General features: G+C 70.9%; 50 protein-coding genes and 1 riboswitch (1 of these 51 cut by a window edge). Of the genes, 24 read left to right on the plus strand and 26 right to left on the minus strand.

What is annotated here, in order from left to right:
• Positions 1–526 (plus strand): lyase family protein (locus tag IE97_RS0130250; RefSeq protein WP_030247443.1); only part of this gene is annotated, 526 nt, incomplete at its 5' end.
• Between the two features lie 13 nt (positions 527–539).
• The gene (locus IE97_RS0130255; RefSeq protein WP_030247445.1) at positions 540–1,274 is read left to right on the plus strand and encodes an SDR family NAD(P)-dependent oxidoreductase; all 735 of its coding nucleotides are present in this window, start codon (positions 540–542) and stop codon (positions 1,272–1,274) included.
• Positions 1,275–1,326: 52 nt separating this feature from the next.
• Here the strand turns inward: IE97_RS0130255 and IE97_RS0130260 are convergent, their stop codons facing one another.
• The 4 genes from IE97_RS0130260 to IE97_RS0130275 form a co-directional block, all read right to left on the minus strand.
• On the minus strand, positions 1,327–4,008 hold the full coding sequence (locus tag IE97_RS0130260) for a SpoIIE family protein phosphatase (RefSeq protein ID WP_030247447.1): 2,682 nt from the start codon (positions 4,006–4,008) through the stop codon (positions 1,327–1,329).
• Positions 4,009–4,171: 163 nt separating this feature from the next.
• On the minus strand, positions 4,172–5,269 hold the full coding sequence (locus IE97_RS0130265) for an ABC transporter substrate-binding protein (protein WP_030247450.1): 1,098 nt from the start codon (positions 5,267–5,269) through the stop codon (positions 4,172–4,174).
• Positions 5,270–5,933: 664 nt separating this feature from the next.
• Complete coding sequence (locus IE97_RS0130270; RefSeq protein ID WP_234331875.1) at positions 5,934–7,013, minus strand: phosphotransferase; 1,080 nt, start codon at positions 7,011–7,013, stop codon at positions 5,934–5,936.
• 22 nt (positions 7,014–7,035) lie between these two features.
• Complete coding sequence (locus IE97_RS0130275; protein ID WP_030247454.1) at positions 7,036–8,385, minus strand: aspartate aminotransferase family protein; 1,350 nt, start codon at positions 8,383–8,385, stop codon at positions 7,036–7,038.
• A 314-nt stretch (positions 8,386–8,699) separates the two neighbouring features.
• On the opposite strand from IE97_RS0130275, the gene IE97_RS0130280 reads away from it, so the two are divergent.
• The gene (locus IE97_RS0130280) at positions 8,700–9,869 is read left to right on the plus strand and encodes an ROK family transcriptional regulator (protein ID WP_030247455.1); all 1,170 of its coding nucleotides are present in this window, start codon (positions 8,700–8,702) and stop codon (positions 9,867–9,869) included.
• Between the two features lie 302 nt (positions 9,870–10,171).
• Here the strand turns inward: IE97_RS0130280 and IE97_RS0130285 are convergent, their stop codons facing one another.
• Positions 10,172–11,632, minus strand: a complete 1,461-nt coding sequence (locus IE97_RS0130285) for an aldehyde dehydrogenase family protein (protein ID WP_030247457.1) — start codon at positions 11,630–11,632, stop codon at positions 10,172–10,174.
• A gap of 419 nt (positions 11,633–12,051) precedes the next feature.
• Between IE97_RS0130285 and IE97_RS0130290 the strand changes: the two genes are divergently transcribed.
• A complete protein-coding gene (locus tag IE97_RS0130290) occupies positions 12,052–12,414 on the plus strand; it encodes a bifunctional 3-phenylpropionate/cinnamic acid dioxygenase ferredoxin subunit (protein WP_030247459.1) in 363 nt (120 codons plus the stop codon).
• A complete protein-coding gene (locus IE97_RS0130295) occupies positions 12,411–13,574 on the plus strand; it encodes an NAD(P)/FAD-dependent oxidoreductase (RefSeq protein ID WP_030247461.1) in 1,164 nt (387 codons plus the stop codon). The genes IE97_RS0130290 and IE97_RS0130295 overlap by 4 nt, the downstream gene beginning before the upstream one ends.
• 87 nt (positions 13,575–13,661) lie before the next feature.
• Here the strand turns inward: IE97_RS0130295 and IE97_RS0130300 are convergent, their stop codons facing one another.
• On the minus strand, positions 13,662–14,408 hold the full coding sequence (locus IE97_RS0130300; protein ID WP_030247464.1) for an IclR family transcriptional regulator: 747 nt from the start codon (positions 14,406–14,408) through the stop codon (positions 13,662–13,664).
• Between the two features lie 207 nt (positions 14,409–14,615).
• On the opposite strand from IE97_RS0130300, the gene betA reads away from it, so the two are divergent.
• From betA to IE97_RS0130350, 10 genes are all read left to right on the plus strand, one after another.
• On the plus strand, positions 14,616–16,277 hold the full coding sequence (gene betA / locus IE97_RS0130305) for a choline dehydrogenase (protein WP_030247466.1): 1,662 nt from the start codon (positions 14,616–14,618) through the stop codon (positions 16,275–16,277).
• A 197-nt stretch (positions 16,278–16,474) separates the two neighbouring features.
• A complete protein-coding gene (locus IE97_RS0130310) occupies positions 16,475–17,944 on the plus strand; it encodes an aldehyde dehydrogenase family protein (protein ID WP_030247469.1) in 1,470 nt (489 codons plus the stop codon).
• Positions 17,945–17,963: 19 nt separating this feature from the next.
• Complete coding sequence (locus tag IE97_RS0130315; RefSeq protein WP_030247471.1) at positions 17,964–19,052, plus strand: quaternary amine ABC transporter ATP-binding protein; 1,089 nt, start codon at positions 17,964–17,966, stop codon at positions 19,050–19,052.
• Positions 19,052–21,061 (plus strand): ABC transporter permease, encoded by a 2,010-nt coding sequence (locus IE97_RS0130320; RefSeq protein WP_030247474.1) that lies wholly within the window; start codon positions 19,052–19,054, stop codon positions 21,059–21,061. Before IE97_RS0130315 ends, IE97_RS0130320 begins: the two co-directional genes overlap by 1 nt.
• A gap of 15 nt (positions 21,062–21,076) precedes the next feature.
• Complete coding sequence (locus IE97_RS0130325) at positions 21,077–22,039, plus strand: ABC transporter substrate-binding protein (protein WP_030247476.1); 963 nt, start codon at positions 21,077–21,079, stop codon at positions 22,037–22,039.
• Between the two features lie 226 nt (positions 22,040–22,265).
• Entirely contained in the window at positions 22,266–24,704 is a 2,439-nt protein-coding gene (locus tag IE97_RS0130330; protein ID WP_030247478.1) for a GcvT family protein, read from the plus strand.
• Positions 24,697–24,903 carry a hypothetical protein gene (locus tag IE97_RS0130335; protein ID WP_030247479.1) on the plus strand — a complete coding sequence of 69 codons (207 nt, stop codon included), beginning with the start codon at positions 24,697–24,699 and terminating at the stop codon, positions 24,901–24,903. The genes IE97_RS0130330 and IE97_RS0130335 overlap by 8 nt, the downstream gene beginning before the upstream one ends.
• Positions 24,900–26,132, plus strand: coding sequence for a sarcosine oxidase subunit beta family protein (locus IE97_RS0130340; RefSeq protein WP_030247482.1), 1,233 nt, complete (start codon positions 24,900–24,902; stop codon positions 26,130–26,132). The genes IE97_RS0130335 and IE97_RS0130340 overlap by 4 nt, the downstream gene beginning before the upstream one ends.
• A 20-nt stretch (positions 26,133–26,152) precedes the next feature.
• A complete protein-coding gene (locus IE97_RS0130345; protein WP_030247484.1) occupies positions 26,153–29,407 on the plus strand; it encodes a sarcosine oxidase subunit delta family protein in 3,255 nt (1,084 codons plus the stop codon).
• Positions 29,400–30,005 (plus strand): sarcosine oxidase subunit gamma, encoded by a 606-nt coding sequence (locus IE97_RS0130350; RefSeq protein ID WP_030247487.1) that lies wholly within the window; start codon positions 29,400–29,402, stop codon positions 30,003–30,005. Before IE97_RS0130345 ends, IE97_RS0130350 begins: the two co-directional genes overlap by 8 nt.
• Positions 30,006–30,027: 22 nt before the next feature.
• Here IE97_RS0130350 and IE97_RS0130355 read toward each other — a convergent pair whose 3' ends face one another.
• Together IE97_RS0130355 and purU are read right to left on the minus strand one after the other, a co-directional pair.
• Complete coding sequence (locus IE97_RS0130355) at positions 30,028–30,819, minus strand: IclR family transcriptional regulator (RefSeq protein WP_051705177.1); 792 nt, start codon at positions 30,817–30,819, stop codon at positions 30,028–30,030.
• Between the two features lie 54 nt (positions 30,820–30,873).
• The gene (gene purU / locus IE97_RS0130360) at positions 30,874–31,746 is read right to left on the minus strand and encodes a formyltetrahydrofolate deformylase (protein WP_030247491.1); all 873 of its coding nucleotides are present in this window, start codon (positions 31,744–31,746) and stop codon (positions 30,874–30,876) included.
• A gap of 194 nt (positions 31,747–31,940) precedes the next feature.
• Here purU and IE97_RS0130365 point away from each other — a divergent pair, with 194 nt between their 5' ends.
• From IE97_RS0130365 to ssuE, 3 genes are all read left to right on the plus strand, one after another.
• Positions 31,941–33,083: an aromatic ring-hydroxylating oxygenase subunit alpha gene (locus tag IE97_RS0130365; RefSeq protein ID WP_030247494.1), complete on the plus strand. Its 1,143-nt coding sequence runs from the start codon at positions 31,941–31,943 to the stop codon at positions 33,081–33,083.
• Positions 33,084–33,166: 83 nt separating this feature from the next.
• A complete protein-coding gene (locus IE97_RS43840; RefSeq protein WP_351187348.1) occupies positions 33,167–33,247 on the plus strand; it encodes a putative leader peptide in 81 nt (26 codons plus the stop codon).
• 251 nt (positions 33,248–33,498) lie between these two features.
• Positions 33,499–34,059 (plus strand): NADPH-dependent FMN reductase, encoded by a 561-nt coding sequence (gene ssuE / locus IE97_RS0130370; protein ID WP_030247495.1) that lies wholly within the window; start codon positions 33,499–33,501, stop codon positions 34,057–34,059.
• 62 nt (positions 34,060–34,121) lie between these two features.
• Here ssuE and IE97_RS0130375 read toward each other — a convergent pair whose 3' ends face one another.
• From IE97_RS0130375 to IE97_RS0130445, 15 genes are all read right to left on the minus strand, one after another.
• Complete coding sequence (locus IE97_RS0130375; protein ID WP_030247496.1) at positions 34,122–34,322, minus strand: hypothetical protein; 201 nt, start codon at positions 34,320–34,322, stop codon at positions 34,122–34,124.
• A gap of 20 nt (positions 34,323–34,342) precedes the next feature.
• Positions 34,343–36,148 carry an ABC transporter ATP-binding protein gene (locus IE97_RS0130380; protein ID WP_078603431.1) on the minus strand — a complete coding sequence of 602 codons (1,806 nt, stop codon included), beginning with the start codon at positions 36,146–36,148 and terminating at the stop codon, positions 34,343–34,345.
• A 214-nt stretch (positions 36,149–36,362) separates the two neighbouring features.
• Positions 36,363–36,695 carry an STAS domain-containing protein gene (locus tag IE97_RS0130385; RefSeq protein ID WP_030247500.1) on the minus strand — a complete coding sequence of 111 codons (333 nt, stop codon included), beginning with the start codon at positions 36,693–36,695 and terminating at the stop codon, positions 36,363–36,365.
• Positions 36,692–38,041: a PP2C family protein-serine/threonine phosphatase gene (locus tag IE97_RS0130390; protein ID WP_030247502.1), complete on the minus strand. Its 1,350-nt coding sequence runs from the start codon at positions 38,039–38,041 to the stop codon at positions 36,692–36,694. Before IE97_RS0130390 ends, IE97_RS0130385 begins: the two co-directional genes overlap by 4 nt.
• Positions 38,042–38,043: 2 nt before the next feature.
• Entirely contained in the window at positions 38,044–38,844 is an 801-nt protein-coding gene (locus tag IE97_RS0130395; RefSeq protein WP_030247504.1) for an alpha/beta fold hydrolase, read from the minus strand.
• A gap of 107 nt (positions 38,845–38,951) precedes the next feature.
• Positions 38,952–39,617 (minus strand): maleylpyruvate isomerase N-terminal domain-containing protein, encoded by a 666-nt coding sequence (locus IE97_RS0130400; RefSeq protein ID WP_037845025.1) that lies wholly within the window; start codon positions 39,615–39,617, stop codon positions 38,952–38,954.
• Positions 39,618–39,760: 143 nt separating this feature from the next.
• A complete protein-coding gene (locus IE97_RS0130405) occupies positions 39,761–40,615 on the minus strand; it encodes an energy-coupling factor ABC transporter ATP-binding protein (RefSeq protein ID WP_030247508.1) in 855 nt (284 codons plus the stop codon).
• Positions 40,612–41,361: a cobalt ECF transporter T component CbiQ gene (gene cbiQ / locus IE97_RS0130410; RefSeq protein WP_030247511.1), complete on the minus strand. Its 750-nt coding sequence runs from the start codon at positions 41,359–41,361 to the stop codon at positions 40,612–40,614. Before cbiQ ends, IE97_RS0130405 begins: the two co-directional genes overlap by 4 nt.
• 4 nt (positions 41,362–41,365) lie before the next feature.
• The gene (locus IE97_RS0130415) at positions 41,366–41,737 is read right to left on the minus strand and encodes an energy-coupling factor ABC transporter substrate-binding protein (protein WP_030247513.1); all 372 of its coding nucleotides are present in this window, start codon (positions 41,735–41,737) and stop codon (positions 41,366–41,368) included.
• Positions 41,734–42,435, minus strand: coding sequence for an energy-coupling factor ABC transporter permease (locus IE97_RS0130420; protein WP_030247514.1), 702 nt, complete (start codon positions 42,433–42,435; stop codon positions 41,734–41,736). The genes IE97_RS0130415 and IE97_RS0130420 overlap by 4 nt, the downstream gene beginning before the upstream one ends.
• A gap of 29 nt (positions 42,436–42,464) precedes the next feature.
• Positions 42,465–42,650, minus strand: a riboswitch (cobalamin riboswitch).
• A gap of 135 nt (positions 42,651–42,785) precedes the next feature.
• A complete protein-coding gene (locus tag IE97_RS0130425; RefSeq protein WP_078603432.1) occupies positions 42,786–44,243 on the minus strand; it encodes a serine/threonine-protein kinase in 1,458 nt (485 codons plus the stop codon).
• Positions 44,244–44,490: 247 nt separating this feature from the next.
• Positions 44,491–45,789: an MDR family MFS transporter gene (locus IE97_RS0130430; RefSeq protein ID WP_030247516.1), complete on the minus strand. Its 1,299-nt coding sequence runs from the start codon at positions 45,787–45,789 to the stop codon at positions 44,491–44,493.
• Complete coding sequence (locus IE97_RS0130435) at positions 45,789–47,588, minus strand: ABC transporter permease subunit (RefSeq protein WP_078603433.1); 1,800 nt, start codon at positions 47,586–47,588, stop codon at positions 45,789–45,791. Before IE97_RS0130435 ends, IE97_RS0130430 begins: the two co-directional genes overlap by 1 nt.
• A 107-nt stretch (positions 47,589–47,695) precedes the next feature.
• Positions 47,696–48,229, minus strand: a complete 534-nt coding sequence (locus IE97_RS0130440; RefSeq protein ID WP_030247519.1) for a GNAT family N-acetyltransferase — start codon at positions 48,227–48,229, stop codon at positions 47,696–47,698.
• Positions 48,230–48,358: 129 nt separating this feature from the next.
• A complete protein-coding gene (locus IE97_RS0130445) occupies positions 48,359–49,156 on the minus strand; it encodes a VOC family protein (protein WP_030247520.1) in 798 nt (265 codons plus the stop codon).
• A 144-nt stretch (positions 49,157–49,300) separates the two neighbouring features.
• Here IE97_RS0130445 and IE97_RS0130450 point away from each other — a divergent pair, with 144 nt between their 5' ends.
• Positions 49,301–50,149: a class I SAM-dependent methyltransferase gene (locus tag IE97_RS0130450; protein ID WP_030247524.1), complete on the plus strand. Its 849-nt coding sequence runs from the start codon at positions 49,301–49,303 to the stop codon at positions 50,147–50,149.
• Positions 50,150–50,172: 23 nt separating this feature from the next.
• Here IE97_RS0130450 and IE97_RS0130455 read toward each other — a convergent pair whose 3' ends face one another.
• The gene (locus tag IE97_RS0130455) at positions 50,173–50,970 is read right to left on the minus strand and encodes an SDR family NAD(P)-dependent oxidoreductase (RefSeq protein ID WP_030247525.1); all 798 of its coding nucleotides are present in this window, start codon (positions 50,968–50,970) and stop codon (positions 50,173–50,175) included.
• Positions 50,971–51,161: 191 nt separating this feature from the next.
• Between IE97_RS0130455 and IE97_RS0130460 the strand changes: the two genes are divergently transcribed.
• Together IE97_RS0130460 and IE97_RS0130465 are read left to right on the plus strand one after the other, a co-directional pair.
• Positions 51,162–51,833: a hypothetical protein gene (locus IE97_RS0130460; protein WP_030247526.1), complete on the plus strand. Its 672-nt coding sequence runs from the start codon at positions 51,162–51,164 to the stop codon at positions 51,831–51,833.
• Positions 51,834–52,030: 197 nt separating this feature from the next.
• Positions 52,031–52,663 (plus strand): sigma-70 family RNA polymerase sigma factor, encoded by a 633-nt coding sequence (locus IE97_RS0130465; RefSeq protein WP_030247527.1) that lies wholly within the window; start codon positions 52,031–52,033, stop codon positions 52,661–52,663.
• Between the two features lie 205 nt (positions 52,664–52,868).
• Here the strand turns inward: IE97_RS0130465 and IE97_RS0130470 are convergent, their stop codons facing one another.
• Both IE97_RS0130470 and IE97_RS0130475 read right to left on the minus strand, forming a co-directional pair.
• Complete coding sequence (locus tag IE97_RS0130470; protein WP_030247529.1) at positions 52,869–53,687, minus strand: alpha/beta fold hydrolase; 819 nt, start codon at positions 53,685–53,687, stop codon at positions 52,869–52,871.
• A 37-nt stretch (positions 53,688–53,724) separates the two neighbouring features.
• Positions 53,725–55,107: an FAD-binding oxidoreductase gene (locus tag IE97_RS0130475; RefSeq protein ID WP_030247531.1), complete on the minus strand. Its 1,383-nt coding sequence runs from the start codon at positions 55,105–55,107 to the stop codon at positions 53,725–53,727.
• A gap of 211 nt (positions 55,108–55,318) precedes the next feature.
• Between IE97_RS0130475 and IE97_RS0130480 the strand changes: the two genes are divergently transcribed.
• The 3 genes from IE97_RS0130480 to IE97_RS0130490 form a co-directional block, all read left to right on the plus strand.
• The gene (locus tag IE97_RS0130480) at positions 55,319–56,005 is read left to right on the plus strand and encodes a helix-turn-helix transcriptional regulator (RefSeq protein ID WP_030247532.1); all 687 of its coding nucleotides are present in this window, start codon (positions 55,319–55,321) and stop codon (positions 56,003–56,005) included.
• Complete coding sequence (locus IE97_RS0130485) at positions 56,002–56,979, plus strand: pyridoxal-phosphate dependent enzyme (protein WP_030247533.1); 978 nt, start codon at positions 56,002–56,004, stop codon at positions 56,977–56,979. Before IE97_RS0130480 ends, IE97_RS0130485 begins: the two co-directional genes overlap by 4 nt.
• A gap of 138 nt (positions 56,980–57,117) precedes the next feature.
• A protein-coding gene (locus IE97_RS0130490) for a cupin domain-containing protein (protein WP_030247536.1) crosses the window boundary here: on the plus strand, positions 57,118–57,157 show its 5' portion. It continues 320 nt past the right edge of the window; the window shows 40 of its 360 coding nt (coding positions 1–40); its start codon is at positions 57,118–57,120; the stop codon falls past the right edge of the window.

Consider the following 57,157-nt stretch of genomic DNA (forward strand, 5'->3'; position numbering starts at 1 on the left):
CGACCTGCGGCTGCTCTCCTCCGGTCCGCGGGCCGGGCTCGGCGAGATCAACCTCCCGCCGGTGCAGGCCGGTTCGTCCATCATGCCCGGCAAGGTCAATCCGGTGATCCCGGAGGTCGTCAACCAGGTCGCCTTCGAGGTGATCGGCAACGACGTCACCATAACCATGGCCGCCGAGGCCGGACAGCTCCAGCTCAACGCCTTCGAGCCGATCATCCTGCACAGCCTGTCGGAGTCCCTCACCCACCTCCGCGCCGCCTGCCTCACCCTCGCCGAGCGGTGTGTGGACGGCATCACCGCCAACGAGGACGAACTCCGCTCGGCGGTGGAGAACTCCATCGGCCTGGTGACCGCGCTGAACCCTTACATCGGCTACACGGCGGCCACCGGCATCGCCAAGGAGGCTCTCGCCACCGGCCGGGGCGTGGCCGAACTCGTCCTGGAGAAGGGCCTGTTGCCCGCCGAGACCCTCGCCGGACTGCTGCGGCCCGAAGCTGTGGCGGGCAGAGGCCAGGTGCTGGCCTGACAAGGGAACGAACATGAGACTCCAGAATGTCAATGCCGTGATCACCGGAGCGTCGAGCGGGATCGGACAGGCGGTCGCCTCCCACTTCCGTCGCGAGGGAGCCGACCTCCTGCTCACCGGGCGGCGGCCCGAGCTGCCCGAAGCCCATCCGGGCGATCTCTACCTGGCGGGGGACCTGAACGACGAGAACTTCGTCTCCGAGCTGGCCGCCCGGGCGGCGGACCGCCTCGGGCAAGTCGGAGTGGTCGTCCTCTGCCATGGGCTCCAGGCGTCCGGCCCGCTCACGGACATGACGTACGACGAAGCGCGCGACGTGCTCCACAGCAACCTTCTGAGCTCGTTCCTGGTGATGAAGCACCTGATGCCGCTCGCGCCCGAGCCGGGAGCGTCGATGGTGTGCGTCAGCTCTCGCCTCGGCATGGTCGGCATGCCGAACCAGACCATGTACTCCGCCGCCAAGGGCGGCCTCATCGCCCTTGCCCGCGGCGCTGCCATCGAATGGGCGTGCCGCAACATCCGCGTCAACGTGGTCGCGCCCGGTCTGACCGCGACGCCGATCATCGAGGCCTCGTTCCAGCGGCGCCCCGACCCCCACGCCTACCGGCGGATGAGAGAGGACTCCATACCGCTCCGCCGGCTCGCCACACCCGAGGAGGTCGCCGACGCGGTTCTCTTCCTCGCCTGCCCGGAGTCGTCCTACATCACCGGTGCCGTCCTTCCCGTGGACGGGGGCTACACGGCGTTCTGAGCCCCGCGGTACGGGCGCCGGTCAAGCGCGTACCCGACGCGCGGCACGGCCGTTACCAGTCCGCGTCGTCCCATTGGTTCAGCAGGGCGTCGGCCATGTCCGCGTCGGGTTCGGCCGTCGTGCTGTGGAGCGACTGCTCGGTCCAGATCACCTTGCCGCGGGCCAGGTAGCGGGTACCCCACCGCTGCGTGAACTGGGCCACGAGGAACAATCCCCGCCCGCCTTCGTCGGTGTCGGCTGCCCGGCGCAGGTGCGGTGAGGTGCTGCTGCCGTCGGCGACCTCACAGATCAGGCTGGTGCCGTCGCGCAGTATCCGCAGCCGCCTCGGGAAGCTGCCGTAGCGGATGGCGTTGGTGACCAACTCGCTGATCACCAGTTCGGTGGAGAAGGCGAGCTCCTCCAGACCCCACTCCTCCAGACGGCGGGCGACCTCGGCACGGATTCCGGCGACCGCGGCAGGATCGCCGGGCACGTCCCAATCGGCGACCTGGGAGGGATCGAGCAGGCGGGACCGCGCGACGAGCAGGGCGATGTCGTCGCTCGGGCGGGCCGGCAGAAGTGCGTCGAGGACGGCCTGACAGGTTTCCTCCGGGGTCCGGCCGGGGCCTGCCAGGGCGTCGTGCAGCAGCGCGATGCCGGTGTCGATGTCCCGGTTCCGGTCCTCGACGAGACCGTCGGTGTACAGGACCAACCGGGAGCCCTCGGACAGGGTGAACTCGGCGCTCTCGAAAGGAAGACCGCCGCCCAGTCCCAGCGGCGGGGAGACCGGCACCTGCAACTGCTCGACCGTGCCGTCCGGGTGTACCAGAGCCGGTCCCGGATGCCCGGACCTGGCCAGCGAGCACAGGCCGGCCACCGGGTCGTAGATGGCGTAGAGGCAAGTCGCCCCTGTGATTCCCTGGCTGTCGTCCCCCTCGCTGTCGACCCGGGCGACCAGCTCGTCCAGGTGTCTGATCAGCTCGTCCGGGGAGAGATCGAGGGACGAGAGGGTGCGCACCGCGGTGCGCAGTCGGCCCATGGTGGCCGCGGCGTGCAGGCCGTGGCCGACCACGTCGCCCACCACCAGTGCGACCCGGGCCCCGGGCAGCGGGATGACATCGAACCAGTCGCCGCCGACGCCTGCCCGGGCGGGCAGATAGCGGTGGGCGACCTCGACGGCGGACTGGTCGGGCAGGGAGCGGGGCAACAGGCTGCGCTGCAGGGTCGCGGCCAGGGCATGCTCGCGGGTGTACCGGCGGGCGTTGTCGATGGCCATCGCGGCCCGGGCGGCCAGCTCCTCGGCGAAGGCCAGGTCCTCTTCCTCGAAGGCGTCCTGCTCCGCACGCCAGAAGTTGACCACACCCAGTACGACGCCGCGAGCCTGGAGCGGCACGGTGATCAGGGAGTGGAGGCCGCGCTCCAGGATGCGCCGGGCGCGTTCCGGGTCCTGGGCCCGCCAGCCGTGGGAAGCGGTCAGGTCGGCCTCGAGGACGGCGTGGCCGTGCTCGACGCCGACGGCCACGGGGCTGCTCGGAACGAAGCGGATGAGTTCCCCCACAGGGAAGAAGGGCCAGGCCCCGCCCACGCCGTGAACCGCCGTGCGGCGCAGTTCGGCGCTCTGCCCGACGGGCTCGTCCCCCTCCAGGACCGGATCCTGCAGGTCGACCGTGGCGATGTCGGCGAAGCGGGGGGCTGCCACCTCGGCCAGTTCCTCGGCGGTGCGCACCACATCCAGCGTGGTGCCGATCCGCACGCCTGCCTCGTACAGCAGGCGCAGCCGCTCTCTGGCCACGGCCGCCCGGCCCGTCAGTGCCTGCAACTCCGTGGTGTCGCGCAGCGTGGCCACACTGCCCCGCTTTCCGCCGTGCTGGTCGACGGGACGGATGTTGACCGCCAGCAGGTGGTCGCCGGCCAGGTGGACCTCGTCGGTGGCCGTCCGGCCCGAGAGCAGCAGTTCGGTGGTGCCCGTTTCCAGACCCAGCTCGGTGACGTGGCGTTGCTCGGCGTCCGTGGGCAGATTCAGCAGTCGCCGTGCCTCGTCGTTGGCCAGCAGCAGCCGTCCGTCACCGCCGATGATCAGTACGCCCTCCCGTACCGCGTGCAGCACCGCGTCGTGGTGCTCGTACATCCGGGTCATCTCGGACGGACCCAGGCCGTGCGTCTGCCGGCGCAACCGCCGTGACACCAGTGCCGTACCGCCCGTGACCAGCGCCAGCGCGCCGCCGACGGAACCGAGCAGGAGCGGCATCTGGCGCTGCACCACGGCATTCACGTTCTTGACCGTGACCCCAACCGACACCAGGCCGACGATCCTCTGTCCTCCGGTGTCGAAGACGGGGACCGTCGATTCCACGGCGAGGCCCAGGCTGCCTTCGAAGTCCTGGGTGAAGGGCCGGCCGGCGGCAGCCTCCTTGCGGAGCGCGAAGACGTGCTCCCCGATCAGCTTCGGGTCCGGGTGGGTCCAGCGGTAGCCCCGTGGATCGATCGCCACGACGAAGTCGACGCCCGTCAGCTTGCGCGTGTCCTCCGCGCGGGGTTGCAGCACGGCCGTCGGATCGGCGGACTTCATGGCGTCCACCGTGCCCGGGGCACGCGCGAAGGTCTGGGCGACTCCCAACGAGAGCCGGCGGGCCTCCTGCGTGCTCGACTGCCGGGCTTGCAGGACGAGCGCCACCCCCGCGGCAGCGGCGAACAGGATCACCAGAACCAGCTGCCAAAGGAACACCTGACCTGCGACGCTGCGCGCGTTCAGCACGGAACGCACACGGGTTCCGGGCGGCCGGGCAGAGGGCTTTCGGGGCCGCTCGTGCCGAGCGAAGATGCTGGTCCAATTCACGGGATGTCCCTCACGTCGCCCGGCAGGAGTCGGTGGCGGAGAGGGCAGGACCGGCCAGACCCCGGCCCCCTTCCGTGTCGTCTCAGGACCGCACCCATTCCTGCCAGCGCTTGGTCACGGCGTCCTTGTTCTCCACCCACCAGTCGACGTCCAGGTCGAAGCCGGTGTACAGGTGCTCCGGGGAGCTGGCCAGGTCCGCGGCGGCCCTGGAAAGGTACTTGTAGGCAGCGGGCACGACCGGGCCCATGGGGTAGGCCTCGGCGAGACCGGCCTGCACCTCGGGCCGCAGGGCGAAGTCGATGAGCCTGTAGGCGGCGTCGACATTCCGGGCGCCGATGGGGATGCCGAAGCCGCTGCTCTGCCGACGGGCGCCGTTCCACTGATAGGCGAGCGGTGCGCCCTGCTTGATGAGCTGGTTGGGGCGGCCGTGCCAGACACTGGAGGCCACGACCTGTCTGCGTTGCAGCAGCAGCCCCGGCGTAGCGCCGTCGATCCAGAACTCGCGCACGGCGCTCTTGATCCCGTCGAGCACTCGGAAGGCGCGGTCGATGTCGAGGGGATAGAGCCTGTCGTGGGCCACACCGTCAGCGAGAAGGACGAACTCCAGCTCCGGTGGGCCCGCGTCCGGGTCCTGCAGGGCCCGGCTGCCCGGGAACGCACCGGTGTCCCAGAAGTCCGCCCAGGACTGCGGCGTCTTCCCGCCGAAGGCGTCGGTACGGAACGCCATGACGCTGGCCCAGTAGTTCTTGCCGACGCCGTACGAGGTGAGCAGCGACTCGGCGATGCCGGCGTTCCTCGTGCTCTTCAGCCGGTCATAGTCGAGCTCCTGCGTGGCCTCGTCCACCGCGAAGCGTGCCAATGCGCTCATGTCGATGTCCATGACGTCGAACTGCGGGCGACCTTCCTTGATCTGCGCAAGGATCTGCGCGTAGAAGGGGATGTTGACCACGCTGACCTGGATGCCGGTCTCTTTGCTGAACGGCTCGTAGACCGCCGTGCGGTTCGCTGCACCGTAGGCGCCGCCGATGTCACGGACGACGAGGGTCTTGCTGCTCCCGGCGTCGTTGGTCTTCCGGTCGGCACGGCCTCCACATGCGGTGAACGACGTGGCGGCGGCGCCTGCCGCGACGGAGCCGATCCCGCGTAGGAACGCTCTGCGGTCGATTCTGACGTCCATCACCGTATGCCTCCTGCGAAGCCGGGTGCGAGGCCCGTCGACGCGGGCTGTTCGCGGGACGCCGCCGACGCTCGTCGCTTGGGCGGACGCCGGACCATGGGTCAGCCGGGGCGACGGTGAGCCGGGTCACGCCATGGTAGGGCCATGCGGTCACTGACGCCATGACCTGGCACTACACCGCGGCGACAGGAGGTCGGCGGACGGCGCCGCCGCGCCCGCGCCGGCGAAGTCCTGACCACCTGGACCTTCGAGCTGCGCAAGGCCACGGCCGTCGTCAACGCGCTCGACCACGCGGGCGCCGCCGAGATCAAGCCCCGCGTACTCAGCGACGTCACCCTCACCGGGAAGCCCCATGGCCGGTCGCCGGCCGTGCTGAGGACGGGTGCCGGATGGCACTTCGGCCATGACGCGTCCCCTGTGGGTGGCCATCTGCGCCCCATGGTCCCCGTGCCTCATGGAGCAGTACACACCGTCGACTGTCTGCCCGCCGGTGCGGGATGCGGTCCATCGCGAATCCGACCGAACCACCCACGCGTACTGCTTTCAGTACCGGCCTCTCCGTCAAGGATGCTGTTGAGACAATGGGTGTGCAGGGGCTCGACGTCAGTACGCCCTGTTCGGGCCGGGCGCCGTTGAGCTTGCGCACGACCGGGGGGTCGCTCCTCGTTCAGGCGAGGTCATGACGGCCTTCCCGGAGCTGCGCAATGACGTCGCCCAGGGGTGCGGCCATGGCCCGCCCGACGTTGGTCCAGTCGTCCTTGGCGTGGCCGAGGAGGTAGTCGCGCCGTTCCGGTACGCGCTCAGCGCGCCAGTTCGTGATCAGCGCGCGCAGCGTGAGTCGTGCCAGCGCGGCAATCGGCAGCAGCGGAAGTTCCCAGTCCTCGATGGGGCGTGCCCGTTCGTAGCCGGCGACGAAGGCGCAGGCATCCCGCCAGGGGTGATCCGGTGCCCGGCCGAGCAGGTTCGCCAGGGAGACAGCAGGGTCGAAGATCACGGCACTGCGCATGGTGTCACCGAAGTCGATGACGCCGGTGACGAAGTCGTCGCTTTGCGGATCCACCACAACGTTGTAAGGGCTGTAGTCGCCGTGGATCACTTGCGTTTCGAGATCATTCAGCCTCGGGACGATGGCTCTGTCGAAAAGCCGGAAGACCTCCTGAGCCAACTGACGGTGCTCGGTACTCGGCGTGTGCTCGACAAGTCCGGTCAGCTGGTGGAAATGCCGCAGGTCCCATACCAGCCCTCGTCGGTCCGCAGGGTGTTCAAATCCTTTCAGCGCCACGTCGACTCGTCCCAGCATCTCGCCCACCTGGGCGAGCTGTTCCGCGGTTGGATTCGTTCGTGCCAGGACCGGACCTTCGACGAAGTCGAACACCCGCAGGACTCGAGTCCTGCCGTCGTTCGTTTTGATGGCCACACGGTCGTCTCCGCCTACGGTCGGCTTCACCCGCTGGACCGGCAATTCCGGAGCGGCGCCTTGGAGAAAGCGCATCACGGCGGTCTGCAGAGCGACAACCATCTCTGCCTCGTCAGGGGGTGAAACCTTCACGAGGTAGTCGTTCGAGTCGGTCCTGAGCCTGAACGTGTCGTCCTTCTCCGTCGCCAGTCGATCGAGGCGTCCGCCGACGTGGTAACGCCTCTCAAGGAGGGCGCTCACCAGCATGACGTCGATGGGCTCGTGAGACGATGCCAGGCCGCTCTCCTCGAAGAGCCGTTGAGCGATTCTCATTGCCGGTGAGTTGTTCATGGTCAGTTCCTTGGCCAGCCTGCTACAGACGGTCCTTCGCGATCTCGGAGAAGGTCTCCAGGAATCGGGTCACATCGGCGGAGGTGAAGGCCAGCGGGGGACGGATCTTCAGAACGTTCGCCGCTTTGCCCGTGCCGCTGATGAGGATCCGACGGTCGCGCATGTCGTTGATGACGTCTTCGGTGCGTGAGCGGTCGGGCTCGAGCGTCTCCCGGTCCTTGACGAGCTCCACACCGACGTAGAGACCGCTGCCGCGTACCTCAGCCACGTAAGGGGAATCCTTCGTGATCTCCTGGAGCCCTGCGCGAAGATTCGTACCGTTCTCGAGAGCGCACTGCTGCACGTTCTCGTTCTCGAAGACATCCAGGACTGCGGCGCCGGCGGCCACAGGGATCGAGCTGCCGGCAAAGGTGTTGAAGTAGCGAACGTTCTGTCCGAACTCCTCGCAGACCTCGGGTCGGAAAACCACACCGGAGATCGGCAATCCGTTGCCCATCGGCTTACCCATGGTGACGATGTCCGGCAGCACGGCGTGGCGGGTGAAGCCCCACATCGACTCCCCGAGCCGGGCGAATCCCGACTGCACCTCGTCCGCGATGTAGACACCGCCGGCCGCGTGCACCTCCTCCACGACGGCCCTCATGTAGCCGACCGGGTCCGTGAAGATTCCATCGCTGGAGTAGGCGCAGTCGGTGATCAGCGCCGCGAGCCGGTAACCGTGGCGCTCGAGGTCGTCGATCGCGCCGCGCACCTGGTTGCGCATGTGCTCGGCGAGCGTGGATCCGGGCGCGACGAGGCGCGGGTCAGGAGGATCGATGAGCCGGACGTTCGGTCCCAGTGGTGATCCTGTGCCCAGAGTCGGCGAGAAGCTCGCCACCTCACGAGTGAGGCCGTGGTAGGCCCAGCGGGTCACGATGATGCCCTCACCGCCGGTGTGGAACCTCGCCACCCGCACCGCGAGGTCGTTGGCCTCCGACCCGCTGCACGCGAGACTCAGCTTCGACAGTTCCTCGGGGAAGGTCGCGAGAAGCCGCTCCGCATAGTCGACCAGCGACTCCTGGACGTAGCGGGTGTTGGTGTTGACTGCGGTCATCTGGCGGGAGACGGCCTCGGCCACGTGCGGGTGGGCGTGCCCGACGCACGGAACGTTGTTGTACGCGTCGAGGTAGTCGTAGCCGTCGCGGTCGATCAGGTGGGCTCCGTGACCGGAGACGAACTCGACCGGCTCCTTGTAGATGAGCGTGTAACCAGGACCGAGCACCTTGTCGCGGCGTCGGATGGTCTCCTGGAGGTGTTCGGGGAGCTCGCTCAGGCCGCCCGGATCGAACCGGTTGGGGTAGTGGGCGAGGGCTCGACTCAGCGTCGAAGTCATCGTGGGCACACCTTTCGGCCTGGTTCCGTCGGAGTTGCTCGCTGCTGTGGATGAGACCCTACCCATTTTTGGTTCCAGTTCCAACCTGAAACAATAAGCACCCCGAGTTCCTGCGGCTCAGGCGGTCCGACGCGCCGGCGTCAAGGCACTGACCGGGACCGTCAGCTCGGCGGCATGCCGTCAAGTCGCTCTGTGAGCGCAGTGGGTCCAGCTGTCAAGGTCGTTGGGGTCGTCCACAAGCGGCATGGCCGTTGATCGTCGCGGCCAAACCGGGCCCGGCTCACCCGGCGTATCGGGCTCGCTATGGTCATGAGGTGACCAGCAACCCCACATCGCGCGACTACAACAAGGCCTCGGTCCTTGATGTAGTCCTGACCCGGGCGCCCTTGACGCGGAACGAGCTCATCGAGCTCACGGGCTTGAGCAAGGCCACGGTGTCCCGAGCCGTAGAGGAGCTTCGGGCGGATGGCTTCGTCATCGACGGCGGAGTGGATGAGGTTGTCGGCCGCGGCCGCCGGTCCACCTATCTGGACGTGCCCGGCACGACCGGGCACGTCGTGGGCATCAGCTTCGGCGCGCAGACCACCTGCGTCCTCGTGACCGATCTGAGGGGCCGCGAGGTCCACCACGTGACGGTTCCGACCGAGGACCATGGCGAGGCCAGGGCCGGCGCCGAATGGCTGGTCGGCTTGATTGCGAAGGCCAGCGAATCCGCACAAGGACCACTGCGCCAGGTCGTCGCCGCGGTGCCAGGCCGGGTCCGGAACGGCAAGGAGATCTTCGGCCCGGCGGAGTCGACGAAAATCTTCACCGGCTCTGATCTTCAGCGAACCATTGAAGACCTGATCAACGCTCCCGTGCTCCTCGACAGTGACGCCAATGCGTCCTTGCTCGGGATCCTCACCAACGACGCCACCGTCAGGAACGCCGCGCTCTTCAGCCTCAGCACCAGCCTGAACTTCGCCAGCTGCACAGATCACGAGCTCGCCCGCGGGCGGACGCCCGCCTTCGGGGACATCGGTGTGCTCTCCTCCGGGGTTGACGATGAGATCCTCGATGAGTTGCTGAGCGCAAGAGGTCTTCTTCGCTTTGCTCGTGGGCGCGGACTCGAGCTGGAACGCATCGAAGACCTCTGGCTGGAACCGCACGAAGAGATGGCGCACGCCGAGGTGCTGGAAGCGTTCACCACGGCAATCGCGACTGCTGTCAGCGTCGTCGCCGTGATGCTGGACCCTGAATCCGTCTATTTCGTGGGTCGATTGCGCCCGCTTGTCGAAGCAGTGCTTCCCGAGGTGCGCAGGCGACTGGACCAGAGCCTTCCGGCGGTGCCAGAGATCAAGGCGATGGCGCAGGTGATCGGCCTGTCGACGGCAGAAGGAGCGGTGTACGCGTGCCTGACCATGGCTCAGGGCCGGCTACGAGACGCTGTGCTTGGGGCGCGTCGCCAGAGCCAACCCACAGAGCGATCCGCACCAGCCTTCTGACTCGGCCACCAAACCAACCCATGCTCGGTCACCGCACTCACCCTGTCCAGCGTCGTCAACCGTGCCACCGGACCTAGGGTGGGCGAATCGCCCTACGACACAGCAGGCCAACAGGTGAAAATCGCCAGCGTGCGCGGCGCCACCCTGCGCGACCAGCAAGTGACTTCGATGGTCTTGTGCCCCATCCACTCGGCGACATCCGTGAGGGCGATTCGGGGAGGTGAAGGGGTACGACGGTGCCTCGCTGCCGGCCCCCGAGCTGCCGCCGGTCCCTCTCAAGCCGCGAGGAAGGGTTCGCTGCGTCATTCCGGCCCCGGTGCCGTCATCCAGCGCCACTGGGTGAACTCTTCCAGGCTGGCTGTGCCGCCGATCCGGGAGCCGTTGCCGGAGACGCCCATGCCTCCGAAGGGGGCGTTCGCGGCGTCCTTGGCGCAGACGTCGTTGATGTGGACCATGCCGGTGCGCAGCCGCTCGGCGACAGCGACCGCCCTCGGCGCGGAACCGGAGTGCACGGCGGCCGTCAGGCCGTACGCGGTGTCGTTGGCGATCTCGACGGCCTCCGCCTCGCTGTGGAAGGCCATGACAGGGGCGACCGGACCGAAGATCTCCTCGATGAACACGGGCATGGCCCGGTCGACGTGGTCCAGAACGGTGGGCGGGTAGAAGAGCCCGTCGCGTCGGCCGCCCGTGAGCACCCGCGCCCCGGCGGCCACACTCGCGTCGACGATGCGCTCGATCCTGGTGGCCTGCCGCTCGCTGATGACCGGGCCGAGGCTGACGCCCTCCCCGCGGGGGTCGCCGACGAGCATGGCCCGCGCGTGCCCTGCCAGCGCGGCGGTGTACGCGTCGACCAGGTCGGCATGGACCAGGTGGCGGCCGGCGGCGACGCACGCCTGTCCCTGGTACCCGAAGGTGCTCACGGCCCCGGCCAGGGCGGCCGCCTCCACGTCCGCGTCCTCGAGCACGACGAGCGAGTTCTTGCCGCCGAGCTCCAGGGAGACCCGCTTCAGCCCTTCACTCGCCGTACGGGCCACCGCGCGTCCCGCCTCGGTGGAGCCGGTGAACGCGACCATGGCGACGTGGGGATCCGCCGCGACCGCCTGCCCGGTCTGCGCGCCGCCCGGCAGGACGTGCAGCACTCCGTCGGGCAGTCCGGCCTCCTCGAAGAGCCGCGCGATGAGGACACCCCCGGACACCGGGGTGAGCGGGTCGGGCTTGAGCAGGACGGCGTTGCCCAGCGCGAGGGCGGGCGCCAGCGCGCGCATCGCGAACAGCAGCGGCGCGTTCCAGGGGTTGATGACACCGACGACGCCGAGCGGCACCCGCCACGCCACGCTCGTTCCACCCGGGGTCTGAGGGGCCAGGACCTCACCCCGGGGCAGGGACGCCAGCCCGACGGCGTGCCTCAGTTGGGCGAGTGCGGCGGTGATCTCGTAGTCCCCCTTGGCGGGGACGCCGGCCGACTCGCGGACGATCCAGTCGCGGAAAGCGTCGCTGTGTCCACGAAGGGCCTCGGACGTGCGCAGCAAGACCTCGATCCGATCGGAAGGAGTTGCCGCGGCCCACTCCCCGGCGGCCCGGGCGGCCCGTGCGCCGGCCCGGGCGACGTCCGCGGGGGAGGCGATGCCGATGTCGGCCAGCGCGTCCCCAGTGGCCGGTTCGGTCACCTGACGGGTGCCGCCCTCGGACTCGTGCCAGCCCGAGCTGTAGATCTTTCCGGCCCACTCGGCCTGGTCCGGCCACCTCTCGCCGTTGACAGCCATGGATGCCGCCCTCCGCCCGGATCGGTGCCGCCGCCCTGCCATGAGGACCAGTCCGCGCAACCTGTCCCTCTTGATGTCCAGTGTCGTGACAAGTGAAGGTGCGGCGCACCTCGGGCTCCGGGCGCTCCCGGTCTCCGTGACACGCCCCTGGCCTCTTCCCACGCCCGCGGGCGGCTCACCGGATGCCCCAGTCGTCTGCCGACGGTGTTGCGCAGCGGACGGCCTTCGTCACGCCGGGTGAGAGGGGACGGAGGATGGCTGCATCTGACCTGCGTTTCTTATGGCACGGGTAGTTCTGTATCGCGCAACGAAACCATGACGCTCGGCCGTCCCGTGAACTCCTTGACAAGGGTTTGCGGGCGCCCTCAGACTGGCGTTGCGTTGACCGCAATCCGTTTCGCTATACGCACCGAGGTGTCATGATGATTCCCGCGTGCCGTCTCGTGGATCTGCCCCGAGGCGAGGCCCACAGGCTCGACATCGACCCGCCCGTCTCGGTCTTCCACACCGACGACGGCGAACTCTTCGCCATCGACGACACCTGCACCCACCAGGACGCCTCGCTCGCCGACGGCTGGCTGGAGGGCTGCGAGGTCGAATGCCCGCTGCACGCCTCGAAGTTCAACCTCAAGACCGGAGCCGTCGACGCCCCGCCGGCCAAGCTCCCGGTGCGCACCCACGAGGTCTTCGTCGAGGACGGCATGATCTACGTCCGGCTGTCCACGGCAGCCCCGAACCTGCCCCCTTGCGTCGCCGCCCGGCTCGCCGGGGGCGTGGCGTGAGGACAGTGGCCGTGGTGGGCGCGTCGCTGGCCGGACTGTCAGCGGCGCGCTCGTTGCGTAAACAGGGGTACGACGGACGGCTTGTCGTCATCGGCGACGAAGTCCACCGTCCTTATGACAGACCACCACTGTCCAAGGAGTTCCTGGCCGGCCGCATCGGCGAAGCCGAGCTCGCACTCGAGCCGGACGACGAGGACCTGCGGGCGGAGTGGCTGCTCGGTGCCCGCGCCACCGGACTCGACAGCGCCCCCCGCGCCGTGCGGCTCGCCGACGGCCGGGAGGTGAGAGCCGACGGCATCGTCATCGCCACCGGCGCTTCCGCCCGCATCCTGCCCGGCATGGACGGACTGGCCGGTGTGCACACCCTGCGCACCCTGGACGACGCCCGAGCCCTGCGGGACGAACTGGCCCTGGGCGGACGCCTGGTCGTGATCGGCGGCGGCTTCATCGGCGCCGAGGTCGCCTCCACCGCCTGCGCCCTCGGTCTCGACGTGACCATCGTCGAAGCCGCGCCCACGCCACTGGCCGGACCGCTCGGCGCGACCATGGGCGGCATCGTCTCCGCCCTCCACGCGGACCACGGCGTACGCCTGTTGTGCGGAACGGGCGTCAAGGGACTGAGCGGCGAGACCCGCGTCGACGCCGTCCTCATGGAGGACGGCCGCAGTGTCCCGGCCGACATCGTCGTCGTCGGGGTCGGGGCCCGTCCCTGCGTCGAGTGGCTGGCGGGATCCGGCGTCGAACTCGACGACGGCGTCAAGTGCGGTGCGGACGGCCGTACCAGCCTGGCCGGTGTGGTCGCGGTCGGCGACTGCGCCTCCTGGTACGACCCGCGCGCGGGCACCCATCGCCGCGTCGAGCACTGGACCGGCGCCCTGGAGCGCCCCGAGGCGGCCGTGGCGGCCCTGCTGTCCTGGGGTGAGTCCGAACCGCGCCTACCCCGGCCGCCGTACTTCTGGTCCGACCAGTACGGCGTGAAGATCCAGTTCGTCGGCAACGCGACGCGCGCCGACAGTGTGACGATCGAGGAAGGTGCCGCGCACGATCGCAACGTCCTGGCCGTCTACCGGCGTGCCGGACGCCCGGTCGCCGTACTCGGAATGAACCAGCCGCGACTGTTCACACGCTGGCGCAAGCAACTCGCGGCAAAGGCGTCCTGAACGAGGCCTCGACCGCATGTCCCGGCGTCACACCGGAGACCAGGATCGCCGCACCTCACGCACGTCGTCGAAGGCGGCGCGGCGGGCTCAGCCCAGGTAGCCCATCCGGTGGCTGATCTCGTCCGCGCCCTTGACCAGCACCGGAGCGAGTTCGTGCATACGGTCCTCGGTGAGCCGGTAGGCGGGCCCGGAGGCGCTGACCGCCGCGATGACCTCTCCGTCCCGGTTGCGGACCGGCGCGGCCATGGCGTGCAGCCCCACCTCGAACTCCTCCAGCGTCCAGGAGTAGCCACGCTCCAGAGCTTCGGTGAGGTTCTTCTCGAGTTTCGTCCTCGCGGTCAGTGTGCGGGGCGTCATCTTCTTCAGACCGGCGTTCGACAGCAGCGCGGCACGTTCCTTCGGCGGCATGTGGGCCAGCAGGATCTTGCCGCTGGAGGTGGCGTGCAGCGGTGTCAGCTGTCCGACCCAGTTGAACGCTGTGACGGCACCCGGACCACGCACCTGGTACAGGTTGATGGCGTACTGCTCCTGCATCACCGCGAGGTTCACGGTCTCGCCGATCTCGTCGGCGAGACGCTCGCAGACCGGGCGGCTCTGCTGGGTGATGTCGATGCGCCCGGTGACCGCGCCGGCGAGACGGACGATACCGAAACCGAGGCGGTACTTGCCGCGCTCGCCCGCCTGTTCCACCAGGCCGCGCACCTCCAGGGCACCGAGCAGCCGGAACGCGGTGGACTTGTGGACGTCGATCTCGGTGGCCACCTCACTGACGCCGGCCTCACCGCGCCGGGCCAGGATCTCCAGCACGGTGCAGGCGCGGTCGACTGACTGCACCCCGCCGGCCGGCGCACTTGTCGTTTCGGTATCCGGGTGGTAGTTGCTCACAGCGCAACTATACGGGCGATAAACATGGCCGACAGCGTGCAGGTCACGAGCTTGGCACCGCCGTACCCAGGTTGCGCCGTCCGCAACCTGGTGCGTATGGAGATGGCGGTACTAGCATGCCGCGCATTCTCTACGGCGCGAGCGAGACGAGGCCTCATGGCTCACTTGCAGTACGACTTCGTCATCGTCGGTGGTGGATCGGCCGGCAGTGCACTGGCCAACCGGCTCTCCGCGGACCCCGGCAACCGGGTGCTGGTCCTGGAGGCGGGCAGACCCGACTACCCCTGGGACGTCTTCATCCACATGCCCGCGGCGCTGACCTACCCGATCGGCAGCCGCTTCTACGACTGGAAGTACGAGTCCGAACCCGAGCCCCACATGGGCGGCCGGCGCGTCTACCACGCGCGAGGCAAGGTGCTGGGCGGCTCCAGCAGCATCAACGGCATGATCTTCCAGCGCGGCAACCCCATGGACTACGAGCGCTGGGCGGCCGACCCGGGCATGGAGGCGTGGGACTACGCGCACTGCCTGCCGTACTTCCGGCGGATGGAGAACTGCCTCGCCGCCGACCCGGACGACGAGTTCCGCGGCCATGACGGGCCCCTGGTGCTCGAACGCGGCCCGGGTGCCGGCCCGCTCTTCGAGGCCTTCCTCAAGGCCGCCGAGGAGGCGGGGTACGCCCCCACCGACGACGTGAACGGCTATCGGCAGGAAGGTTTCGCCCGGTTCGACCGCAACGTCCATCGCGGACGCCGCCTCTCGGCCGCCAAGGCATACCTCAAGCCCGTGCGGAAGCGCCCCAACCTCACCGTCACCACGCGCGCCCTGGTCACCCGCGTCCTCTTCGAGGGCAAGCGCGCCGTCGGTGTCGAGTACCGGCGTGGCCGCGCGAGACCCCAGCGGGTAGGTGCCCGCGAGATCATCCTCTGCGGAGGCGCGATCAACTCCCCGCAATTGCTCCAGCTTTCCGGTGTCGGCAACGCCGAGGAGCTGAGCGCGCTCGGCATCGACGTCGTACACGATCTGCCAGGTGTCGGCGAGAACCTCCAGGACCACCTGGAGGTCTACATCCAGTACGCCTGCGAGCAGCCCGTCTCGATGCAGCCGTATCTCGCGAAGTGGCGCGCCCCCTTCATCGGCCTGCAATGGCTCTTCCGTACGGGTCCCGCCGCGACCAATCACTTCGAGGCGGGCGGTTTCGTCCGCGGCAACGAGGAGGTGGACTACCCGAACCTGATGTTCCACTTTCTGCCCGTCGCGGTCCGCTACGACGGCTCCGTGCCCGCGGGGGGACACGGCTACCAGGTGCACGTCGGGCCCATGTACTCCGACGCCATCGGCTCGGTGAAGATCAAGAGCAAGGACCCGGCGGAGCACCCCGCGCTGCGCTTCAACTATCTGTCCACCGAGCAGGACCGCCGTGAGTGGGTCGAGGCCGTCAGAGTCGCCCGCAAGCTGCTCAACCAGCCCGCCATGGCCCCGTACAACGCCGGGGAGATATCGCCCGGGCCGTCCGTCGAGACCGACGAGGAGATCCTCGACTGGGTCGCCAAGGACGGCGAGACCGCCCTGCATCCCTCCTGCACCTGCAAGATGGGCACCGACGAGATGGCGGTCGTGGACCCGGCCAGTATGCGGGTGCGCGGAGTGGAGGGGCTGCGAGTCGTCGACGCGTCCGTCATGCCCTACATCACCAACGGCAACATCTACGCGCCGGTGATGATGATCGCGGAGAAGGCGGCCGACCTCATCCTCGGCAAGGATCCGCTGCCGCCGTCCACAGCCTCCTACTACCGGTACCGCGACGCACCGGCGTAACCTGCAGTTTTCAGAGAACCGGACGACCCGGAAACGAGAGGTTCCGGGCCTGCCGCCGTCGTGGTCTCCCGGCTGCCTCCTTGGCCGAAACGTCATGGGACAGCCCCTTGACGTGGGTTCCCGCCTTCTCCAAAGTGTTCCACCACAAGAAATACGGTGCGCGATGCGCAACGTGACGCGCTCGAAGGGCTCCCGACGTGGCAGAGCTGTACGTGGACGGAAAATGGCGGGATCCCGTGGCCGGAGGCCACCGGGAGATCCGCTGTCCCGCCGACGGCACGCTCGCCGTGACGGTGTCGGAAGGCACCCGCCCCGACGCCGAGGCGGCCATCGTCGCGGCCCGCCGGGCCTTCGACGAAGGGCCCTGGCCGCGCACCCCCGAGCGCGAGCGCGGCGCGCTCCTCCTGCGCACCGCCGACATCCTCGAACGCGACGCCGGCGCGTTCGCCCGTGCCGAATCACTGGACACCGGCAAGCGCCTGGTGGAGAGTGGCTACGACATCGCCGACGTCGTCTCCTGCTTCCGCTATTACGGAGGGCTCGGCGGCACCGACGCCGGCCGGGTGATCGACACCGGCCGGGACGACGCGGTCAGCCGCGTCGTGTACGAACCGATCGGCGTGTGCGGACTGATAACTCCCTGGAACTACCCGCTGCTCCAGGCGAGCTGGAAGGTCGCCCCGGCACTCCTCGCCGGCAACACGATCGTCCTCAAGCCCAGCGAGCTCACCCCGTCCACCTCGATCCTGCTGCTGAAGGCCCTGGCGGAAGCCGGGCTTCCGGACGGTGCCGGCAATCTCGTCCTGGGAACCGGACCCGAGGTCGGCGCACCGCTCGCCGAGCACCCCGCCGTCGACATGGTCTCCTTCACCGGCGGCCTGGACACCGGCAGACGCATCATGGCCACCGCCGCCGCGACCGTGAAGAAGGTCGCACTGGAACTCGGCGGCAAGAACCCCAACGTCGTCTTCGCCGACGCCGACTTCGAGACGGCCGTGGACTTCGCGCTCACGGCCGTCTTCCTGCATTCGGGACAGGTCTGCTCGGCCGGCGCCCGGCTGATCGTCGAGGACTCGCTGCACGACCGGTTCGTCGACGAGGTGGTCCGCCGCGCACGGCGCATCAGGCTCGGCGGCCCCTTCGATCCGCGGGCCGACACCGGAGCCCTGATCTCCGCACAGCATCTGGCGAAAGTCGAGGCCTATGTCGAGGCGGGTCTCGCCGAGGGCGCCGTCCTGCGCTGCGGCGGGGAACGCCCCAGCGACCCGGCCCTGGCCGGCGGGTATTTCTATCCGCCGACCGTGCTCGACGAGTGCGACCAGTCCATGCGCGTGGTGCACGAGGAGTCCTTCGGCCCGGTGCTCACCGTGGAGCGCTTCACCGACGAGGACGACGCGGTACGCATCGCCAACGACACCGAATACGGACTCGCCGGCGCCGTCTGGACGCAGGACGCCGGCAAGGCCCAGCGAGTCGCCCGCCGGCTGCGCCACGGCACGGTCTGGATCAACGACTACCACCCCTATGTACCGCAGGCGGAATGGGGCGGGTTCGGGCACTCCGGTGTGGGCCGGGAGCTGGGACCGACCGGCCTGGACGAGTACCGGGAGCCCAAACACATCTGGCAGAACATCCAACCCCGGCCGCAGCACTGGTTCCGCGGCTGAACGCCGAAAGAGGTCGAACATGACCCCAGCAACGACCGAGGCGCCGCGGCGGCGCGACACCCCCGAGGACCGGGCACCCACCCCGGTCATCTCCGTGCGCGAGCTGTGGAAGGTGTTCGGGCCGAAGGCGGACCAGGTGCCCCGCTCCGAGGAACTGCGCGGGCTCACCCGCCGCGAACTGATGGACCGCACCGGTTGCACCGCCGCCGTCCGCGACGTGAACTTCGAGGTCGCGCCCGGCGAGGTGTTCGTCGTCATGGGCCTGTCCGGCTCGGGCAAGTCCACCCTGGTGCGCTGTCTGACCCGGCTCATCGAACCCACCGCCGGCGAGATCCTCTTCGAGGGCGAGGACATCCGCGACGCCGACGCGGGCCGCCTGCGCGAACTGCGCCGCAGCAAGTTCTCCATGGTCTTCCAGCACTTCGGGCTGCTGCCGCACCGCCGGGTCGTCGACAACGTGGCGTTCGGTCTCGAGATCCGCGGCATGAGCAGAGCCGAACGCACCAGACGTGCGCTGGAGGTCGTCGAACTCGTCGGTCTCTCCGGGTACGAGAGTTCCTACCCCGACCAGCTCTCCGGAGGCATGCAGCAACGCGTGGGCCTCGCCCGGGCGCTGGCCGGCGACCCGGACGTGCTCCTTTTCGACGAGCCGTTCTCGGCGCTCGATCCGCTGATCCGCCGGGACATGCAGAACGAGGTCGTCCGTCTGCACCGCGAGGTGGGCAAGACGATGGTGTTCATCACCCACGACCTGTCCGAGGCGCTGCGGCTGGGCGACCGCATCCTCATCATGCGCGACGGACGGATGGTCCAGTGCGGCACCGGCGACGAACTCGTCGGTGCCCCCGCCGACGACTACGTACGCGACTTCGTCAGGGACGTGCCCCGCGGTGACGTGCTGACCCTGCGGTGGATCATGCGCCCGGCGGAACCCGACGACGCCCTGGACGGTCCCGAGCTGGGCCCGGACGTCGTCGTGAAGGAGGCCACCCGGGCGGTGCTCGCGGCCGAGAAGCCGGTCAAGGTCGTCGAGGACGGCAAACTGCTCGGCATCGTCGGCGACGAGGAGATCCTCGCGGTGGTCGCAGGGCAGGAAGGCGAGGCGTGATGACCGTCGCCGTGCGGAAAACGGAGGAGCCGGAGAGAACCGGGACCGAGGAGTCACCCGCTCCCGCCCGCCGTGCACGCACGGTCAGCCGCTCCGTGGTCGTGGCCGCGATCCTGCTGGTCTGGCTGGTGCTCTTCGCCGTGCTGCGCGGCAAGCAGACCCTGTCCCTCGCGGCGGCGGACCTGACCGATCTGCACCGGTGGTTCAACGACGTCAACGACTCGATCGGCGCGAACCGCAACTCCAACCCGCTCTTCCTCTACTTCTTCAACGAGATCCGCCTGGTCATCGACACCCTGGTGACCTTCGTCCAGGAGCTGATCTCGCAGCCGCCCCCGGGCCGCCCGGTTCCGCAGATCGGCTGGCTGGGGGTCGTCGGCATCGCCGGCTACGTCTCCTGGGCCGTCGGCAACTGGCGGGTCGCGCTGCTGGCCGTGGCCGGCTTCATCTTCCTCGGCCTGCAAGGGCTCTGGCAGGAGAGCATGGACACGCTGGCGCTGACCCTCTCCGCGGTCCTCGTGGCGCTGCTGTTCGCCCTCCCCCTGGGGGTGTGGGCCGGGCTGTCGGACCGGTTCAACCGGATCGTGACCCCGTTCCTGGACTTCATGCAGACCATGCCGACCTTCGTCTACCTGGCGCCCCTGACCCTGTTCTTCCTGATCGGTCCGGCCTCAGCCACCATCGCCACCGCGATCTACGCGGCACCACCGGCGATCCGCATCACCGCACACGCCATCCGCTCCGTGCCCGAAACCACCGTCGAGGCGGCGGACTCGATGGGCGCGACCCGGCGGCAGGCGCTGCTGAAGGTCCTGCTGCCGATGTCCAAACGGACCGTGGTGATGGGCGTCAACCAGACCATCATGGCCGCCCTGGCCATGGTGACCATCGCGGCCCTGATCGATGCCCCCGGCCTCGGCAAGACCGTCGTCCAGGCCCTGCAGTCGCTGGACGTCGGCACGGCCTTCAACGCGGGTCTGGCCATCGTCGTCATGGCCATCGTGCTGGACCGGGTCACCACCGCGGCGAGCGGACGGGCGGAGACGGCCCGGGGCTCGGGCAGTCCCTTCCTCAAGTGGCGGCGGCAACTGCTCGCGGCCGGGGGAGTGGCGGCGGCGGTGCTGGTCTACCTGTCGCACACGTATGTCTGGGCGGCCGAGTTCCCCGGCGAGGGCAGCGTCGGCAGCAGCATCTCCAGGACGACGACCGACGTGACCACCTGGGCACAGGACAACCTGGCGGGCCTGACCAACGCCTTCCGCGACGTTCTCACCAACGGCCTGCTCAACCCCTTCCAGACCCTGCTCACCGACTCCCCGTGGTGGCTGGTCGGCGCCGCCCTCGTCGCGGTCGGCACGGTGCTCGGCGGATGGCGCGCCGGGGCCACCGCCGCCGTGTGCGTGGGCCTGCTGGTCGGCACCGGTGTGTGGTCGGACGCCATGACGACACTGGCCTCCACCGCGGTGGCGACCGTGCTGGCGATGCTGCTCGGCGTCGTCCTCGGGGTGTGGATGGGGCGCAGCGCGCTCGTCGACCGGCTGCTCCGACCGTCCCTGGACGCCGCCCAGGTCATGCCGCCGTTCGTCTACCTCGTGCCGTTCCTCGCGCTGTTCGGCGCGACACGGTTCACGGCCATCGTTGCCGCCATCGTCTACGCGGCGCCCGTGGCCATCAAGATCATCGCCGACGGGGTGCGGGCCGTGCCCGAGACCACCGTCGAGGCGGCCACGTCCACCGGGTGCAGCACCTGGCAGCTCATCACCAAGGTCCAGCTGCCGATGTCGCGCGGCGCCCTGACCCTCGCGACCAACCAGGGCCTGATCTACGTGCTGTCCATGGTCGTCGTGGGCGGCCTGGTCGGCGCGGGGGCCCTCGGCTACGACGTCGTGGGCGGGTTCTCGCAGGGCCAGCTGTACGGCAAGGGACTGGCGGCCGGGCTCGCCATCGTCCTGCTCGGAGTCATGTTCGACCGGATCACTCAGGCAGCGGCTCGCCGCGCCGGCGCATAAAGGGAGCAGCAGACCATGGCACGACACTGGAGAGCCGGCGCGGCCGGCCTGGCCGTCCTCGGCCTCACCCTCACCGCCTGCGGGGGCGCGAAGGTCGGCGACGACAGCGCGGCCGGCTCGGGCAGCTCGGGCAAGTGCGGCACCTTCAAGCTCGCGATCAACCCGTGGGTGGGCTACGAGGCGAACGCGGCGGTCCTCGCGTACGTCGCCGAGCACGACCTCGGCTGCAAGGTCGAACAGAAGGACCTCAAGGAGGAGATCGCCTGGCAGGGCTTCGGGACGGGCGAGGTCGACGCCGTCGTCGAGAACTGGGGCCACGACGATCTGAAGAAGAAGTACATCACCGATCAGAAGACCGCCGTCGAGGCCGGTCCGACCGGCAACAAGGGCATCATCGGCTGGTACGTGCCGCCGTGGCTGGCGAAGGCGCACCCCGACATCACCGACTGGAAGAACCTCGACAAGTACGCGTCGAAGTTCAAGACCTCGGAGTCGGGCGGCAAGGGCCAGCTCCTCGACGGCGACCCGTCGTTCGTCACCAACGACGAGGCGCTGGTGAAGAACCTCGAGCTCGACTTCAAGGTGGTGTACGCGGGCAGCGAGACCGCGCTCATCCAGGCCTACCGCAACGCCGAGAAGAACAAGGAATGGGTGATCGGCTACTTCTACGAGCCGCAGTGGTTCATGTCCGAGGTGCCGCTGAAGAAGGTCAGCCTGCCCGAGTACAAGACGGGCTGCGACGCCGACGCCGAGAAGGTCGCCTGCGACTACCCCGTGTACGAACTCGACAAGATCGTCAGCGCGAAGTTCGCCAAGTCGGGCAGCCCGGCCTATGACCTGGTGAAGAACTTCACCTGGACGAACGACGACCAGAACACCGTCGCCAAGTACATCGCGGTGGACAAGATGGCACCCGAGGCCGCGGCGAAGAAGTGGGTCGAGGCCAACCGCGGCAAGGTCGACGCCTGGATCAAGTAGGGCGCGGGAACGCCCGTGTGAAACCCGTCGGGAAGGCCCGGCAGGCTGTGCTGTCAGCCTGCCGGGCCTCGCCGTTTCTCCGGTGGTTCCCCCTGTCGTCCCGCGGTGCGTTTCCGGCAACGCGGACCCCTTGACACGCCGATAGGCGGCGGGCACATTGAGTTGCGCAACCTGAACCATGTTGCGCACCAGGCAACTGGATCGCTTCAACGTCGGAGGTGCGGCGATGGCGGGACCCCGGGTGGTCATCATCGGAGCGGGCGTCGTGGGGGCGGCGCTCGCCGACGAGATCTCCGCGCGCGGCTGGACCGAGGTGACCGTGGTCGACCAGGGCCCGCTGCCCGCCACCGGGGGATCGTCGTCGCACGCCCCGGGGCTGGTCTTCCAGACCAACCCCTCCAAGACCATGACCGAGATGGCCCGTTACACCGTCGAGAAGTTCTGCTCGCTCGACGTCGACGGGCAGCCCTGCTTCCTCCAGGTGGGCGGCCTGGAGGTGGCGACCACCCCGGAACGCGTCGCCGAACTGCGGCGGCGCCACGGCTGGCTCACCTCCTGGGGCATCGAGGCGCGGCTGCTGAACACCGGGGAGTGCGTCGCACAGCACCCGCTCGTCAACCCGGACAGGGTCCTCGCCGGCCTCCTCGTACCGACGGACGGCATCGCGAAGGCCGTCCTCGCCGTCGAGGCGCAGATCCGCCGGGCCACCGAGCGCGGCGTCCGCTTCCTCCCCCGGCACGAAGTGCTCGACGTCCAGCGGTCCCAGGGCGAGGTGACCGGCGTCCTCACCGATCACGGCGAGATCCCCGCCGACATCGTCGTGTGCTGCGCCGGCATCTGGGGTCCGAGGATCGCCCGCATGGCCGGCATGAACCTCCCGCTCACACCGCTCGCCCACCAGCTCGCCTGGACCGGCCCGGTACCCGCCCTCGCGGGCCAGACGGAGGAGGCGGTCCGCCCGATCCTGCGCCACCAGGACGCCGACCTCTACTACCGCGACCGCTTCGACGGCCTGGGCATCGGCTCCTACGGCCACCGCCCGATGCCGGTCTCCGCCGACGACATCCTCTCCGTGGACGAGGCCGAGGAGATGCCCTCCGTCCTGAAGTTCACCGAGGAGGACTTCGAGGAGGCCTGGAGCGAGACCCGGTCGCTGCTTCCCGCGACGAAGGACACCAAGGTCGAGGAGGGCATCAACGGCCTGTTCTCCTTCACCACCGACGGCCTGCCGCTGCTCGGCGAATCCCCGGACGTCAAGGGCTTCTGGGTCGCCGAAGCCGTCTGGGTCACACACTCCGCGGGTGTCGGCCGGGCCATGGCCGAGTGGCTGGTCGACGGCCACTGCTCCTCGTTCGACCTGCACGAATGCGACGTCAACCGCTTTGAACCGCACCAGCTCTCGCCGGAGTACGTCCTGGCCCGCGGCTGCCGGAACTTCGTCGAGGTCTACGACATCCTCCACCCCCTCCAGCCGTCGGGCGCACCGCGCCCGATCCGCACCAGCCCGTTCCACCCCCGCCAGCAGGAGCTGGGCGCCTTCTTCCTGGAGGCGAACGGCTGGGAGCGGCCCCAGTGGTACGAGGCCAACGCGGGCCTGGTCGAAGGCCGTTCCATCGTCACCCCCAACGACTGGGCCGCGCGGTACTGGTCGCCCATCGTCGCCGCGGAGGCCCAGACCACCCGCGAGACCGTCGCCCTGTACGACATGACGGCCCTCAAGCGGCTCGAGGTCAGCGGGCGCGGTGCCGGCGATTTCCTGGAGCGGCTGTGCACCGGCAAGGTCGCCAAGTCCGTCGGCTCCGTGACGTACACGCTGCTCCTCGACCACGACGGGGGCATCCGCAGCGACATCACCGTCGCCCGGATCGCTCCCGACCTCTTCCAGGTCGGCGCCAACGGCAATCTGGACCTCGACTGGTTCACCCGCCACCTCCCTGCCGACGGCACCGTCCAGGTCCGCGACATCACCCCCGGCACCTGCTGCGTCGGCCTGTGGGGTCCGCGCGCCCGCGAGGTCCTCCAGCCGCTCACCGACGCCGACTTCTCGGCGACCGGCCTGAAGTACTTCCGCGCCCAACGCGCCCACATCGGCTCCGTGCCCGTCACCGCGATGCGTCTGTCGTACGTCGGCGAGCTCGGCTGGGAGCTGTACACCACCGCCGACCTGGGCCTGAAGCTGTGGGACACGCTGTGGCGGGCGGCCGAGCCGCTGGGCGGCATCGTGGCCGGGCGGGGCGCGTTCAACAGTCTCCGGCTGGAGAAGGGATACCGGTCGTTCGGCACGGACATGACCTATGAGCACGACCCCTTCGAGGCGGGGGTGGGGTTCGCCGTGAAGCTCGACAAGGACGACTTCGTCGGGAAGGCGGCGTTGGAGCGGCGCAAGGCCGATCCGCGGCGCAGGCTGACCTGTCTGACCATCGACGACCCGAGGGCGGTCGTGATGGGCAAGGAGCCGGTGTACGACGGTGACCGTGCGGTCGGTTACGTCACCAGCGCCGCGTACGGATACACGATCGGCAAGGGCATCGCCTACGCGTGGCTGCCGGTGGAGCTGACCGCTCCCGGGACGGTCGTGCACATCGGCTACTTCGGTCAGCGCGTCGAGGCCGTCGTGGCTGAGGAGCCGTTGTTCGATCCGGCGATGTCCCGGCTCCGTGGCTGAGTTTCCGCCGGCGGCTCCGTCGGGGCTGGTCGCACGTCGTGAACCGGCCAGGCCGGCTGCCGAGCCGTGGGCGACTGCCCACCTCATCGTCGCCCTCCCGCTGGAACCGGACGCGGCCACCCTGCGCACCCGCACGAAGCCCCTGGCCGGCAACCCCCCGCTCCACCCCCACCTGTCCGAGGACGGAGACGCCCCATGACCCCCCGCACCCCCGGCGCCGAGCTCCCCGAACACCCCGACCGGCTGTGGCGCAACCCCGAGCCGAAGCGCTCCTACGACGTCGTCATCGTGGGCGGCGGCGGCCACGGCCTGGCCACCGCCCACTACCTGGCGAAGAACCACGGCATCACCGACGTCGCCGTGCTGGAGAAGGGCTGGCTGGCGGGCGGCAACATGGCCCGCAACACCACGATCATCCGTTCCAACTACCTCTGGGACGAGAGCGCCGCCATCTACGAGCACGCCCTCAGACTCTGGGAGGGCCTGGCGGACGAGCTCGACTACCCGATCCTCTTCTCCCAGCGCGGCGTACTGAACCTCGCCCACAGCCTCCAGGACGTCCGCGACAGCGTGCGTCGCGTCGAGGCCAACCGTCTCAACGGCGTGGACGCCGAGTGGCTCGACGCGGAAGGGGTCAAGGACGTCTGCCCGATCGTCAACATCTCCCCGGACGTGCGTTACCCCGTCCTGGGCGCCACCTACCAGCCGCGCGCCGGCATCGCCAAGCATGACCACGTGGCATGGGGCCTGGCCCGCTCCGCCGACGCCGCCGGCATCGACATCATCCAGAACTGCGAGGTCACCGGCGTCGACGTGACCGGCGGCCGGGTCGTCGGAGTCCAGACCACCCGGGGCCCGATCGCGGCGGGCAAGGTCGCGCTCTGCTCGGCGGGCCACACCTCGGTCCTGGCGGCCATGGCGGGCATCGAAATCCCCGTCCAGAGCCACCCCCTGCAGGCGCTCGTGTCGGAGCTGCTGGAACCGGTGCACCCGACGGTCGTCATGTCCAACGCCGTCCACGTGTACGTCAGCCAGGCCCACAAGGGCGAGCTGGTGATGGGCGCGGGCATCGACCCGTACAACTCCTACACCCAGCGCGGCGCCTTCCACATCATCGAGGAGCAGATGTCGGCGGCGCTGGAACTCTTCCCGGTCTTCGCCCGCGCCCATGTGCTGCGCACCTGGGGCGGCATCGTCGACGTCAGCCCCGACGCCTCACCGATCGTCGGCCTCAGCCCGGTGGACGACCTCTACCTCAACTGCGGCTGGGGGACCGGTGGTTTCAAGGCCACCCCGGGCGTCGGCTGGGTCTACGCCCACACCATCGCCCACGGCACACCGCATCCGCTGAACGCCCCCTTCTCGCTCGACCGTTTCACCACCGGCGCGCTCGTCGACGAGCACGGCGCGGCCGCGGTGGCCCACTAGGACCACTAGGGAGCCGACCCATGCTGCTGATCCCCTGCCCGTGGTGCGGGCCCCGCGACGAGGCCGAGTTCCACTACGGCGGCCAGGCCCACGTGGCATACCCGGCGGACCCGTCCTCCCTCACCGACGAGGAGTGGGCCCGCTATCTCTTCTTCCGCGACAATCCGAGGGGTCCCTTCGCGGAGCGCTGGAGCCACGCCGCGGGCTGCCGCCGCTGGTTCAACGCCGTACGGGACACGTCGACGAACGAGATCCTGACGGTGTACCGGGCGGGGGAGGAGCGCCCGGAGACGGTGGAGCCGCGTCCGGTCACATGCCGGCCGAGTCCGGCACCACCAGCCCGTCCGGCGATCGAGGACGAGGCCGTCCAGGCCGATTCGGGGGCCTGGGGGCAGAGCCCCCAGCGGGGCCCGGGGGCAGAGTCCCTGGTGTCGGGAGGGGGCGGGGCAGGGGAGAACAACCAGCCGTTCCGCCACCCCACCCGCGGCCGGATCCACCGCGACGAGCCGCTGACCTTCACCTTCGACGGCATCGAGTACCAGGGCTACCGAGGCGACACCCTCGCCTCCGCCCTCCTCGCCCACGGTGTCGTCCAGACCGGCACCAGCATCAAACTGGGCCGCCCCCGCGGCATCTTCTCCGCCGGCGCCGAGGAACCCAACGCGGTCGTCCAGATCGAGGAACCGTTCCCCGAACCCATGCTCCCGGCCACCACCGTCGAGCTCTACGACGGCCTCGTCGCGACCGGTCTCCCCGGTCAGGGCCGCCTCGCCACCGAACCGGACCCGGCCCGCTACGACGCCGTGCACACCCACTGCGACCTCCTGGTCGTGGGCGCCGGCCCGGCCGGCCTCGCCGCGGCGGCCGCCGCGGCGAGGACCGGCGCCCGCGTCATCCTCGCCGACGACCAGCCGGACCCGGGCGGCAGCCTCCTCGGCACCGGCGAGCACCTCGACTGGGTGGCCGGGACGACGGCCCACCTCGACGCCGCCCCCGACGTACGCGTGCTGCGCCGCACCACCGTCTTCGGCTACTACGACGACAACCACCTCCTCGCCGTGGAGCGCCGCACCAACCACCTCGGCGCCCAGGCCCCGGAGCGCGTCTCCCGCGAACGCGTCCACCGCATCCGCGCCCGTCGCGTCGTCCTCGCCACCGGCGCCCACGAGCGGTCGTTGGCCTTCGCGGACAACGACCGCCCCGGTGTGATGCTGGCCGCCTCGGCCCGCGCCCACGTCAACCGCCACGGCGTCCTGCCCGGCCGCCACGCGGTCGTCTTCACCACCAACGACAGCGCCTACGCGGCGGCCCTCGACCTCGCCGCCGCCGGCGTGGCCGTCGAGGCCGTCGTCGACACCCGTAGCGAGCCGGGGGAGTGGGCGGAGCGGGCCCGCCAGGCCGGCATCGAGGTGCTGCCGGGGCACGCCGTCACCGCCACGGAGGGCGCTCCCCGTCTCACCGCCGTGACCGTCTCCCCGTACGGTGAGACAGCGGGACGGCGGGAGTTCGCCGCCGACCTGCTCCTGGTCTCCGGCGGCTGGAACCCGGTGGCGCACCTGTTCAGCCAGGCCGGCGGCACGCTCCGCTACGACGAGACGCTCGGCAGCTTCGTTCCCGGCACGTCCCGCCAGGCCGTGGAGGTCGCGGGCGGCGCGAATGGCGTCCTCGACCTGGCCCGGGTCCTCGCGCAGGGGGCGGCCGCGGGCGCCCGCGCGATCGAGGCCGAGGGCTACACCTCCGCCGCGCCCCGCCTGCCGCAGGTGGCCGCGCAACCACACACACCGCCCATGCCGGTCTTCGCCGTTCCGGGCCGGGAAGGCGCCCCGCGCTTCGTCGACCTCCAGCGCGACGTCACCGTCGACGACCTGGCCCGGGCCACCGGTGCCGGCATGCGCTCGGTCGAGCACACCAAGCGCTACACCACGGCCGGCACCGCGGGCGACCAGGGAAAGACCTCCGGTGTCCTGGCCGGCGGTGTCGTCGCCGAACTGCTCGGCGTGGACATCTCGGCGCTCGGCACGACCACGTTCCGGCCCCCCTACACCCCCGTCTCCTTCGCCGCCCTCGCCGGCCGCGACCGCGGCGCGCTGAGCGACCCGGTCCGCACGACCGCCCTGCACGAGTGGCACGACGCGCACGGCGCCCGCTTCGAGAACGTCGGCCAGTGGAAGCGGCCCTGGTACTACCCGCGGGACGGCGAGGACAGGGAGACGGCCGTGCTGCGTGAGTGCGCCGCCGCCCGTGAGGGCGTCGCCTTCATGGACGCCTCCACCCTCGGCAAGATCGACGTCCAGGGCCCGGACGCCGCCGCCTTCCTCGACCTGCTCTACACCAACATGATGAGCACCCTGAAGGTCGGCATGATCCGCTACGGCGTGATGTGCCGCCCGGACGGGATGGTCTTCGACGACGGCACCGTCATCCGCCTCGACCAGGACCGCTTCCTGGTCACCACCACCACGGGCAACGCCGCGGCCGTGCTGGACTGGATGGAGGAGTGGCTCCAGACGGAGTGGCCCGAACTGGGGGTCCACTGCACCTCCGTGACCGAGCAGTGGGCCACCGTCGCCCTGGTCGGCCCGGAGTCCCGCGCGGTCCTCGGCTCACTCGCACCGCGACTCGCCGTCGCCAACGACGACTTCCCGTTCATGGCATGGCGCGACACGACCGTCGCGGGCATCGACGCCCGGGTCTGCCGGATCAGTTTCTCCGGCGAACTCGCCTACGAGATCAACGTGTCACCGTGGGAGGCCCTCGCCCTGTGGGAGGCGCTGTACGAGGCGGGCGCCCCGTACGGCATCACCCCGTACGGCACGGAGACCATGCACGTCCTGCGTGCGGAGAAGGGCTATCCGATCGTCGGCCAGGACACCGACGGCACGGTGACGCCGCAGGACCTCGGCATGAACTGGGTGGTGTCGAAGAAGAAGCGGGACTTCATCGGCAAGCGGTCCCACGCCCGCGCCGACACCGCCCGCCCCGACCGCAAGCACCTCGTCGGGCTGCTCCCGGAGGATCCGGGCGCCCTCCTCCCCGAGGGCACGCACCTGGTGGCCGGCCGTGTGCTGCCCGCGCCGCCCGTCCCGATGCTCGGCCACGTCACGTCCAGCTACCGCAGCGCGGCCCTCGGCCGGACCTTCGCGCTCGCGCTGGTCAAGGGCGGCCGGGACCGCATCGGTGAGCGACTCTACGCCCCCGTCGGCGACCGGCTGGTCCCGGTGACCGTCGCGAGCCCCGTCCTCTACGACCCCGAAGGAGCCCGCCGCGATGGCTGAGACCGCCCTCACCGTCCCGCTCCGCAGCCCGCTGTCGCATGCCGCCGGCCGGCTGGCCACCGCGACCCGCACCTCCGGGGGCGCGATCCGGCTGGCGGAACTCCCCTTCCTGACCCAGCTCAACGTGCGCCTCGACCCCAAGGGAGCGGCGGCGGACGCGGTGGGGTTGGCGCTGGGTCTCCAACTGCCCACCGCACCCTGCACCGTCGTCCGCGCCGGGGAGCTGACCGCGCTGTGGCTCGGCCCCGACGAGTGGCTCGTGGTGGGCCCGCCGGGCGGCCGGCGGGGGCTGGAGAGCCGGATCCGGGAGGCCGCGGGCGACGAGCCCCTGTCCGTCGTCGACGTCTCGGCCCAGCGCACCACGCTCCTCGTCGCGGGCCCCCGCGCCCGCGACCTGCTGGCCCACGGCTGCTCGCTCGATCTGCACCCGCGTGTCTTCGGCCCGGGCCGCTGCGCCCAGACGACCCTGGGCCGCACCCAGATCGTCCTGGTCGCCCGTGACGACCCGAGGGCCGGGTTCTGGGTGCTGGTCCGCTCGTCCTTCGCCGGCTACCTCACGGACTGGCTGCTGGACGCGGCTGTGGAATGGACGGGCTGACGGCGACCGGGGAGGCCGGGCCTCAGCCCGCGTAGCCGAGACGGCGGCTGAGTTCGTTCGCTCCGGCGACCAGCACCTGTGCCAGTTCGCGCAGCCGCTCGTCGGTCAGCCGGAAAGCCGGCCCCGACGCGCTGAGGGCGGCCACGACTTCGCCCTCGCTCGAACGCACCGGAGCGGACAGGGCGTTGAGGCCCTCCTCGTACTCCTCCATCGTGATGGCATAGCCCTGCTCACGGGCCTCGGCCAGGTCTGCCTCCAGTTTCCTCCTGGAGGTCACCGTGCGCGGTGTCATACGGGGCAGGCCTGCCTCGGCGAGGAGCTCGTCGCGCTGCTTGCGGCCGAGGTGGGCCAGGAGGATCTTGCCGCTCGAGGTGCAGTGCAGTGGCGTCTGCCGCCCCACCCAGTTCTGCGCGGCGATGGCCGAGGTACTGCGCACCTGGTAGAGGTTGATCGCGTGGCAGGACTCGAGCACGGCGATGTTCATCGTCTCGCCCACGTCGTCGACGAGACGCTCGCAGATGCCCCGCCCGTGTCTCGTGACGGCGATACGGCCCGTCACGGCGCCGGCCAGGCGCACGACTCCGAAACCGAGCCGGTACTTTCCGCGCTCGCTCTCCTGCTCGACCATCCCGTGCGCTTCCAGCGCGCCGAGCAGCCGGAAAGCGGTGGACTTGTGGACGTCGATCGCCGCGGCCACTTCACTCACGCCCGCCTCGCCGTGCTGGGCGAGGATCTCCAGGACGGAGACAGCACGGTCAACGGACTGCACTCCGCCACTGGGAGCGCCTGCGGACTCAGCGCCGTAGTTGCCCATGGCGAAACTCTAGGCGAAAGGGACAACAGGCGTGAGGGGTGGAGGTCATTTTCCTCAGCGGAAGACGACCGTACGGTTGCCGTTGACCATGATGCGGCTCTGGCTGTGCCACTCCACCGCCCGCGCCAGCACCTGTGCCTCGACGTCGCGCCCCATCGCGACCAGCGTGTCGGGCTTCTGCGCGTGGTTCACCCGGATGACGTCCTGCTCGATGATGGGCCCCTCGTCGAGGTCCGGGGTGACGTAGTGGGCCGTCGCTCCGACGAGCTTGACACCGCGCTCGTGTGCCTGGGCATAGGGGCGGGCGCCCTTGAAGCTCGGCAGGAACGAGTGGTGGATGTTGATCGCCCGGCCTTCGAGCTGCTTGCACAGGTCGTTCGACAGGATCTGCATGTAGCGGGCGAGGACCACCAGGTCGATGTCCAGTGCGTCGACGAGCTCCAGCAGCCGCGCCTCCGCCTCGGGCTTCGTCTCCCGGGTCACCGGTACGTGGTGGAAGGGGATCCCGTAGCTCTCGGCGAGCGGCTCGAAGTCCCGGTGGTTGGAGACGATCGCCGGGACCTCGATGTTCAGCGCGCCGGTACGGCACCGGAAGAGCAGGTCGTTCAGGCAGTGCCCGAACTTCGACACCATGATCAGCGTGCGTGTCGGGGTCGACGCGTCGTACAGCTGCCAGGAGATCCGGTACGCCTCCGCCACCGGTGCGAAGCCGGACTTCAGGTCCTCCAGCGAGGTGCCCGGGTCCGAGACGTCGAAGTGCACCCGCATGAAGAAGCGGTCCTCGAGCCGGTCGTCGAACTGCTGGCTCTCCTGGATGTTCCCGGAGTGGCGGAGCAGGAAGCCGGTGACGGCGTGGACGAGGCCCGAGCGGTCGGGGCACGACAGGGTGAGGACGAACTCGCGGCCGGCTGTGGGTCCAGGAGACACTGAGCCCTCCCTGAGAGGGTGCGCATTACGCAACAACGGGTCTGATGCGCAACATGCTCCTGGCTGTGACGGCCTGTGGTCAAGGTCTTGACAGCGCTTCCGGTGGACTGCACTGTGAGTTGCGTAGCAAGAACGTCGTTGCGCATGAGGCAACCGTCCTGCCCCGTCCGAGGCGCTTCACTTCGAGGTGAACCATGACCACGACCGGCCTGCCGGAGAGCCTGATCGCGACGCTCCCCGGTGACCACTACACGGACCCGGAGATCTTCCGCCTGGAGCAGGAGCGCGTCTTCGAGTCCATGTGGTTCTGCGCGGCACGCTCGTCGGAACTGGAGAAACCGGGTGCCTTCCGGACCGTGGACGTCGGGCGGGAGAGCGTCCTGCTGACCCGGTCGCGGGGCGGCTCCGTGCGGGCCTTCTACAACGTGTGCCGGCACCGGGGCGCGAGGCTCTGCACCCAGGAGTCCGGCGAGGTGAAGCGGGCCTTCCAATGCCCGTACCACGCCTGGACGTACGACCTGGACGGCAGGCTCGTCGCGGCTCCGAACCTCACGAAGATGCCGGACATCGGCCGCACCGAGTACGGCCTGGCGAGCGTGGCGGTACGCGAATGGCTGGGCTACGTGTGGGTGTGCCTGGCAGAGGCCCCGCCGTCGTTCGAGGAGTCGGTGATCGCGGACGTGGTCGCGCGCCTGGGGGACGTGGAGTCCATCGAGCGGTACGACGTCGAGAGCCTGGAGGTCGGCCGCCGGATCGTCTACGACGTCAAGGCCAACTGGAAGCTGATCGTCGAGAACTTCATGGAGTGCTACCACTGCGCGACCATCCACCCCGAACTGACCGAGGTGCTTCCGGAGTTCGCCGACGGCTACGCGGCGCAGTACTACGTGGGACACGGAGCCGAGTTCGGCTCGGACGTCCAGGGCTTCACCGTGGACGGCTCGGCGGGCCTGGACCGCATTCCCGGCGTCACCGAGGAACAGGACCGCCGGTACTACGCGATCACGGTGCGCCCGCAGGTCTTCATCAACCTGGTCCCGGACCATGTGATCTTCCACCGGATGTTCCCGGTGGCGGTCGACCGCACCATCGTGGAGTGCGACTGGCTGTACCTGAAGGGCGTGGTGGCCGACGGCCGGGACGTCAGCCGGTCGGTGGAGCTGTTCGACCGCGTCAACCGGCAGGACTTCGACGCCTGTGAGCGCTGCCAGCCGGCCATGAGTTCCCGGCTGTACGCCAAGGGCGGCGTCCTGGTGCCCAGTGAGCACCACATCGGCGAGTTCCACGCATGGGTCCAGGACCGCCTCGGCACCCAGGCCAACTTCCCGCAGCGCTGAAGGGTTTCCCCGCGCTCTCACCATGTGGAATCACCACCGGGCGTCCTTGACCGGCCGGACTCACGCTTGGTTGGATCGCTGACATGAAGCGACAGGACCTCACGCGACGACGTCACGTCGACCTCGCGCGGGTCTCCAGCTCCTGCTGTCGCTGCCGCATCTGAGCGCAGCGCACCGGAGGGAAACCCTCCCATTTCGCCTTCTGCGCCGCCCCGTTCTCGGAGCCCGGCCTGCGGCGTGATTCTCGACTGCCGGTCCCGGACGCTGATGACGGCCTTTCCCGGGCGCTGCCCCGGCATGCCTGAACTCCGCGCATGCCCGTACCGTCCTGCTCCACCACGAAGAGTCCGAGCCCGTCGCCGCCCACGCCTGACCACGGCCCCCCGACAACAGCCCACCACCGGAAGGCCCCCGCATGCCCACCATCCTGTCCGTATCCGGCAGCCCCTCCGCCACCTCCCGCACCCAGCGACTGCTGCGCCACCTCGACGCCCGGCTCACCGCGCAGGGGCACGAGGTGATCCCGCTGGACGTCCGGACCCTGCCCGCGGAGGCCCTGCTCGGGGCGGACTTCCGGCACCCGGAGATCGTCCGGGCCACCGCCCTGGTGGAGCAGGCCGACGGGGTGGTGATCGGTACTCCCGTCTACAAGGCCGCATACTCAGGACTGCTGAAATCCCTGCTGGACCTGCTCCCGCAGTACGCGCTGGCCGGCAAGACGGTCCTGCCGCTGGCCACCGGAGGATCCACCGCCCACGTCCTGGCCATCGACTACGCCCTGCGTCCCGTGCTGAGCTCCATGGGCGCCACGCACATCGTTCCGGGGTGGTTCACCCTCGACAAGGACATCACGGTGGGCGAAGACGGATCCCTCACCGTCGCGCCCGGCTCGGCCGAGGCCCTGGCCCGGATCACCGACCAGTTCTCGACCGCGCTGGGGGGCCGCCGTACGGCACTGCTGGCGGCCACCGGATGAACCCGCCCCACGTGATCCTCCGGTGACGCCGAGCCCCTCGCCGTCGCCCTGGCCGTCGCTCGTCAGGCGAGCGCCTCTTCGGTGAACTGGTTGGTGTCGAAGAGCTCCTTGATGTGGCCGCCGAGCTCGGACCAGTGCTGCGCGGAAAGTTCGCCGGCGGCGAGGGCGTCGCCGCCGGCGCAGACGTCGACCAGCTGATCGTGGTGCTCGATGGTGTTGCGGCCACCGAGGAGGGTCGAGAACTTCCTTACGGCCAGGCGCACCGCCCGGACAGAAACACCCTCTAGCACGGCCCGGGTGCTTCATCGAGGAAGCCCCCGGACTGGTGCTGCCACAACTTCGCGTAGGCGCCGTCGAGCGCGAGCAGCTCCTGGTGCGTGCCCTGCTCGACGATCCGCCCACGGTCGAGGACGACGAGCTGGTCCATGGTGGCGACCGTGCTCAGCCGGTGCGCCACCACGAGCGCGGTCCGCCCCTCCATCAGCCGCCACAGCGCCTCCTGGACGAGGAGCTCGCTCTCGGAGTCCAGGGCGCTGGTCGCCTCGTCGAGCAGCAGGATCGGCGCGTCGCGCAGGATCGCCCGGGCCAGCGCGACCCGCTGGCGCTGACCGCCCGACAGCTTCACCCCGCGTTCGCCCACCATGGTGTCGAAGCCGTCCGGCAGCGCGTCGGCGAACTCCGTGACGTGGGCGGCCTCCGCCGCGCGCCGGATCTCGGCGTCGGTGGCGTCCGGCCGGGCGAACGCGATGTTGTCCCGCAGGGTGCGGTGGAACATCGCCGGATCCTGCGGCACGTAGGCGATCTGGCTGCGCAGGTCGGCCTGGCGCAGCCGGCTGATGTCCTGGCCGCCGACCAGGATGCGGCCGCCGTCGATGTCCGTCATCCGTAACAGGAGCCGGGTGAGGGACGTCTTGCCGCCGCCGGACCGGCCGACCAGGCCGAGTTTCGTCCCGCTCGGCACGGCCAGGTCGAGCCCCTCGAAAAGCGGCCGGCCACCCCGGTGCGCGAAGGTCACCTTCTCGAAGCGGACGTCGGCGGCCCGGGGCCGCAGCGGCTCCGGTGCCGGCGGGTCGAGCACGGTCGGTGGCGTCAGGAGCAGCTCCGTGAACTGCGCGGCCTCCGTCATCGAGCTCTCCAGCCGACGGTAGATCTGGTTGAACTCGAACATGATCCGCGTCGCGTTGCCGTAGTAGGTGAAGGCGACCACGATCGCCTCCACGCCGTGGCCGCCCGCGCCGAGCGCGACCGCGAGCAGCAGACCCACCGCGTTGGTCAGCACGGACATCGGCGCGACCAGAGTGTCGATGCGGAGGTTGCCGTAGTCCCACGACCTGAGCGTGAGCCGCCGCGACGCCGCCACGCGGGAGCGGTGTTCGGCGGCCTCGCGCTCCTCGGCGGCGAACGCCCGCACCGTGTCCATGTTCATCAGGCTGTCGGCGACGTGGCCCGACACCCGGGCGATCGCCTCCTCACGCAGGTCGACCAGCGCCTGGCGGCGACGGATGAGGGGCACCACCAGCACCGCCGTCAGCGCGATCATCACCAGCAGCCCGACGACCAGCAGGGGCTCGTAGCGCCACAGGACCACCGCCCCGAACGCCAGCGGCACGAAGCTGCCCACGATCTGGAAGGCGAGTGTGTCGACGAACTGCTCGAATCGGGAGGCGAAGCTGAGGACGCGCTTGGTCAGTGAACCGGCGAAGTTGTCGTGGAAGAACGCGGCGTCCTTGGCGAACAGCTCGTCCATCCCGACCACGTACAGATGCTCGATGCCGAGGGCGTCGAGGCGGTTGAGGCAGTGCAGGGCGACGCGCCACAGAGCCTCCGCGAGCAGCAGGACACCCGCGAAGCCGAGGACGTACGGCAGTGTCGAGTCGACCGTCACGTCCCCGTCGCCGGCGATGTCACCGACGAGCTTGGCGACGATGAGCGGCGCCACGTAGTTGATTCCGATGTTGCCCAGCGCCATGAGCAGCATCGCGGGTACCGTCAGCCGGCGGAGCCGGGCCAACTCCCGTCCGTAGTAACGAAGTGCGAGAAGTACCGAGCGCTTGCCCGGCTGAACCCTGCGGATCTCAGGCGTATCCATCCGACCCCTGTGTCGTCCTGTGGCCGCCCACCACGCGCCTGCGCGGGCAGGGGCCGTCGCCGCAACGGATGTGTGGATTTCGGTTCGAGTCCGGAAGTGTCCCGCGACGGCGACCGCGCCGTCCAAGTGTTTTCCGGACGGGTGGTGGTGCGCTGGGGAGCGTGAAGGGGCATGGCGGTGCGGGCTGTCACTACCCCGTGTCCTGCCCGGTGGGTCAGGCCGGATCGCCGCCGGCCGGGAGCAGGGTGAAGACCCGGTCGAGGCCGACCAGGGTGAGGACGCGCAGCAGGTTGGCCGGTACGCCGGACAGGGCGACCTCGGCCTCCGCGTCCAGGGCGCGCTGGCGGGCGGCGAGGAACACGGTGATGCCGGAGGAGTCGCAGAATTCCAGCCCGGACACGTCGATGACCAGACACTGACCCGGTGCCAGGTGCAGCTGGTCGACCTGCCGGCGCAGTTCGGGGGCCTGGTCGAAGTCGAGGTCGCCCGACAGTCGCAGCAGGGGTCCGGACGGGGTTTCGCGGTGGGTGATACGGAGCGGGGTCATGAGGGAGGCGGGGTTGCGGTTCCAAGGTGTGGGCGGGACGGGATGGCGGGGGCGCCGAGGGCGAGCAGTGCGGTGTCGTCGCCCAGCCCGTCGCCGAAGCGGTTCAGCAGTCCGGTCAGCGCCGTGATCACTTCGTGTGGTGCGGCGGGAGCGTGACCGGCGGTGAAGGCTCGCAGGGCGTCCTCACCGAACAGGTCGTCCCGTCCGGGGCCCGTGCGGGCCTCGGTGAGGCCGTCGGTGTACAGCACGATCGTGTCGCCGGGGGCCAGGACGGTCTCCGCGGTGCCGATGGGGGCGTCGGGCAGCACACCGACGAGCATGCCGCCCGGGGTGGGCAGGAACTCGGCCCGGCCGTCGGCCCGAAGGACGAGGGCCGGGGGGTGGCCGCCGGAGGCGAGGCGAACGGTCGCCGGCCCCTGGTCGCGGCCGGGCTCGACGATGCCGCATATGCACGTGCAGTAACGGGGATTGCCGCCGGCCGTGTACCGCTCGTGCAGTACGGCGTTCAGCGTGGCCAGGGCCGCGGCCGGGTCCGGGTCGTGGTGAGCGGCGGCCCGGAGCGTGTAGCGGGTCAGCGAGGTCAGGGAGGCGGCCTCGGGACCCTTGCCGCACACGTCGCCGAGGAAGAACGCCCACCGGTCGCCGGCCACGGGGAACAGGTCGTAGAAGTCGCCGCCGAGCTGGTCCGGGGAGGCCGTGTGGTAGTAGACGGCGGTCTCCAGCCCGGGTACGGCGGGCAGCGAGTCCGGTACCAGTGACCGCTGGAGGACGGCGAGCGCGTCGGCCAGCCGGGCCCGGTCGGCCTCGGCCTGCCGCCGGGCCTCGTCCGCCTCGGCCCGCGCACGCTCGGCCTCGGTGCGGGACCGTTCCGCCTCCTGGCGACGGCGCAGGAGTTCCTCCTCGTAGGCGCGGCGGTCGGAGGCGTCGAAGACGGTGGTGCGGATCAGCAGGGGTTCGCCCCCGGAGCCGTGCTTCATCACGGCGGAGACCAGCACCGGCAGCCGGCCACCGTCCTGGCGTTTCATCTCCAGGGCGATGCCCCGCAGCTCGCCCTGCATGCGCAGCAGCGGCGCGAAGTGCGTCTCGTGGTACAGCTTCCCGCCCACGGTGAGCAGATCCGTGAAGCGCATGCGGCCGACCACGGCCCGGCGTTCCAGGCCGAGCCAGTCCAGCAGCGTGGCGTTGATCTTGGCGATGGTGCCGTCCATCATCGTGGACAGATAACCGCACGGTGCGGACTCGTACAGGTCTTCCGAGCTGTCCTCCAGGAGCGCGGTGAAGGCGGCGTCCGTGCTGGCCTCGTCCCCGGTGCCGGCGGGGTCCGGCACGCCGCCCGTGCGGGACATCACTACACCGACTCCAGGAAGGCGAGGATCGCTTCCGAGGTGGCTTCGGGCGCGCTCAGCTGCGGGCAGTGCCCGGTGGCGTCGAGGGTGACCAGACGGGACGACGGGATCGCCGCGTGCACGTAGGCACCGACCTCGCGGGGCGCGATGGCGTCCTGCTCGCACTCCAGCACCAGGGTCGGCACCGACACGCCCTTCAGGTCGTCGCGGCTGTCGGTCAGGAAGGTGGTCCGGGCGAAGACCCGGGCGATGTCGGGATCGGTGGCGCAGAAGCTGTTGGTCAGCTCCTGTCCCAGCTCGGGCCGCTCGGGATTGCCCATGATCACCGGGGCCATCGCGGACGACCAGCCCAGGTAGTTCGCCTCCAGGGAGGCCAGCAGCTCGTCGATGTCCTCCGTGCTGAAGCCGCCCCGGTACCCCTCGTCGTCGATGTAGCAGGGCGAGGGAGTCACCATCACGAGCGCCCCGATCCGCTCCGGCGCGGCCTGCGTGGCCAGCACCCCCACCATGGCGCTGACCGAGTGACCCACGAACACCGCCTCCCGAAGGTCCAGCTCCTCGCAGACCTCGACGACGTCCTGGGCGTAGCCGTGCAGCGAGGAGTACCGCTCCTCACTCCACGCCGACAGGTCCGAACCGCCGGAGCCCACGTAGTCGAACAGCACCAGCCGGTACCGCTCGGCCAGCGCCGGCACCACCAGCCGCCACATGTTCTGGTCACAGCCGAAGCCGTGCGCGAGGACGAGCGCCGGCCCGCCGTCGCGGCCGGTGACCTTCACGTTGTTCCTGTGGCGGATGTCCATCGGGCCATGCTCGCACCTCGGCCCTACCGGTCCGACGGCGGGGCCGGACGCGGCCCGGTCGTACCTGCCGGGCCCGGTCTGCGCAGTGTGCCGCCCAGCCCGGTCGATCACCCCAGATGGAGCGGGAGCCTCCCGGCCAGGTCGCCCAGTTCGTACCGCTCCGCCGCGGTCGGCGCCCGCCTCCCGGTGCCGACCAGCAGCGCGTCCAGGTCGCGGAACGACGCGGGGAACGGGTGCCCCGCGATCCGCTCCAGCATCTCGCGGGACCGGGCGAGCCCCTCCACCGGCGGCTCCTCCTGGTCCGGGAGGTACGCGATCAGGTCGAGGTGATGCAGGGTCCACTCCATGACGTACGCCGAGAGGTAGTCGGCCACGGTGAGGACCTCGTCGCGGGTGCCGACCCGGCCGGCCGGGTCGGCGAGCAGGGCGGCTCGGCCCGCGGCGGAGCCGACGTCGTCCAGATGGAACGTGAGCAGCTTCGGGTCCTGGTACGCGGCGGCCAGCCGGACCGTCAGCGCGTCGAGCGGGTCGTCACCGCTCGGCGGTGTGTCGGCCACCTCCCAGTACGTCACCGCGTCCCGGGTCGGTTCCCCGTCGACGGGCGTGGCGAGGGTGATCAGCACGTCCTGTGCGTCGATGACGAGGTGGCACACCAGGTCCCGGACCAGCCAGCCCGCGCAGCCGGACGGCAGGGCGAAGTCCTCCTCGGCGAGTCCGGCGACCGCCGCGCGCAACGCCGTCCAGGAGCGCGAGAAGAGAGGGACGTGATCCACACCGGCACCGTAGTGCCGGGCCGGGAGGACGGACAAGCCGTCGTCGGCGGCGGGGTGGGGAACCTCGGCGGCGGTGGCCCGAGGGCGTGAGCCGGCGAACGAGCCGCACCGTCAGCGGTACCCGCAGGGCCACCGGACGGCCCTCAGCCGCCGGACGCCCCCAGCGGTCCTGCTACGAGGGCGGCGAGTTCGTCCGGGGTGCGCGGCCCGGGTGCCGACTCGGACAGCAGACCGTGAGCTCGCAGCAGATCAGCGGTGGCGGCGCCCCACGGCAACCGGAGTCCGGCCTCCCGCAGCAGATCCGTGCGGGCCAGTGCCACGGGCGCGGGGCCGGTACGCACGCCGGACGGCGTGAGGAGCGCGGCGTCGTCGGCCCAGCGCAGGGCGAGGTCGACGTCGTGAGTGGCCATCACCACCGTGGTGCCGGCCTCGCGGAGCTCGTCGAGCGTGACGAGGAGCCGCTCCTGGCCCTCCGGGTCGAGGCCGGCCGTCGGCTCGTCGAGTATCAGCACCCGGGGCCGCATGGCGACGGCGCCCGCGATGGCGGTGCGTTTGCGCTGCCCGTAGGAGAGCAGATGGGTGGGCCGGTCGGCCAGGGCGGTGATGTCCAGCGCGGCGAGGGCCTCCGCCACCCGCGCACGTACCTCCGTGTCGGGCAGGCCGAGGTTCAGCGGCCCGAAGGACACGTCCTGCTCGACGGAGGCCGCGAACAGCTGGTCGTCCGGGTCCTGAACCACCAGCTGGACGGTGGTCCGCAGCCGGGTCAGGCCCTTGCGGTCGTACGTCACCGGCTGCCCCTCGACCGTCAAGCGCCCCTCGTCCGGCCGCAGTCCGCCGCTGAGCAGCCGCATCAGCGTGGTCTTGCCGCTGCCGTTGCGGCCGAGCAGGGCGAGGGCGCGCCCCTCGCGGATCTCGAAGTCGAGGCCCGCGAGCACGGCAGGGCCGTCCTCGTAGGCGTAGGACGCGCCCTGGAGGGCGACGAGGGCGGGCTCGCTCATGTCAGCGGCCTTTCCAGTACGAAGGTGAGAACGGTCAGCGTCGCGAGGAGCGCACAACTGGCGGCCGTGAAGCGGACGGAGACGCGGGCCTCGGGCAGGAGCACGCGCAGGGTGCCGTCGTAGCCGCGTCCGGCGAGACCGGCCTGGAGGCGGGCCGCCCGGTCGAAGGCCCGGACGAACGCGGTGGCGCCCAGCCCGCCCAGGGAACGCCAGGCGGCTGCCCGCGTGGTGTGCCCGAGCCGCGCCGACTGCGCGTCGCGGATCCGGCGCACCGAGTCCAGGAGCAGGAAGCTCATGCGGTACGTCACGAGCGCGACGTCGACGACGGGCGCGGGGATCCCGGCCCGGACCAGACGCGGCAGCAGATCGGACATGGGTGTGGTGAACGCGAACAGCAGCACCCCCAGGGAGGCCGCGGAGGTGCGCAGCAGCAACTCCCCGGCACGGACGGGCCCGTCGCCGGCGAGGGAGACGAAGCCCCCGGGCCCGCCGACCTGGACGAGCAGGGTGGCCGCGCTGGTCACGCAGAAGCCCAGCGGCACCCGGTAGGCACGCCACAGCCGCCGCCAGGGCACGCCCGCCGGGCCCAGCAGCACCACGAGGGCCGCCACGAGTACCAGGGCCGCGCCCGGCCAGGGCGGCAGCGAGACGGCCAGCACGGTCAGTCCCAGCCCGAGCACGGCCTTGTCCACGGGATGGCGGCGGCGCCAGCGACTGCTGTGCGCCGCAGCGTCGATCGGCAGCACCGGCTCAGGCCCTCTCGGCCGTGGACTCCTCGGCGGTGTCCCGGGCCGGGCTTCCGGCCGCCTGCTCCTCCCGGGCCCGACGCTCGCCCTGCCGACGGCCCCGGCGCAGTCCGAAGTAGTAGGCGAGGACACCGGCGCCGAGCGCCGCCTGGAGGGAGAACAGGGCCGACTCGATCTCACCGGACGGCGGTTCGTACAGCGGTGAGAACCAGGGCTTGTAGTCCGGATCGATCTCGGTGATCGCCGTCTCGGCCTCACCGTCGGCCCCCGTGAACGGTTCCTCCTTGTGGTCGCCGAGACCGAGCGCGAGCGGCAGCACGGCCAGCGCGGCCACGGCGAGCAGCAACAGGAGGTTGATCTTCGTGTTCTTCTTCACCGGGCCACCGCCTCGGTCTCGGTCCGGGACTGCTTCTTGGCGACGAGCACGCCCAGCCGGGTCAGTTCGCCCTTGCTGGACTGCACCAGCAGCCGCATGACGAGCACCGTGAGCAGGCCCTCGCTCACCGCGAGCGGGATCTGGGTGATGGCGAAGATGGAGCCGAACTTGCCGAGCGCGCCCAGGAACCCGCTGCCCGGGTCGGGGAAGGCGAGCGCCAGCTGCACGCTGGTGACGCAGTAGGTGGACAGGTCGGCGACGAACGCGGCGAAGAACACGGCGACCATCAGCGGCACGTCGTAGCGCCGCAGCAGCCGGTACACCGCGTAGCCCGCCCAGGGCCCGACGATCGCCATGGAGAAGACGTTGGCGCCGAGCGTGGTGAGACCGCCGTGCGCGAGGAGCAGCGCCTGGAAGAGCAGGGTGATGGTGCCCAGCACCGCCATCACCGGGGGCCGGAACAGGATGGCCCCCAGCCCGGTGCCGGTGGGGTGGGAGCAACTGCCGGTCACGGAGGGCAGTTTCAGGGCGGACAGGACGAAGGTGAAGGCGCCGGAGGCGCCGAGGAGCAGAGTGCTCTCGGGGTGCTCGCGCACCTCACGGGTGAGTGACCGGACTCCGTGGACGACGAACGGCGCCGACGCGACGCCCCAGGCGACCGCGTGCGCCGGAGGAAGGAAACCCTCGGCTATGTGCATGGCTCAGCAGACCCTCTCCAGCACCTCGTGGATGGTTGACGCGCCTTGGCCGGTCTCCTGGCTGACGGGTACCACCGCCCGAACTCCGCCTTCCCGGGTCACGAGGACCCAGTGGCTGCCCGTCAGGGCCGGAGCCGGACTTCCCGATTCACAGTGGCGAGGGCCGCACCGGCATCACACCGGATTTCCCGTTCACCAAGGCCAGGTGACAATAAGGCCGGGGTAAGGGCGATGACAAGCCACCCCGGGGGCGCGTGAGGGGGCGCCCGCTCGCACACCGGCGCATCCTCCAGCGGATCCGCGCGACACGGGCAGGCGGCCGGGCCTGGCCGGGAGGCACCCGGAGCGCGTCAGTCGTCGCCCTCGACGTCGCCCCCGACGCCGTCTCCTTCGTTGCCCTCGCCGTCCCCGCCGACCGGGCGCGGGCTCTCCGGCTCGGGCTCCTCCACCTGCCCCGGCCCACCGTCGTTCGCTTCGTTCCCCCCGTTCTCCGGGGTCGCGGTGCTGGGTGAGGGCGACGCGGGTTCCGGCGAGGCGGACGGTGTGGCGGGCGGGGTGACATCGGCCACTGTTCCGGTGCCCGGCGTGTCGGCGGCCGCCGGGGCGGAGGGAAGGGGCGAGCCGGAGTCGGCGGACGGGGTTGCGGCGGGACTGCTCGCGGTGGGGGACGCTTCGGGTTCCGTGCCCTCCGTGGCGGTGCTGTCGGGCGAGAACCACCGCATGCCGATGAGCATCGCGGCGATGAACAGCGCGGCCGCGGCGGCCGCCGCCGCCATTTTCGACCGGTTGCCGGGGCCGCCGCGCCGTCCCGCCCGACTCGAACGCCCGCTCTGCGCGGCACGGGCCGCGCTGCGATGCCCCGGGGTCGCGGGCAGTGCGTACGTGGTGGGGTTGCCGGTCTCGGTGCCCGGATACGGTGACGGCGCGGAAGACGTCACCGGGGACCCGGACGTCGGCCGCAGCGGCGGCGAGAACGCCGGCAGCGGCTCGGGCAGACCCCGCCAGGAGCCGTCGGCGAACCATTCGGCTGCCTGCGGGGCGGTGGGCCGGTCCTCGGGCTGCTTCGCGAGCAGGCCCAGCAGGAAGTTCTCGAACGCCGGCGGGAGTCCGGCGACTCCGAGCTCGCGAGGCGGCACGGGGACCGCGTCGAGATGCTGGTGGAGGAGCGCGACCGCGGTGTCCGCCTGGAACGGAGGGCGGCCGCTGAGGAGCTGGTAGAGGACGCACCCCAGGGAGTACATGTCGGAGGCGGGGCCCGCGGGCCGCCCCAGGGCACGCTCGGGGGCGAGGTAGAGGCCGGTGCCGACGATCTGACCGGTGGCGGTGAGCGCCGCCCCTGGATCGTCGAGGAAGCGCGCGATGCCGAAGTCACCGATCTTCAGCGTGCCGCGGGCGTCGAGCAGCAGGTTGGCGGGCTTGATGTCGCGGTGCACGATGCCCTGTGCGTGCGCGGCGGCGAGTCCGGCGGCGGCCTGCGCGGCGAGGGTCGCCACCCGTTCGGCGGGGAGCGCGCCGGAGGCGGACAGCACCCCGGAGAGGCTGTCCCCGTCGACCAGTTCCATCACCAGGTACAGCCGGTTGTCGTACTCGCCGAAATCCAGGACGCCCACCACGTGGGGGTGGTTGAGACGCCCGGCGGTCTGGGCCTCCAGGCGGAACCGGGAGGCCGCCGTGGCGTCGGTGTCCTGAGGCAGCAGCAATTTGACGGCCACCGGCCTGGCGAGCATCTCGTCGTACGCACGCCAGACCTCTCCCATTCCGCCGCGCCCGATCTCAACATCCAGCCGGTAGCGGCCCGCTAGAAGCACTCGTCCTCGTCCTCATGCTCGTGGGAAGGTCGTCGCCGCAGGCCTAACTTCCCGCTTTCACACGGGGGTTGGTGGGGAATGCCGCAGCCGACCCAGAATACTGGCGCCGCGTGACACCGTTCTCCGCGGTCGGGCCCCGGGCGGCACGGTCCCGGCCGTCCCGGACCGGACAATTCGCCCGGGAGAGTGACGCGACCGCGCGCGGGACGGCCGCGGCCGTCGGCGAAGTCCCCTTTCCCCGGCCCTTTCAGGCCGCCTTCCCGGCCCGCTCCGGCCGACGCGGCAAGAGCGCCACCGCCGAGGCGGGTACGGCCGCGAGGACCAGCCACGGCACGGCGGACGGGAGGCCCAGGTCGAGCAGGAGGCCGGTGACCGCGCTGCCGGCCAGGACGATCAGGCCGGAGACCGAGGACAGCGCGCCCATGTAGAGGCCGAGCCGGCCCTCCTCCGCGAGGTCGGGCACCCAGGAGCGCGCGGCGGGCACCACCAGCATCTGCCCCAGGGTGAGCAAGATCACGAAACCGGCGGCGGGCAGCAGGCCGGCCGGGCCCGTCCACCCGGCGGGGCGAGCCGCGGCCACCACCGCGAAGCCGCACGCGATCAGCAGCAGCCCGGCGGTCATGGAGCGACGCAGGTCGAGCCGGTCGCCCGCCCAGCGGGTGACCGGCAGCTGGGTGAAGACCACCAGCACCGAGGACAGGGCGAACAGCCAGGACAGCGGCGCCTGGGAACCCGCCGCGCGCTGCACCTCGTCCGGCAGGGCCAGATACAGCTGGTTGTACGCGAGCAGGTAGGTGCCGTACGCGCAGCACAGGGCCAGGAAGCGGCGGTTGCGCAGCAGCAGGCGCGCTCCGCCCCGCTCCCGGACGCGGATCCGGCCGGGGATGTGCTGCGGCATCAGCCAGAGGTGCCCGGCGAGGACGCACACGAACACGGCGGCGCCGGCGAGGCACACGGCGCGGAAGTCGACGGCGAGCAGCAGCGCGCCGAGCAGCGGCCCGACGAAGGCCCCCGCCTGGCCGGCGACGCTGAACAGCGCCAGCACCCGGGTGCGCGAGCCCTGCCGGTTCTGCTCCCAGACCACCGCCTGGCGGGCCACTTCGGACTCCACGGCGGGGGAGAACAGCGCGGCGGCGAAACCGATCACCAGCACCGCCCCGATCACGGCCCAGGTCGCCTCCGCGTACCCGAGCCACGCGAATCCGGCGATCCGCAGTACGCATCCGGCCAGGACGACCGGCCGCACCCCGCACCGGTCGACGAGCCAGCCGCCGACGACGAACAGCCCCTGCTGGCTGAAGGTGCGCAGCCCGAGTACGAACCCGACCAGCCAGCCCGCCATGCCGATCGCGGTGCCGAGGTGCTCGGCCAGGAACGGCAGCACGGCGAAGAAGCCGATGTTGAAGGCGAGTTGGGTCAGGATCAGCAGCCGCAGCAGGGGCGACAGCTCCCTCCAGAGCCGCCAGGTGCCTTCCCGCGGGGGGCGCGGGTCCTTGGGCGAGCGTGCGGTTCGGTGGGCCAGGACGCGGGAGATGAGGCCGGTCATCACTTTTCTGCCGTTGAGGTGGAGGCGGGTGCCAGGAGGGCGTCGGGGCGTTCCGGCAGCGGTGCCGCGCCGACGTGTTCCCCGGGAGACGCGGCCGGGCTGCCGGGACGCTCCCGCCGCCGGGGCAGCCGTACGCCTCCCGCGGCCGTCACCGCCAGCGCTCCCAGCAGGGCGAGTGCGGCGGCGGGGAAGAGGACGGCCCACGGGGCGCGTTCGGCGTAGGGCTGGTTCTCGGCGAGCAGCAGACCCCACTCGGGCGACGGCGGCTGAGCGCCCAGGCCGAGGAAGCCGAGCGCGGCGAGACCGAGCGCGACGCCGGGGAGTCGCAGCAGCGCGTGCCGGGCCACCGGCGGAAGGACGGCGGGCAGCAGTTCGTGCCGGAGCAGGTACCAGCGCCCGGCGCCCAGCGCGCGGGTGGCGGCCAGGTGGGTGGTCGCGCGCTCCTGACGCAGCAGCGAGGAGGTGTGGGCGGCCAGCGGGGACCAGGCGACGACGCCGACGGCGACGGCGGGCGTCCACGGGCCGCTGCCCGCGACGCCGGCGACGAGCAGACCCGCCAGGACGGGCGGCACGGCACTCACCGTGTCGACCAGCGGCCCGGACAGCCGCGGCAACAGCCCCAGCAGCAGCCCCACGGCCAGGGCGGCGGCGCTCACCGCGAGGGCGGTGCCGAGGGTGGTCAGCGCGCCGTGCGACACCCGGGCGAGAATGTCCCGGCCGAGCGCGTCCGTCCCGAACGGGTGCTCCGGCGAAGGGGCTCGCAGCCGGGCGAGGGTGTCCAGGGCGAGCGCGTCACGCGGCAGGCCGAAACCGATGACGGTGGCGAGCAGCCCGCCGTACAGCAGGGGCAGGGCGCGGGCCACGGGCGGCCCGGCCCGGTGCAGGGAGTGCAGAGCACCGTCACGCAGGGCGGGCCCGATCAGCAGCCGGGCCGTGAGCCGGGCGAGGATGCCGGCGGTGGCCGCGAGCAGAACCAGGGCGAGCGTGCCGGTCTGCAGGACGGGCAGATCCTGGGCGAGCGCGGCGTTCAGAGTGAGCCGGCCGAGGCCCGGGATGTCGAAGATCTGCTCGACGGCGACCGATCCGCCGGTCAGACCGACCACGAACAGTCCCAGGTTGGGCAGCAGTCCGGGCACGCAACGGCGCACCGCCTGACGTGCCACGGACTTCGGCGGAACGCCACGTGCCGCGGCGGCCAGCGCCCACGGTTCGGCGAACGCGCCGGGCAGCAGGTCGTCCAGCAGCCGCCCGATCAGTGCCCCGGCGGGCAGACCGAGGGCCAGCGAGGGCAATACCATCCACTGCGGCCCGTACCAGCCCAGGGCGGGCAGCCAGCCCAGCTGCACGCCGATCACCGAGGCCAGCACCGAGGCGACGAGGAACTCGGGCAGGGCCGCCAGCACGGCCGCCGTCGTGCCGCCGGGACCGCGTCCGCAGAGTCGTCCCCGCGCTCCGAGGCGGAGCGTACGGGCGCACACCGCTGACGCCGTGAGCGCGGCGACCGCGAGGGCCCCGGCCATCAGCAGCAGCGACGCGCCCAGCCCCTGCGTGACGGAGGGCAGCACCGGTGCGCCGGACACCCACGACGTACCCGCGTCGCCGTGCAGCAGCCCGCCGAGCCAGCGGCCGAGCAGCGCGGACGGGCCGTCGTCCAGGCCGAGTTCGTCCCGGACGGCGTTCAGCGTCTCGGGTGTCGGGTCCCGGTCCGCGGAGCGTGCCTTCAGCACGGTCAGCGCCGGGTCGGTGTGCGACAGCCACGGCAGCAGACCGACGGCGCCGAGCAGGGCGGCCGTGAGCACGGCCCGCCACAGCAGTGCCGGGCCGCCGCCGCGCGTGAGAACACGCAGGGCGGCGAGGCCCTTGGCCAGGGGTGAGGTCGAGGTATTCAGTGTCGTCCCCGGGTTGCTCAGGCGAAGGGGATCTCGAAGTGCACCACGCCGCTGCCGCCGGGCACTTCCTCCCGCTCGTCGCACACCACCTTGCCCAGCGACCGCCACAGGCCCATCGCGCCGGGCGAGTGCGGATACGTGTGCAGGTACACGGACCGGTAACCGCCGTCGGACCGCGCGAAGTCGACCAGACCGTCGACCAGCCGCCGGGCCAGCCCCCGTCGCCGGTGCTCGGGGCGTACGTACACCCGCCGCAGCTGTGCGGTCTCGCCCGAGGGGAACCGCTCGGCGAGCCAGCTCGGGTTCGGGGGATGCGCGGGACCGCGGGCGTCCAGCGCACCCGTGGCCGCCACCGTCCCGTTCCGCTCGTCCACGGCGACCAGGAGCGTGTGCCGCGGCGGTTCGACGTAGAACGACACCGGATCGATGATGTCCGCGTGCCACCGTGGCACGTAGCCCGTCTCGAAGTCGCGGTACACGGCGTCCAGCATCACCGCCCGCGCCCCGTCGACGTCCGCGGGCGTGGCTTCCCTGATGCTGTAATCGCGCATTTGCACATCATATGCAAATGGCCTCAGAGCTCCTTCAGGGGCCGACGGTGTGATCCGGCTCAGCACGCACCGCCGACGGCCGTCCCGCACGCCATGTGCTGATCAGCGCGACGCGCAGGCGCGACCCGTTCAGCTCTCGGCCGGGGTGAGCAGCACGAAGTCCGCGTTCGCCGGGTCGAGGCAGACGGCCATCCGGCCGACGCCCTCCGCGTCCACGGGGCCCATCTGCACACGGCCGCCGTTCCCGGTGACCTCGGCCACCGCCGCGTCACAGTCCTCCACGGCGAAGACCGGGTGCCAGTACGGACGCCCGTCCGTCAGCGACAGTTCCTCCTTGCGAAGCTCCATGAGGCCCCCGTGCATGCGGTCCTCGGGCAGGCCGGCGGGGGTGATGAGGGTGTACGTGCCCCCGCCGCCCGGCATCGGCATGTCGCTGAACTGCCAGCCGAAGAGGCCGCCGTAGAACTCCCGCGCGGCTCCGGCGTCACTCGTGTAGAGCTCCGTCCAGCACAGCGAGCCGGGCTGGTCCACCAGTTCGAGGCCCTTGATGCTGCCCGGCTGCCAGACGGCGAACTGGCCGCCCAGCGGGTCGCTGTACTGCGCCATCCGGCCCCAGTCGTCGAGGTCCATCGGCGCCACCCGTACCGTGCCGCCCGCCTGCCGCACGGCCTGCGTCGTGGCGTCGGCGTCGGTGACGCGGTAGTAGAGCATCCAGGCCGAGCGCGCGCCCTCCTCCGTGAGCTTTCCGAGGCCGGCGACGCTCTTGCCGTCCTTCCGGAACATCCCGCCTTCGAAGTCCTCGCTCTGCCCCATGGACTCGTACTCCCATCCGAGCACGGCGCCGTAGAAGGCCGCGGCGGTCCGCACGTCCGGTGCGCCGAGGTCGAGCCAGCAGGGGGAGCCCGGGGCGTACTCCGTGGTGATCATGGCGATGCATCCCTTCCGCAGATCCTCTGTGGCCCCAGCGTGACACCGGGCACTGACACTCGCCCGTCGGCCGCTCGTGGAACCATCGGCGTCATCGCCCGGTCGGGTGGTCGTGGATCGGATGGCGTGAGGGTGGTGGGTGGCGTGGTGGTCGGCTGGGAGTGGGACGACACGTTGTTCTCGGGGACTGCCGCGTACTACCAGCGGGGGCGGCTGCCGTACGCCCCCGGGCTGGCGGACGCGCTCGCCGAGGAGCTGCGGCTCGACGGGCGGGGGCGTCTGATCGACGTGGGCTGCGGGCCCGGGACCCTCGCCCTGAGCCTCGCGCATCTGTTCGCTGAGGTCGTCGGCGTGGACCCCGACAGCGGGATGATCGCCGAAGCCGGGCGCGGAGCCGCCGGCCCGGGGGTGGGGGAGAAGGCGCGGTGGGTGCGGGCCCGTGCCGAAGCCCTGCCCGCCGGTCTCGGCACGTTCGCCGTCGCCACCTTCGGTCAGTCCTTCCACTGGATGGACCGTGACCTGGTCGCGGCGACCGTCAGGGACATGCTCCGGCCCGGCGGGGCGCTGGTGCACATCTCGGACCTGAAGACGGAGGAGCCGACCGTCGACGGCCTGCCGCACCCGGCGGTCCCCTACGCGGCAGTGGACGGGCTGGTCAAGCAGTACCTGGGGCCCGTACGGCGAGCGGGCCGCGGCGTGCTGACCCAGGGGACACCGGGTGGAGAGGCCGACGTCTTCGCACGGGCCGGATTCTCCGGTCCCAGGCGACTCGTCGTACCGGGCGGTCAGGCACTGGAGCGGACCGTGGACGATGTCGTCGCCTGGGTGTTCTCGATGTCGTTCTCGGCGCCGCATCTGTTCGAAGGGCGCCGGGACGGCTTCGAGGAGGACCTGCGCCGGCTGTTGCGGAACGCCTCCCCGTCGGGCCTGTTCTCCGAACGCGGGCCCAGCACGGAGGTCTTCGTGTGGCGGAAGGACGGGGCCGCGCACTGACCGGGAGGCCGCCGGTGAGGGCGTCAGTGGACGGACAGACCGCCGTCGACGAAGACCGACTGCCCGGTGATGTAGCCGGACGCCGGGCCCGCCAGGAAGACCGCCGCTCCCGCGAAGTCCTCGGCCAGCCCGTTCCTTCCGATCATCGTGCGCGCGGCGAGGGCGGCCACCCTCTCCGGATCCGCCGACAGCCGCGCGTTGAGCGGCGTCATGACGAAGCCCGGCACCAGGACGTTGCAGGTGACGCCACGCGGTGACCATGCCTCGGCCTGGGAGCGTGCCAGCGACTCCAGGGCGCCCTTGGAGGCGCCGTAGGCACCGCTCTGGACGAAGGCGCGGTGCGCCTGCTGAGAGCTGATGTGCAGGATGCGCCCGTACCCGCGCTCAGCCATGCCCGGTCCGAACCGCTGCCCCAGCAGGAACGGCGCCTCGAGATTGACGGCCATCGTGACGTCCCAGACGTCCTCGGTGAGTTCGTCCATCGGCGGACGCACGTTGATCCCGGCGCTGTTGACGAGGATGTCGGGCTCACCGAACGCCTCGACCGCCCGCTCGGCGGCCGTTCGCACACCCTCACGCGTACTCAGGTCGGCGCCGACCCACGCGGCGCGACGGCCCTCGGCCGTCAACTCCTCGACCGTCGCCGACAGTCGGTCCTCTCCCCGGGCCATGACCACCACGCTCGCCCCGGCCCGCGCGAGGGCGTCGGCGATGGCACGACCGATGCCTGAGCTGCCGCCCGTGACCACCGCGACCCGGCCTTCGAGGGAGAACAACCCGGAAAGATACGCCTGTGTGGCCGGTGCCGGTTCCGTCGTCATGGCGAGAACTCTAGGAGGAGCAGCCGGCGGGACGCGCAGGGGGCATGCAGCAGGTACCCGGTTCGCGACCGAGCGGAGGCATCGGCTCCAGGGCAGTGGCCTGGATCACATGGCCCGAGTTGAGTGCCGGGCCCGGCCGATCTCCGTAACCATGGGTGACCGAGCGGGGCCGAATGCGAGGATGAGGCGCCATGACAGCTGGGTGGTGTGCTCGCACGATACGGGCCGCGGTGTTCGCGGCCGTCTGTGTCGTGCTCGCCGCCCTGGGGCACGTCATGATGTCCGGCGACCACGTGCCCCTGCGGACCGTGGTGGCCGGCTGGGCCGTGACGGGCGTGGCGGGCTGGTGCCTGGCGGGCCGCGAGCGAGGTCTGCGGCTGGTCGTCTCCGTCGCCGTGGCCGTCCAGACGGCCCTGCACTCGGCGTTCTCGCTCGCGCCGTCGGCTTGGGCCGTCGGGGCGGCGGGTGGCGCCCCTTCCACGGGCACGCACCCCATGGCCACGGACTCGGGCACGGGCCCCATGGGGCACGAGACGCACTCCATGGGCCCCATGTCCCTGCACGCGGGGCACGCGGGAGACGTCCCGGGCGGTGACTCGTCGCTCGGCATGCTCGCCGCCCACCTGCTCGCCGCCCTGCTGTGCGGTCTGTGGCTGGGCCACGGAGAGCGGGCCGTGTTCCGCCTGCTGCGGGCCGTGGGCGGCTGGCTGGCCGCGCCGCTGCGACTCCTGTTCGCCCTGCCCGCGCCGCCGCCACCGCCCGTAAGCGCACGGCGATGGTCCTCGGACCGGGCGCCGCGCCTCGCCCTTCTCGTCCACGCGATCACCTCCCGAGGGCCACCTGCGAGGGCCGCTGCCGTCTGACGGCAGCCGGTGACACCGGGGCCGCCCCCGCGCGCCCCGGAATCGGTCGTACGTCCGTGCCCGCGGACACGCCGTACGGGTACGACCGCATCCCTCGCTCACCCGGAGACCGCGTGACCAGGCGCGCTTGCCAGGCATCCCGTATGCCGGTGTCGCCCGCACGCCCGTCGTTCCGGGAATTCCGACTAGGAGCTCAGGTGATCACTCCTGCCCTGTCCCCTGCCCGTGAGAGAACGGAGGCCTCGACGTCGGCCGACGAGTCGATAACCGCCTGGGCGCTGGCCGCCCGCGGTGGTGACGCCATCGCCGTCGACCGCTTCGTGAGCGCCCTGCATCGTGACGTCATCCGCTATGTCGCCCACCTGTGCGGCGATCCGCAGGCCGTGGACGATCTGGCACAGGACACGTTCCTTCGCGCGCTCGGCAGCCTGCACCGGTTCGAGGGACGTTCCTCGGCACGTTCCTGGCTGCTCGCCATCGCCCGGCGTGCGGTGGCCGACAGCCTCCGGTACACCGCCGCACGCCCCCGCCGTGCCGACCTGCCGGACTGGGAGCTGGCGGTCGAGCTCGCCCAGCCGCGCGGGCTGCCCGGCTTCGACGACGGTGTGGCCCTGCTGGAGCTGCTGGCCGGCTTGCCGGACGAGCGGCGTGAGGCGTTCGTCCTCACGCAGCTCCTCGGCATTCCGTACGCCGAGGCCGCCGAGCTGAGCGACTGCCCGGTCGGCACCGTCCGCTCCCGCGTGGCGCGTGCCCGGGCGACACTCATGTCCCTGCTCGCCGAGGCGGAGGAACCGGCGCCCGCCGTGTCACCCGCTCTGGCCGCGGCCTGAAGCGGGCTGCCCGAGCCGTCGGCGTGGGGGAGCGGACCGACCGGACTGGACCGGTCCGCCCCCGGCGCCGGGCCAGGCCCTCGCCGTGTGCCACCCGGGCAAGGCGGAGCCGGGGAGGGCTACCGCGTTCGGGAGCGCTCGCGGCCGCCGCACCGACTGCCACGCGCTGCCCCGGCACCCGCCGCGGGCCGGGCGGTCGTCCCCCTCAGTCGCCCGAGCCTCCTGCCTCCACCCCGCGCCAGAACGCGTCGACACGGGAGTTGAACACGTCCGGGACCTCCTGGAAGGGCTGATGGGCCTCACCGGGCAGTACCTCGAACTCCGCGCCAGGGATGCTCTGCGCGGCCACGCGTCCGAGGCGCGGCGGCGCGACGAGGTCGACTTCTCCGGACAGGACGAGCGTCGGCACACCGATCCGGCCCAGACGGTCGAGCGTGTCGTGGGCGGCGAACGCCGCGAGCTGGCGTTGGAAGGCCTCGGCGGACTGCGGGTGTGCGAAGGCCAGCGTCTCCTCGATGAGACGGTCGACCGTGCCGTCGGCGTGTGCGCGTGGCGTGTAGACCCACAAATAGAACGCCTCCAGCATGGCCCGCTCGCTCGGCGCGCGCTCGACCATCCAGTGCCAGAAGCGCGCTACGGCTCGGAAATAGGGTTCCGCGCGAGCCATCGTGCTCATGAGGACGAGGCTGCGGACCAGCGCCGGGTGGCGCAGCGCCACCTCCTGGGCGATGAAGCTGCCTCCTGAGAAACCGGCGACATGGGCGGCCGGAATCCCGAGCGCGTCCAGCAGCGCCGCGGCGTCGTCGGCCATCAGCGGCACGGACAGAGGCCCGTCGGGCAGCGCTGTGCGCCCGACGCCGCGGTTGTCGAACGCGGTGAGCCGGTAGCGGTCCGCGAGCCCGTCGAGCTGTGACCGCCAGACCTCGGCGGGATCCCCGAGCCCCGAGATGAGCAGGACGTCGGGTCCCTGGCCCCGGCGCTCGACCCACAGCTCGACACCGTTCGCGTCGATCATCTGTCCCATGGTCTGCCTCCGTGCCGGGAGCAGCACCCGGGCGGCGTCACTGCCGGGCCGGCTCGATGTTCTGGTTGGCGTGGAACAGGTTGTCCGGATCGTAGGTCCGCTTGATCCGCGCGAGTCTGTCGTAGTGGTCGCCGTACGTCGCCCGGACCCGGTCCTGGCCCTCGTCCGAGCCCATGAAGTTCACGTACGAGCCGCCCATCGAGTACGGGTGCAGCTCCTCCTGGTAGTCGACGCACCACTGCCTGATCGTCCCGGCGTTGGCCGGATCGGGATCGACGCCGGCGAAGACGCCCGACCAGACCGCGTCCCGGTAGCTCCACGCCGTGTCGTCAGGGGCGACCCGATGGGCGGCGCCGTCGACCGGATAGAGGTGCATCAGCGAGAGCTGAGTGGGGTTGTTCTCGCCGTACTTGAGATGGATGTCCAGGGCGGGGTCGGGGATGTGGTCGAAGAAGTCGCCGCGCCAGTACCACTGGTAGCCCGTCGGGATCAGTTCGTCGAACATCCCCTGCAGCGCGACGTAGGGCATCGGTGTCGTGAAGTGGAAGGCGGGCCGGCCGGCCTCGTGCACGATGGAGAGCGTCTCGTCGAGTCGCTCCGGATCGCCGGTGTGGCACCACACGACGCCGCACACCTTCTGCCCGTGCAGCTCCTCAGGGAAGGGCGGACCGGGCGGGACCACGAAGACGGTGAAGAAGCCGTACACCTCCTCAGGTGCCTGCGGGAGGTACTCCCGGTACCAGGCCAGCACCTCGCGGGTGTGATCCACCGGCCAGACGGTCACGCCGACCCCGACCGTGTCCACCGGGTGCAGCCGGTAGGTGAGGGAGGTCGCGATACCGAAGTTGCCGCCGCCTCCGCGCAAGGCCCAGAAAAGGTCCGGGTGTTCGTCCGCGTTCGCGGTGACGTAGCTGCCGTCGGCCAGGACCACGTCCGCGGCGATCAGATTGTCCGCGGTCAGGCCGTACCTGCGGGTGAGGTAGCCGTGTCCGCCGCCGAGGGTAAGGCCCGCGACGCCCGTCATGGAGATGATGCCCGTGGGGGTGGCGAGGCCGAAGGCGTGCGTGGCGTGGTCGAGGTCGCTGAGCAGGCTGCCGCCGCCGGCCTGGGCGGTCCTCGCGGCCGGGTCGACGTGCACCCCTCGCATCGGCGAGAGGTCGATGGTGACGCCGTCGTCCACCAGGCACAGGCCCGCACCGCTGTGTCCGCCGCCCCGTACGGCGAGTTCCAGGCCGTGGTCGCGGACGAAGGTGACCGCGGTCATGACGTCAGCGGCGTCCGCGCACCGCACGATGGCGGCGGGGCGTTTGTCGATCATCGCGTTGTAGATGCTGCGGGCCCGGTCGTACTCGGCGTCCCTCGGGGCTATGACCGGCCCTCGCAGCGTGGTCCGCATCTCTTCCAGGGTGGCGCTGTCCATGACGATCTCCTCGTGCCGCGTGACCGTGCCGTTCTCACCAGCGTCCCGCCGACCACGAGGCGACGCATGTCCGGCGGCGGCACTGCCGGTCTCCCTCCGGCCCGGCAGGACCGAACCGGGGGCACACTCAGGTGAGATTCGCTGGACTCTCTATCCAATCGCTGGACTGTTGGTCTAATGTGGGTGCTCAGTGAAAGGGGGCTCAGCCTTCATGACGACCGATCAAGCCCTGGACGCCGAACGGGACGCGATCCTCTCCGCGCTGACGCCGGTCGCCGACGGCATCGCGGCCACCTTCGGGCCGCTCTGCGAAGCCGTACTGCACGACTACCGGAACCCGGAGAAATCGGTGGTGGCCGTGGCCGGGTCGGTGACCGGGAGGACGGTGGGCGGAGTGATGAGCGAGATCGGCATGCGCGTCCTGGCCCGCGGCGACGAGGCGTCCGACGAGCTGAACTACGTCACCCGCACCAGGAGCGGCACGCTGGTGAAGTCCTCCACGATGGTGCTGCGGGACTCCACCGGAGCCGTCTTCGGCGCGCTCTGCGTGAACGTCGACGTCAGCGCCGTCAGCCAGGTCCACGGCCTGCTCGGCGCGCTCGCCGGTCTCGGCTCGGCCCCCGCGGAGCTGCCGACCACCACCTTCGGCAATGACATCGACTCCGTGGTCGACGCCCTCGTCGACGCCCACCAGTCGCGGCAGCGGGGCAGTTGGGCGGAACTCGACCGCGCGGAGCGCCTGGAGCTGTTCGGCGGACTGGACACGCGCGGTGTCTTCGCCGTACGCGGCGCGGTCGAGCAGGTCGCCGCGCGGCTCGGCATCTCCCGTGCCTCCGCCTACAACTACCTCGCCCAGGCCAGGGCCGCCCACGACGCATCGACTGGAGAGCACTCGTGACGACCACCACCCCACCGGTCACCCTCGACGACGTACGAGACGCCGCCGAGCGGCTCAGGGGCATCGCGCACCGCACGCCGGTGCTGCGCTCGCGCACCCTCGACGAACTCGTCGGTGCCGAGGTCCATCTCAAGTGCGAGAACTTCCAGCGCGTCGGCGCCTTCAAGTTCCGCGGCGCCTACAACGCCATCTCCCGCCTCACCTCCGAGCAGTTGTCCCGGGGCGTCGCCGCCTACTCCTCCGGCAACCACGCCCAGGCCGTCGCCCTGGCCGCCCGTGAGCTCGGTACCACCGCCGTGATCGTCATGCCCGAGGACGCCCCGCCGGCCAAGCGCGCGGCCACCGCCGGCTACGGAGCCGAGATCGTCGGCTACGACCGCTACACCGGCGACCGGGTCGCGATCGCCGAGGCCCTGGCCGCCGAGCGGGGTCTCAGCGTCATACCGCCCTACGAGCACCCGCACGTGATGGCCGGGCAGGGGACAGCCGCACTCGAACTGCTCGAAGAGACAGGGGAGTTGGGCGCGATACTCACGCCGATGGGGGGCGGTGGACTGATGGCCGGCAGTGCCACCGTGGCCAAGGGGCTGTACCCCGGCATCAGCATGATCGGCGTCGAACCGGAGGCCGGGGACGACACCAAGCGCTCGCTGGAGGCGGGGCGGCGCATCAGCATCCCGGTGCCGCACACCATCGCCGACGGACAGGCCCTGCACACACCCGGCGAACTCACCTTCTCCGTCAACCGGCGTCTCGTCGACGACATCGCGCTGGTCGGTGAGGACGAGATCCGGGACGCGATGCGGTTCGCCTTCGAGCGCCTGAAGATCGTCGTCGAGCCGAGCGGCGCCACCCCGCTGGCCGCGCTGCTCACCGGCCGGACGGGCCCGCTTCCGCGCCGCGTCGGCGTGATCGTCTCCGGTGGCAACATCGATGCCGGGCGCTTCGCCGAGCTCTGCGGGAGCGGACTCTGACCGGACGTCCCCGGATGGCGGTCCCGGCTGGACAGGCGGACGATTGCAAGGTAGGGACCGGCCGCCGACGGCGGTGCCCAGGGCCGCCGGGAGACCGGCCTCCGGCCGCGAGGAAACGCGGCCGGAAGGGAGCGCGTCATGCTGGAAGTGAAGACGCTCGACAAGCCGGACGAGCGGC

Source organism: Streptomyces sp. NRRL S-455 (genome assembly GCF_000717875.1).
Taxonomy (GTDB): Bacteria; Actinomycetota; Actinomycetes; order Streptomycetales; family Streptomycetaceae; genus Streptomyces.

What these genes read in the sequence shown, in the direction of transcription:
- IE97_RS0130315 (WP_030247471.1), top strand. Translation starts at nt 17,964, where the DNA reads ATGACCCCAGCAACGACCGAGGCGCCGCGGCGGCGCGACACCCCCGAG.
- IE97_RS43840 (WP_351187348.1), top strand. Translation starts at nt 33,167, where the DNA reads ATGAAGCGACAGGACCTCACGCGACGACGTCACGTCGACCTCGCGCGG.
- IE97_RS0130445 (WP_030247520.1), bottom strand. Translation starts at nt 49,156, where the DNA reads ATGATCACCACGGAGTACGCCCCGGGCTCCCCCTGCTGGCTCGACCTC.
- IE97_RS0130395 (WP_030247504.1), bottom strand. Translation starts at nt 38,844, where the DNA reads ATGGACATCCGCCACAGGAACAACGTGAAGGTCACCGGCCGCGACGGC.
- IE97_RS0130470 (WP_030247529.1), bottom strand. Translation starts at nt 53,687, where the DNA reads ATGGGACAGATGATCGACGCGAACGGTGTCGAGCTGTGGGTCGAGCGC.
- IE97_RS0130355 (WP_051705177.1), bottom strand. Translation starts at nt 30,819, where the DNA reads ATGGGCAACTACGGCGCTGAGTCCGCAGGCGCTCCCAGTGGCGGAGTG.
- IE97_RS0130380 (WP_078603431.1), bottom strand. Translation starts at nt 36,148, where the DNA reads ATGGATACGCCTGAGATCCGCAGGGTTCAGCCGGGCAAGCGCTCGGTA.
- IE97_RS0130325 (WP_030247476.1), top strand. Translation starts at nt 21,077, where the DNA reads ATGGCACGACACTGGAGAGCCGGCGCGGCCGGCCTGGCCGTCCTCGGC.
- IE97_RS0130350 (WP_030247487.1), top strand. Translation starts at nt 29,400, where the DNA reads ATGGCTGAGACCGCCCTCACCGTCCCGCTCCGCAGCCCGCTGTCGCAT.
- IE97_RS0130430 (WP_030247516.1), bottom strand. Translation starts at nt 45,789, where the DNA reads ATGACCGGCCTCATCTCCCGCGTCCTGGCCCACCGAACCGCACGCTCG.
- betA (WP_030247466.1), top strand. Translation starts at nt 14,616, where the DNA reads ATGGCTCACTTGCAGTACGACTTCGTCATCGTCGGTGGTGGATCGGCC.
- IE97_RS0130290 (WP_030247459.1), top strand. Translation starts at nt 12,052, where the DNA reads ATGATGATTCCCGCGTGCCGTCTCGTGGATCTGCCCCGAGGCGAGGCC.
- IE97_RS0130255 (WP_030247445.1), top strand. Translation starts at nt 540, where the DNA reads ATGAGACTCCAGAATGTCAATGCCGTGATCACCGGAGCGTCGAGCGGG.
- IE97_RS0130320 (WP_030247474.1), top strand. Translation starts at nt 19,052, where the DNA reads ATGACCGTCGCCGTGCGGAAAACGGAGGAGCCGGAGAGAACCGGGACC.
- IE97_RS0130405 (WP_030247508.1), bottom strand. Translation starts at nt 40,615, where the DNA reads ATGAGCGAGCCCGCCCTCGTCGCCCTCCAGGGCGCGTCCTACGCCTAC.
- ssuE (WP_030247495.1), top strand. Translation starts at nt 33,499, where the DNA reads ATGCCCACCATCCTGTCCGTATCCGGCAGCCCCTCCGCCACCTCCCGC.
- IE97_RS0130340 (WP_030247482.1), top strand. Translation starts at nt 24,900, where the DNA reads ATGACCCCCCGCACCCCCGGCGCCGAGCTCCCCGAACACCCCGACCGG.
- IE97_RS0130270 (WP_234331875.1), bottom strand. Translation starts at nt 7,013, where the DNA reads ATGAACAACTCACCGGCAATGAGAATCGCTCAACGGCTCTTCGAGGAG.
- IE97_RS0130480 (WP_030247532.1), top strand. Translation starts at nt 55,319, where the DNA reads ATGACGACCGATCAAGCCCTGGACGCCGAACGGGACGCGATCCTCTCC.
- IE97_RS0130390 (WP_030247502.1), bottom strand. Translation starts at nt 38,041, where the DNA reads ATGTCCCGCACGGGCGGCGTGCCGGACCCCGCCGGCACCGGGGACGAG.
- IE97_RS0130440 (WP_030247519.1), bottom strand. Translation starts at nt 48,229, where the DNA reads ATGCGCGATTACAGCATCAGGGAAGCCACGCCCGCGGACGTCGACGGG.
- IE97_RS0130330 (WP_030247478.1), top strand. Translation starts at nt 22,266, where the DNA reads ATGGCGGGACCCCGGGTGGTCATCATCGGAGCGGGCGTCGTGGGGGCG.
- IE97_RS0130285 (WP_030247457.1), bottom strand. Translation starts at nt 11,632, where the DNA reads ATGGCTGTCAACGGCGAGAGGTGGCCGGACCAGGCCGAGTGGGCCGGA.
- IE97_RS0130275 (WP_030247454.1), bottom strand. Translation starts at nt 8,385, where the DNA reads ATGACTTCGACGCTGAGTCGAGCCCTCGCCCACTACCCCAACCGGTTC.
- IE97_RS0130455 (WP_030247525.1), bottom strand. Translation starts at nt 50,970, where the DNA reads ATGACGACGGAACCGGCACCGGCCACACAGGCGTATCTTTCCGGGTTG.
- IE97_RS0130460 (WP_030247526.1), top strand. Translation starts at nt 51,162, where the DNA reads ATGACAGCTGGGTGGTGTGCTCGCACGATACGGGCCGCGGTGTTCGCG.
- IE97_RS0130365 (WP_030247494.1), top strand. Translation starts at nt 31,941, where the DNA reads ATGACCACGACCGGCCTGCCGGAGAGCCTGATCGCGACGCTCCCCGGT.
- IE97_RS0130345 (WP_030247484.1), top strand. Translation starts at nt 26,153, where the DNA reads ATGCTGCTGATCCCCTGCCCGTGGTGCGGGCCCCGCGACGAGGCCGAG.
- IE97_RS0130475 (WP_030247531.1), bottom strand. Translation starts at nt 55,107, where the DNA reads ATGGACAGCGCCACCCTGGAAGAGATGCGGACCACGCTGCGAGGGCCG.
- IE97_RS0130420 (WP_030247514.1), bottom strand. Translation starts at nt 42,435, where the DNA reads ATGCACATAGCCGAGGGTTTCCTTCCTCCGGCGCACGCGGTCGCCTGG.
- IE97_RS0130385 (WP_030247500.1), bottom strand. Translation starts at nt 36,695, where the DNA reads ATGACCCCGCTCCGTATCACCCACCGCGAAACCCCGTCCGGACCCCTG.